The 57,402-nt window shown below is 38.4% G+C and carries 60 protein-coding genes and 5 tRNA genes (1 of these 65 only partly in view); 36 read left to right on the top strand and 29 right to left on the bottom strand.

Going from position 1 to position 57,402, the window contains the following annotated elements; genetic code table 11:
- The 3 genes from F928_RS17690 to F928_RS22795 form a co-directional block, all read right to left on the bottom strand.
- Positions 1-591, bottom strand: the 5' portion of a protein-coding gene (locus F928_RS17690) for a helix-turn-helix domain-containing protein (RefSeq protein ID WP_000447715.1). It extends 312 nt beyond the left edge of the window; the window shows 591 of its 903 coding nt (coding positions 1-591); it begins with the start codon at positions 589-591; the stop codon falls past the left edge of the window.
- A gap of 679 nt (positions 592-1,270) precedes the next feature.
- Entirely contained in the window at positions 1,271-2,113 is an 843-nt protein-coding gene (locus F928_RS22800) for an IS3 family transposase (RefSeq protein WP_230445321.1), read from the bottom strand.
- Positions 2,114-2,145: 32 nt separating this feature from the next.
- Positions 2,146-2,655, bottom strand: a complete 510-nt coding sequence (locus F928_RS22795; protein WP_002120495.1) for a helix-turn-helix domain-containing protein — start codon at positions 2,653-2,655, stop codon at positions 2,146-2,148.
- Positions 2,656-3,093: 438 nt separating this feature from the next.
- Here F928_RS22795 and F928_RS17675 point away from each other — a divergent pair, with 438 nt between their 5' ends.
- From F928_RS17675 to F928_RS17665, 3 genes are all read left to right on the top strand, one after another.
- Positions 3,094-3,645: a TetR/AcrR family transcriptional regulator gene (locus F928_RS17675; RefSeq protein ID WP_005078567.1), complete on the top strand. Its 552-nt coding sequence runs from the start codon at positions 3,094-3,096 to the stop codon at positions 3,643-3,645.
- A 189-nt stretch (positions 3,646-3,834) separates the two neighbouring features.
- Entirely contained in the window at positions 3,835-4,398 is a 564-nt protein-coding gene (locus F928_RS17670) for a tetratricopeptide repeat protein (protein WP_005078565.1), read from the top strand.
- Between the two features lie 83 nt (positions 4,399-4,481).
- Entirely contained in the window at positions 4,482-4,838 is a 357-nt protein-coding gene (locus tag F928_RS17665; RefSeq protein ID WP_005078564.1) for a hypothetical protein, read from the top strand.
- A 67-nt stretch (positions 4,839-4,905) separates the two neighbouring features.
- Here the strand turns inward: F928_RS17665 and F928_RS17660 are convergent, their stop codons facing one another.
- Positions 4,906-5,124 (bottom strand): DUF6500 family protein, encoded by a 219-nt coding sequence (locus F928_RS17660; RefSeq protein WP_005078562.1) that lies wholly within the window; start codon positions 5,122-5,124, stop codon positions 4,906-4,908.
- 27 nt (positions 5,125-5,151) lie between these two features.
- The gene (locus tag F928_RS17655; protein ID WP_005078561.1) at positions 5,152-5,487 is read right to left on the bottom strand and encodes a winged helix-turn-helix transcriptional regulator; all 336 of its coding nucleotides are present in this window, start codon (positions 5,485-5,487) and stop codon (positions 5,152-5,154) included.
- A 115-nt stretch (positions 5,488-5,602) separates the two neighbouring features.
- On the opposite strand from F928_RS17655, the gene ywrO reads away from it, so the two are divergent.
- From ywrO to F928_RS17625, 6 genes are all read left to right on the top strand, one after another.
- Positions 5,603-6,160 (top strand): NAD(P)H-dependent oxidoreductase, encoded by a 558-nt coding sequence (gene ywrO, locus F928_RS17650; protein WP_005078558.1) that lies wholly within the window; start codon positions 5,603-5,605, stop codon positions 6,158-6,160.
- 175 nt (positions 6,161-6,335) lie between these two features.
- Positions 6,336-6,656, top strand: coding sequence for a hypothetical protein (locus F928_RS17645; protein ID WP_005078555.1), 321 nt, complete (start codon positions 6,336-6,338; stop codon positions 6,654-6,656).
- Positions 6,657-6,947: 291 nt separating this feature from the next.
- Positions 6,948-7,289 carry a DHCW motif cupin fold protein gene (locus tag F928_RS17640; RefSeq protein ID WP_005078553.1) on the top strand — a complete coding sequence of 114 codons (342 nt, stop codon included), beginning with the start codon at positions 6,948-6,950 and terminating at the stop codon, positions 7,287-7,289.
- A gap of 228 nt (positions 7,290-7,517) precedes the next feature.
- Complete coding sequence (locus F928_RS17635; RefSeq protein WP_005078550.1) at positions 7,518-8,606, top strand: ABC-three component system protein; 1,089 nt, start codon at positions 7,518-7,520, stop codon at positions 8,604-8,606.
- Between the two features lie 2 nt (positions 8,607-8,608).
- Positions 8,609-9,091, top strand: coding sequence for an ABC-three component system middle component 2 (locus tag F928_RS17630; protein ID WP_005078549.1), 483 nt, complete (start codon positions 8,609-8,611; stop codon positions 9,089-9,091).
- Positions 9,088-10,923 (top strand): hypothetical protein, encoded by a 1,836-nt coding sequence (locus tag F928_RS17625; protein WP_005078546.1) that lies wholly within the window; start codon positions 9,088-9,090, stop codon positions 10,921-10,923. The genes F928_RS17630 and F928_RS17625 overlap by 4 nt, the downstream gene beginning before the upstream one ends.
- Positions 10,924-11,427: 504 nt before the next feature.
- Here the strand turns inward: F928_RS17625 and F928_RS17620 are convergent.
- Positions 11,428-11,517 (bottom strand) — tRNA-Ser (locus F928_RS17620).
- A gap of 118 nt (positions 11,518-11,635) precedes the next feature.
- Between F928_RS17620 and trkD the strand changes: the two genes are divergently transcribed.
- A complete protein-coding gene (gene trkD / locus F928_RS17615; protein WP_002117080.1) occupies positions 11,636-13,513 on the top strand; it encodes a potassium transporter Kup in 1,878 nt (625 codons plus the stop codon).
- Positions 13,514-13,569: 56 nt separating this feature from the next.
- Here the strand turns inward: trkD and F928_RS17610 are convergent, their stop codons facing one another.
- Positions 13,570-14,013: a hypothetical protein gene (locus F928_RS17610; protein WP_005078544.1), complete on the bottom strand. Its 444-nt coding sequence runs from the start codon at positions 14,011-14,013 to the stop codon at positions 13,570-13,572.
- A 255-nt stretch (positions 14,014-14,268) separates the two neighbouring features.
- Here F928_RS17610 and F928_RS17605 point away from each other — a divergent pair, with 255 nt between their 5' ends.
- The 3 genes from F928_RS17605 to F928_RS17595 all read left to right on the top strand — a co-directional run bounded on the left by F928_RS17605 (position 14,269) and on the right by F928_RS17595 (position 16,334).
- Positions 14,269-15,348, top strand: a complete 1,080-nt coding sequence (locus F928_RS17605; protein ID WP_016805921.1) for a DNA/RNA non-specific endonuclease — start codon at positions 14,269-14,271, stop codon at positions 15,346-15,348.
- 98 nt (positions 15,349-15,446) lie between these two features.
- The gene (locus F928_RS17600) at positions 15,447-16,046 is read left to right on the top strand and encodes a LysE family translocator (RefSeq protein ID WP_002116994.1); all 600 of its coding nucleotides are present in this window, start codon (positions 15,447-15,449) and stop codon (positions 16,044-16,046) included.
- 45 nt (positions 16,047-16,091) lie between these two features.
- Entirely contained in the window at positions 16,092-16,334 is a 243-nt protein-coding gene (locus F928_RS17595; RefSeq protein WP_005078539.1) for a hypothetical protein, read from the top strand.
- A gap of 10 nt (positions 16,335-16,344) precedes the next feature.
- Here F928_RS17595 and F928_RS22190 read toward each other — a convergent pair whose 3' ends face one another.
- The 3 genes from F928_RS22190 to F928_RS17585 all read right to left on the bottom strand — a co-directional run bounded on the left by F928_RS22190 (position 16,345) and on the right by F928_RS17585 (position 18,377).
- Positions 16,345-16,509, bottom strand: coding sequence for a hypothetical protein (locus tag F928_RS22190; RefSeq protein WP_005078537.1), 165 nt, complete (start codon positions 16,507-16,509; stop codon positions 16,345-16,347).
- A 41-nt stretch (positions 16,510-16,550) separates the two neighbouring features.
- On the bottom strand, positions 16,551-17,240 hold the full coding sequence (aqpZ, locus tag F928_RS17590; RefSeq protein ID WP_001045987.1) for an aquaporin Z: 690 nt from the start codon (positions 17,238-17,240) through the stop codon (positions 16,551-16,553).
- 132 nt (positions 17,241-17,372) lie between these two features.
- The gene (locus tag F928_RS17585) at positions 17,373-18,377 is read right to left on the bottom strand and encodes an AraC family transcriptional regulator (protein ID WP_005078536.1); all 1,005 of its coding nucleotides are present in this window, start codon (positions 18,375-18,377) and stop codon (positions 17,373-17,375) included.
- 108 nt (positions 18,378-18,485) lie between these two features.
- Between F928_RS17585 and F928_RS17580 the strand changes: the two genes are divergently transcribed.
- Positions 18,486-19,124 (top strand): hypothetical protein, encoded by a 639-nt coding sequence (locus tag F928_RS17580; protein ID WP_005078535.1) that lies wholly within the window; start codon positions 18,486-18,488, stop codon positions 19,122-19,124.
- A gap of 40 nt (positions 19,125-19,164) precedes the next feature.
- Here the strand turns inward: F928_RS17580 and hisF are convergent, their stop codons facing one another.
- Entirely contained in the window at positions 19,165-19,923 is a 759-nt protein-coding gene (gene hisF, locus F928_RS17575) for an imidazole glycerol phosphate synthase subunit HisF (RefSeq protein WP_000880078.1), read from the bottom strand.
- Between the two features lie 112 nt (positions 19,924-20,035).
- On the opposite strand from hisF, the gene thrB reads away from it, so the two are divergent.
- Genes thrB through F928_RS17555 form a run of 4 tightly spaced genes read left to right on the top strand, consistent with a single transcriptional unit; the run spans position 20,036 to position 22,366 of the window.
- Positions 20,036-20,986, top strand: coding sequence for a homoserine kinase (gene thrB / locus F928_RS17570; protein ID WP_005078532.1), 951 nt, complete (start codon positions 20,036-20,038; stop codon positions 20,984-20,986).
- A 12-nt stretch (positions 20,987-20,998) separates the two neighbouring features.
- On the top strand, positions 20,999-21,628 hold the full coding sequence (locus F928_RS17565) for a DUF1294 domain-containing protein (RefSeq protein WP_005078530.1): 630 nt from the start codon (positions 20,999-21,001) through the stop codon (positions 21,626-21,628).
- A 36-nt stretch (positions 21,629-21,664) separates the two neighbouring features.
- Entirely contained in the window at positions 21,665-22,057 is a 393-nt protein-coding gene (locus tag F928_RS17560; RefSeq protein ID WP_005078529.1) for a DUF4870 family protein, read from the top strand.
- A gap of 3 nt (positions 22,058-22,060) precedes the next feature.
- A complete protein-coding gene (locus tag F928_RS17555; RefSeq protein WP_005078526.1) occupies positions 22,061-22,366 on the top strand; it encodes an antibiotic biosynthesis monooxygenase family protein in 306 nt (101 codons plus the stop codon).
- 35 nt (positions 22,367-22,401) lie between these two features.
- On the opposite strand, the gene F928_RS17550 is transcribed toward F928_RS17555, so the two are convergent.
- Complete coding sequence (locus F928_RS17550) at positions 22,402-23,304, bottom strand: DMT family transporter (protein ID WP_005078524.1); 903 nt, start codon at positions 23,302-23,304, stop codon at positions 22,402-22,404.
- Between the two features lie 97 nt (positions 23,305-23,401).
- Between F928_RS17550 and F928_RS17545 the strand changes: the two genes are divergently transcribed.
- Positions 23,402-23,953, top strand: coding sequence for a helix-turn-helix domain-containing protein (locus tag F928_RS17545; RefSeq protein WP_025465499.1), 552 nt, complete (start codon positions 23,402-23,404; stop codon positions 23,951-23,953).
- A gap of 206 nt (positions 23,954-24,159) precedes the next feature.
- Positions 24,160-25,851, top strand: a complete 1,692-nt coding sequence (locus F928_RS17540) for an ATP-binding cassette domain-containing protein (RefSeq protein ID WP_005078520.1) — start codon at positions 24,160-24,162, stop codon at positions 25,849-25,851.
- A gap of 53 nt (positions 25,852-25,904) precedes the next feature.
- On the opposite strand, the gene hisA is transcribed toward F928_RS17540, so the two are convergent.
- The 5 genes from hisA to hisB form a co-directional block, all read right to left on the bottom strand.
- Complete coding sequence (gene hisA, locus F928_RS17535) at positions 25,905-26,636, bottom strand: 1-(5-phosphoribosyl)-5-[(5-phosphoribosylamino)methylideneamino]imidazole-4-carboxamide isomerase (RefSeq protein ID WP_000905538.1); 732 nt, start codon at positions 26,634-26,636, stop codon at positions 25,905-25,907.
- A 94-nt stretch (positions 26,637-26,730) separates the two neighbouring features.
- Entirely contained in the window at positions 26,731-27,372 is a 642-nt protein-coding gene (wrn, locus tag F928_RS17530) for a 3'-5' exonuclease (RefSeq protein WP_005078518.1), read from the bottom strand.
- Positions 27,373-27,458: 86 nt separating this feature from the next.
- On the bottom strand, positions 27,459-28,007 hold the full coding sequence (locus F928_RS17525; RefSeq protein ID WP_005067011.1) for a DUF805 domain-containing protein: 549 nt from the start codon (positions 28,005-28,007) through the stop codon (positions 27,459-27,461).
- A 150-nt stretch (positions 28,008-28,157) separates the two neighbouring features.
- Complete coding sequence (hisH, locus tag F928_RS17520) at positions 28,158-28,775, bottom strand: imidazole glycerol phosphate synthase subunit HisH (protein ID WP_002116911.1); 618 nt, start codon at positions 28,773-28,775, stop codon at positions 28,158-28,160.
- Positions 28,775-29,368 carry an imidazoleglycerol-phosphate dehydratase HisB gene (hisB, locus tag F928_RS17515; RefSeq protein WP_002116767.1) on the bottom strand — a complete coding sequence of 198 codons (594 nt, stop codon included), beginning with the start codon at positions 29,366-29,368 and terminating at the stop codon, positions 28,775-28,777. Before hisB ends, hisH begins: the two co-directional genes overlap by 1 nt.
- A 102-nt stretch (positions 29,369-29,470) precedes the next feature.
- Here hisB and F928_RS17510 point away from each other — a divergent pair, with 102 nt between their 5' ends.
- The 3 genes from F928_RS17510 to F928_RS17500 all read left to right on the top strand — a co-directional run bounded on the left by F928_RS17510 (position 29,471) and on the right by F928_RS17500 (position 30,238).
- Positions 29,471-29,854, top strand: a complete 384-nt coding sequence (locus F928_RS17510; protein WP_002116928.1) for a GNAT family N-acetyltransferase — start codon at positions 29,471-29,473, stop codon at positions 29,852-29,854.
- Between the two features lie 106 nt (positions 29,855-29,960).
- Positions 29,961-30,036, top strand: a tRNA-Phe gene (locus F928_RS17505).
- Between the two features lie 126 nt (positions 30,037-30,162).
- Positions 30,163-30,238, top strand: a tRNA-Phe gene (locus tag F928_RS17500).
- A 168-nt stretch (positions 30,239-30,406) separates the two neighbouring features.
- On the opposite strand, the gene ypeA is transcribed toward F928_RS17500, so the two are convergent.
- From ypeA to ompR, 5 genes are all read right to left on the bottom strand, one after another.
- Positions 30,407-30,838 carry a GNAT family acetyltransferase gene (gene ypeA / locus F928_RS17495; protein WP_002116887.1) on the bottom strand — a complete coding sequence of 144 codons (432 nt, stop codon included), beginning with the start codon at positions 30,836-30,838 and terminating at the stop codon, positions 30,407-30,409.
- 130 nt (positions 30,839-30,968) lie between these two features.
- Positions 30,969-32,483: an acetyl-CoA hydrolase/transferase family protein gene (locus F928_RS17490; RefSeq protein WP_002116671.1), complete on the bottom strand. Its 1,515-nt coding sequence runs from the start codon at positions 32,481-32,483 to the stop codon at positions 30,969-30,971.
- A 35-nt stretch (positions 32,484-32,518) separates the two neighbouring features.
- Positions 32,519-32,641 carry a hypothetical protein gene (locus F928_RS22185; RefSeq protein WP_080631028.1) on the bottom strand — a complete coding sequence of 41 codons (123 nt, stop codon included), beginning with the start codon at positions 32,639-32,641 and terminating at the stop codon, positions 32,519-32,521.
- 33 nt (positions 32,642-32,674) lie between these two features.
- A complete protein-coding gene (gene envZ, locus F928_RS17485; protein WP_002117035.1) occupies positions 32,675-34,132 on the bottom strand; it encodes an ATP-binding protein in 1,458 nt (485 codons plus the stop codon).
- Positions 34,133-34,149: 17 nt separating this feature from the next.
- Positions 34,150-34,914, bottom strand: coding sequence for an osmolarity response regulator transcription factor OmpR (gene ompR / locus F928_RS17480; RefSeq protein ID WP_000060753.1), 765 nt, complete (start codon positions 34,912-34,914; stop codon positions 34,150-34,152).
- 656 nt (positions 34,915-35,570) lie between these two features.
- On the opposite strand from ompR, the gene tex reads away from it, so the two are divergent.
- On the top strand, positions 35,571-37,919 hold the full coding sequence (tex, locus tag F928_RS17475) for a Tex family protein (protein ID WP_002116875.1): 2,349 nt from the start codon (positions 35,571-35,573) through the stop codon (positions 37,917-37,919).
- 298 nt (positions 37,920-38,217) lie between these two features.
- Complete coding sequence (gene ychM / locus F928_RS17470; protein WP_005078514.1) at positions 38,218-40,404, top strand: SulP family inorganic anion transporter; 2,187 nt, start codon at positions 38,218-38,220, stop codon at positions 40,402-40,404.
- Between the two features lie 67 nt (positions 40,405-40,471).
- On the opposite strand, the gene F928_RS17465 is transcribed toward ychM, so the two are convergent.
- Together F928_RS17465 and metY are read right to left on the bottom strand one after the other, a co-directional pair.
- Positions 40,472-41,362: an SDR family NAD(P)-dependent oxidoreductase gene (locus F928_RS17465; RefSeq protein ID WP_005078512.1), complete on the bottom strand. Its 891-nt coding sequence runs from the start codon at positions 41,360-41,362 to the stop codon at positions 40,472-40,474.
- 274 nt (positions 41,363-41,636) lie between these two features.
- Positions 41,637-42,914, bottom strand: coding sequence for an O-acetylhomoserine aminocarboxypropyltransferase/cysteine synthase family protein (gene metY / locus F928_RS17460; protein ID WP_005078509.1), 1,278 nt, complete (start codon positions 42,912-42,914; stop codon positions 41,637-41,639).
- A gap of 295 nt (positions 42,915-43,209) precedes the next feature.
- On the opposite strand from metY, the gene ettA reads away from it, so the two are divergent.
- On the top strand, positions 43,210-44,871 hold the full coding sequence (ettA, locus tag F928_RS17455) for an energy-dependent translational throttle protein EttA (RefSeq protein ID WP_005067029.1): 1,662 nt from the start codon (positions 43,210-43,212) through the stop codon (positions 44,869-44,871).
- Between the two features lie 43 nt (positions 44,872-44,914).
- On the opposite strand, the gene F928_RS17450 is transcribed toward ettA, so the two are convergent.
- Together F928_RS17450 and F928_RS17445 are read right to left on the bottom strand one after the other, a co-directional pair.
- Positions 44,915-45,298: a tetratricopeptide repeat protein gene (locus F928_RS17450; RefSeq protein ID WP_002116715.1), complete on the bottom strand. Its 384-nt coding sequence runs from the start codon at positions 45,296-45,298 to the stop codon at positions 44,915-44,917.
- 340 nt (positions 45,299-45,638) lie between these two features.
- Complete coding sequence (locus tag F928_RS17445) at positions 45,639-46,331, bottom strand: YidX family protein (RefSeq protein WP_005078507.1); 693 nt, start codon at positions 46,329-46,331, stop codon at positions 45,639-45,641.
- A gap of 146 nt (positions 46,332-46,477) precedes the next feature.
- Here F928_RS17445 and F928_RS17440 point away from each other — a divergent pair, with 146 nt between their 5' ends.
- From F928_RS17440 to F928_RS17405, 9 genes are all read left to right on the top strand, one after another.
- Complete coding sequence (locus tag F928_RS17440) at positions 46,478-46,876, top strand: cation efflux protein, CzcI-like (RefSeq protein WP_002060055.1); 399 nt, start codon at positions 46,478-46,480, stop codon at positions 46,874-46,876.
- Between the two features lie 56 nt (positions 46,877-46,932).
- Positions 46,933-47,127, top strand: coding sequence for a hypothetical protein (locus F928_RS22680; protein WP_005067033.1), 195 nt, complete (start codon positions 46,933-46,935; stop codon positions 47,125-47,127).
- Positions 47,118-47,735 (top strand): methyltransferase family protein, encoded by a 618-nt coding sequence (gene czcN / locus F928_RS17430; protein WP_000425720.1) that lies wholly within the window; start codon positions 47,118-47,120, stop codon positions 47,733-47,735. Before F928_RS22680 ends, czcN begins: the two co-directional genes overlap by 10 nt.
- A gap of 144 nt (positions 47,736-47,879) precedes the next feature.
- Complete coding sequence (locus F928_RS22180) at positions 47,880-48,047, top strand: hypothetical protein (protein WP_016805918.1); 168 nt, start codon at positions 47,880-47,882, stop codon at positions 48,045-48,047.
- Between the two features lie 199 nt (positions 48,048-48,246).
- Positions 48,247-48,639, top strand: a complete 393-nt coding sequence (locus tag F928_RS17425) for a cation efflux protein, CzcI-like (protein ID WP_002116733.1) — start codon at positions 48,247-48,249, stop codon at positions 48,637-48,639.
- A gap of 57 nt (positions 48,640-48,696) precedes the next feature.
- Positions 48,697-50,106, top strand: a complete 1,410-nt coding sequence (locus tag F928_RS17420; RefSeq protein ID WP_005078503.1) for a TolC family protein — start codon at positions 48,697-48,699, stop codon at positions 50,104-50,106.
- Positions 50,106-51,314, top strand: a complete 1,209-nt coding sequence (gene czcB, locus F928_RS17415) for an efflux RND transporter periplasmic adaptor subunit (protein ID WP_005078501.1) — start codon at positions 50,106-50,108, stop codon at positions 51,312-51,314. Before F928_RS17420 ends, czcB begins: the two co-directional genes overlap by 1 nt.
- Positions 51,304-54,462, top strand: coding sequence for an efflux RND transporter permease subunit (czcA, locus tag F928_RS17410; RefSeq protein ID WP_005078500.1), 3,159 nt, complete (start codon positions 51,304-51,306; stop codon positions 54,460-54,462). Before czcB ends, czcA begins: the two co-directional genes overlap by 11 nt.
- A 132-nt stretch (positions 54,463-54,594) precedes the next feature.
- Positions 54,595-55,551: a cation diffusion facilitator family transporter gene (locus F928_RS17405; RefSeq protein ID WP_005078498.1), complete on the top strand. Its 957-nt coding sequence runs from the start codon at positions 54,595-54,597 to the stop codon at positions 55,549-55,551.
- Between the two features lie 19 nt (positions 55,552-55,570).
- Here F928_RS17405 and F928_RS17400 read toward each other — a convergent pair whose 3' ends face one another.
- Positions 55,571-55,909, bottom strand: coding sequence for a membrane protein (locus F928_RS17400; protein WP_005078496.1), 339 nt, complete (start codon positions 55,907-55,909; stop codon positions 55,571-55,573).
- Positions 55,910-56,182: 273 nt separating this feature from the next.
- Between F928_RS17400 and F928_RS17395 the strand changes: the two genes are divergently transcribed.
- The gene (locus F928_RS17395; RefSeq protein WP_002116860.1) at positions 56,183-57,130 is read left to right on the top strand and encodes a hypothetical protein; all 948 of its coding nucleotides are present in this window, start codon (positions 56,183-56,185) and stop codon (positions 57,128-57,130) included.
- Positions 57,131-57,221: 91 nt separating this feature from the next.
- Here F928_RS17395 and F928_RS17390 read toward each other — a convergent pair.
- A tRNA-Glu gene (locus F928_RS17390) sits at positions 57,222-57,297 on the bottom strand.
- 29 nt (positions 57,298-57,326) lie between these two features.
- A tRNA-Glu gene (locus F928_RS17385) sits at positions 57,327-57,402 on the bottom strand.

Here is a 57,402-nt window from a genome sequence, read left to right as displayed (position 1 = left end):
TAATAATTCAAAGAATAAATGGCAAATCCGAACAGCAGCATTACTATGTTTTTCAAACTGTTGGGTTGGTTGCATTTTCATGGCTTCGTGCACAATCAGGTGCAAATAGTTTCTTAAAACGTTGTATTTATGAATGTAGTCTGAATTTATTTCATTCATCATCTTTTTGAAAATAAATGAAATTTCTTCAACTTGTTGGTCATTTAAAAAATATAGCGGGTCGCCGTCGACCTTAAACAGTGGTGAGTCTTTTAAAAAGCTTTGTCTGGATTCTTGGTTTACAAACTCTTCGGTAAATAGGCAAAACCAGCCTGCCTGTTCGGGCGAATTAATTTCCCATGCGTAGGGCACCATCGGGTTTGAAAACAGCAAAGCAGGGCGGTCGACTCGTATCCAGCGGTTAGCATAGTGAAGTTCACCTGTGCCTAAAACCAGTGAAATTTTATAATAATCGCGGCGGCTATAAGGTGTCAGAAACGAGCAGGCATCGCGCTGAAACACGTTAAAATGGCCAAACGAAGTTGATGGAACCGAGTAATCGCTATCTCTAGTTAAAGAAAAGCGCCGATAAAAATCATGTATGGTTTCCATGTCTTTGCCTGCATGCGTTATCAATTTATTTAAAGTTATAAAATTCAAACTTTGTTTACTGTAGCTTTTATTTATAACGCGATCAATCGGGTCATTTAAACGGGTTTGAAAATGAACGATAAATTAATAATGAAAAAATGAGCCAATAGAAATAAAAATATTTTATAAATTAATAATATATGAACGTTGACACTTAAAAACTTGAGAATTATTCTTTGTCTGCAAACTACTCTAGGGTAGAACGATAAGGGGACACTTTCGAGTGTGCTGGTGCTGTACCCAGTCTGCTAACCCCTTTCGTTTTGCCACCATTCTATGGTAGAGCGATAAGGGGACACTTTCGAGTGTACTGGTTCTGTGTGTCCAGTCTGCTAACCTCTTTTCGTTCTGCCACCAATTTTACTATTATGATGATATCGTTAAATTTAAGTTGAAGGTCTTTTTAGCTTAAATATCTAATTGAATAAACAACAATAATTATTTAACCAATTTCTATTCAACCTTACATTGACACTCCAAAACACGCGGATTATCCTTTGCCTGCTGGCCACATTGCCAGTCGATTTTGACAGATCGATATAACACACAAGACATCAAGAAGTTCTCTTTTTGGTGGCGAACTCGTTCGTCCCCCTTCGTAGCGGTAGGGTGATCTGACCCCATAAAGTTGGACAGTTAGTTAAGCAGTTTTTAAAAACTGGTTTCTATATTGTACAGGGGATAAACCTTGTAGCTTCACCTTGATTCTCTCATGATTATAATAATGAATGTACTCTCGTATAGTTTTCTCTAACTCATCAGTTGATTGAAATTTTTCACCATGAAAGCACTCCGATTTTAATATTCCAAAGAAGCTTTCTATTACAGCATTATCTAAGCAATTTCCTTTACGAGACATACTTTGAATTAAACCATGTTGCTTTAATTGCTGTTGATAATGAGCCATTTGATATTGCCATCCTTGATCTGAATGGAGAATTGGTTTCTCATGTCGCTTAAGTTTAGCTAAAGCATGAATGAGCATATCTTTCACTAACTCATAATTGAGTTTACGTTGGATCCGGAAGGTAATAATTTCCCCATTAAATAAATCTATAATTGGTGATAGATAAAGTTTTTCACCGTTAACATTAAATTCCGTCACATCAGTTGCCCATTTCTGGTTGGGACGGTTCGCTTTAAATTGCCGTTGCATAATGTTATCGGCCACCATCCCGACACAACCACTTTTATATGAGCGATATTTTAGTGCTCTGATACGTGATTTAAGTCCCATAGTTTTCATAAGACGATATACACATTTATGGTTGATTATTATTCCTGTACTTTTCAGAGCAAGAGTAATTCTACGATAGCCATAGCATCCCTTATGCTTGTGATATATGGACTTGATCTGCTGTTTTAACTCAGTATATTTATCCTTAGAGCGTACAGCTTTCATGTGATAGAAATAAGTACTACGAGCGATCTTGGCAATACTGAGTAAGAGCTTTAATGGATAAATTTGCCTTAATTCTGAAATAACTTGAACACTGTCTGCAGTAGAAATTGAATTTAGGTACGTTGCTTCAGTTTTAAGGCTTTTAGCTTTTTTAAAAAGGCAACCTCTGCTCGTAAAGCGGTCACTTCATCAATGAGCTCCTGCTGAGATTTATCTTTGTCATCTTTTACAGACTTGGTTATTTTAGTTTTATCTTGTTTAAGCATATTGGTATAAATCCTCGTGGTATTAAACCCAGCAATCCCTTCTTTATGATACTGAGCTAGCCACCTTCTTAAAATTGACGTCCCGCTCAGATTTAACCGTCTTCTAACTTCTCTTACCGGTATCTTATCAAGAAGCATTTGTACAGCCTTGATTTTAAATTCGGAAGAGTAGTAGGTTTTTTTAGTTTTAACATTCAGGCCATCTTCACCTTGTGCCTTATAGTTTTCAATCCATAAGCGGATGGTTTGGAGATCTACATTAAATTCTTGTGAAAGGATTTTATATCCTTTACTTCCCTCTAAATAAGCTTGAATGACTTTTAATTTTAACTCTTTTGAATGCTTCGGAATTGGCATAGAGCACACCTCATAAGTTTTAAAAGTCTAACTTATGGGGTGCAGTTCAGGGCGAGGGAGGGACGCCTTGTGCGTGCTGATTCTTGTGTGTCAGTCTGTCAACCTTCTCTCGTTCTGCCACCATCATTTGACAGTGATTGGGTAGAACTCCTTTACACACAAGGAGTCCGCTCATGCGTACTATTTCATCTCTCTCATTGGCAACCATTGCCAAAATCTTTACATCTATACCCAACTGGTCTTTAAAACGGTTTAATCGACTCTAGGTTTTAAGCCATAGGTCATTACGACTAAAAAATCATAGCAACAATAAAACCTGAGATAGGCGAGCACACCTTTTTGTGCGGCTTTTGCATGCCTGTTTTTAGCGCTCAATTTAAGAGTGAAATCATTCCTATCTCTTTTATTTACAACAAAAAATTATTTTAAACGGTATACATGAAAAATTTAGAAGCTTCCTTTCGAGCGACGCGGGCGCTATACACAGCAGCAGAGTTATTTAAACAACATGGCTTTAACAAGGTCGGGGTGGACCGAATTGTTAGTGAGGCCAAAATTACCAAAGCCACTTTTTACAACTACTTTCACTCCAAAGAAAGACTGATTGAAATGTGTTTAATGGTTCAAAAGGAGCAGTTAAAAGAACAAGTGCGGGCGGTAAGCGAAGCTCGCCAATATCCAGATTTGGTTCATCAACTCAGGCAAATTTATCTGTTACATGCCGACTTAAAAGGTGCTTATTATCTGTTGTTTAAAGCGATTTTTGAAATTAAAAAGCTTTATCCAAATGCCTATCAAACTGCACTCAGATATAGGCGATGGCTTAAAAATGAAATTTTCTGGGTGCTGAGGGAATCTAAAAAGAGAGCTACCTATGAAGAGTCGGATATTTTTGTATTTATGATTGATGGCGCGATTTTTGGACTTTTAGGTTCAGATCAGGCAAAGGACAGAGACAGATTGCTTGAGTATTTTTTAAAAAGGGTTTGATGGGGAAGGCCTGACGGGAGTTGGGCTTTAGTGTAATTAAAAAGAAATTTATAAGTTTTAAATAGCAAACAGATTAAAGATAAATATTTTCGCCATACGGGAGGTTATTATTTAATTCATTAAATTTAAATAGCTCTCATCTATTATTGTTTGATTATAAAGGTTAGAAAAAACTATTTAAGGTTAGACATGAATAACTTCAAAATTCTTTTCATTACTATAGGACTAATGTTTTCAATGAATTTATTTGCTAATCCAATTTTCTCAGATGACCTATTAAAGAGAGCTACAAATGGTGATACATCAGCTCAACTAGAGTTAGCAGATGTTTATATATATGGATGGGGTATCGAAGAGAATGAAACTCAAGCGGAATACTGGGCAACTAAATCAGCCGAAAGCGGTAATGTAAAAGCAATGCAATGGCGTGGTGAGGGATATGCGACTTACGCTGGTCTTGTTGGAGATATGGATCCAGCTGATGCAGATGAACACTACAAAAAAGCTTTTAAGTGGTTTTCGAAAGGAACTCAACTAAATGATGCAGATTGTATGGTTGGTTTGGCTAACTTGTATAGTAGCGGTGACGGAGTTGAGCAAGATACTCATAAAGCACTAGAGCTACGTAAAAAGGCTGCTGCTCTTGGAAATAAACAAGCTATGAGGGATATTGCCTTTATGTATGAATATGGATTGGGCGTAGAGAAAAATTTAGAGACTGCAAAATTTTGGAGTGAGAAAGGAAAGATTTAATAGTTTTATATCGAGTTCCATTTTATTTGAGAATGGAAAGACCTAAATCTCTAGTTTTAGGTCTTTAAAAAGGAAAGTTTCTAATGAAGCATAAATTAATAATTATTTTTTCAATTATTTTTGTACTTATAGGTTGTGGGAAGAAATATAAAATTTCTCCTGAAAGTTTACCTGTCGCTCATATTAATCAAGAATACCAACAAATTATTAAGATTTCTGGAGGAAAGGTTATAGATAAATACGCTGAATTAGAAACAAATATTCCAGAAAATCTAGGCGTTACCGTTAAACCTGTTGATGACTTGGATGGCTATAATGTCATACAAATCAAAGGCACCCCAAAGAACAAAGGAAAATATATCATTCATATAAGAGCTGACTTCTATGCAGGTGGTGGTGCAGAAATTGACAAGACATATAACTTCATTGTCCAAGATTAAAATTAATCTATGGTTTAGGTTAAAGGCTTAATTTACTTAAATTTAAGCCTTTTAAATAATTCTATTTTTAGCTTTCACTCAAAACCAACTCTTTAATCTTAACCGCTTTCTCAAAGTGATCTAGCTTATGCTCCATAATCCACCAATGCGCTGCTTCCATCAGTAACTCAGGGTTATCGTTCTTATTTTTAAAAAAAGCGTAAAAAGATAGACCGACATTGTCTCCCTTCTTTTCAATTTTATCGTCGCATCCCTTAATAAAAATTTCTCTTAATTCATTTCTCATATTGAGTATCACTTCAAGTCTATAAAACTAAGAATTCATATTCCGCTCGCCCCAATCACACATCATATCTAACAACGGAATTAAAGACTGTCCTCTTTCTGAAAGACGGTACTCAACTTTAGGTGGAATTTGAGGATATTCCTTACGAATAATAATCTTGTCTCTTTCTAACTCTTTAAGTGTATTGCTGAGTGTTCTAAATGAAATATTGCCAATGCAGCGTTGCATCTCGTTAAAACGCATGACATTTTTTTCATACAGCCAATACATAATAATCATTTTATATTTGCCATTAATTAAAGAAAGAGTGTAGCCAAAACCTGTTTCTTCTAATGGCGTATGTGATGGAACGCATTCAGTCATTTTAAAATCTACACTATCTTTTGGTATAGTATATAACACAAATTACCGTACTTATATTTAGGAAAGCACACTTCTATAATCGATTTATCTACTTTTCGATAAGAGTGTTTTCATAATGAAAAAGACATTAGTCATCGTTACCCATCCTCACATAGACCAGTCTGTTGTAAATAAAAGATGGGTAGAGGAACTAGAAAAACATCCAGATCAATTTACAGTTCACCAAATTTATCAAGCCTACCCAGACGGGGTGATTGATGTTGCTAAAGAGCAAGCACTGGTAGAAGAACACGAAAATTTAGTATTTCAATTTCCAGTGTATTGGTTTAACTGTCCACCGCTTTTGAAACAATGGATTGATGAAGTTGTGACTTATGGTTGGGCTTACGGCTCAACAGGTGACAAGCTTAAAAATAAAAAGTTTATGTTGGCTTTGTCTGCTGGTGTGAAAGAAAAAGTTTATTCAGAGTCTGGTGAATACAAGCTTTCTTTAGAGCAGATTTTTACTCCATTTAAGCTAACGGCTTTATATGTTGGGGCAGACTACCAACCGCTTCATGCATTTTATGGTTTAGACACAAACCCTTCAGAAGACGACGATGTTCCAACGCACCAAGACATAGAGAATAATGCGATTGAGTATGTTCAGAAGTTATTAGCTTTGTCTGAGTAAGTTAGAGGTGGAATATTAATTAAAAAGTATTTAATAAAAATAGAGCATAAGAACATATTAAAAAGTCATTTTAGTGTGTTTTTACTGGGAATATGATAATTTAATATATTGAAGTAAAATTAAAAAATTAAAGTTTTTTATCGAAAATATATTAATGTTTTAAGAGGAATTAGAAATGAATGAAGTATCTCGATTAGCTATTGAATATCAATTGAAATCTATTGAAGCAGAAGAGCTTCTTGCTCTGTTACAAGAGGCTCGCAATCAAAATTTCAAATATAGCAGTGAATTATCTCAGTATATAACAGACAATAATTTAGGTGAGATCTATCCTCATATTTCAGGAATTGTTCATATGAAACAAGAAGCAGATGAGTGGGATTTTAAAGGGGGATTTAATAGAAAAATCTATGCTATTGTTTGTAAAGAGCTAAATTTAAAAAATAAAAATAGTAGGGCAGAAGCAGTAGGTTTTACCTCATATAGCAACTTATAAAATAAATTATTTGAAAGAGCGGATCTGTGATCTGCTTTCAAAATAAATATATTAATTACAAGAAATAATTTAAATATCTTTTTCTAATAATAAGTTTAATTAATGGTTTTATATATGGAAAAGGAATTTTAGAGTATTGTTTGATAGTATTTTTTAATGAAATTAGCTGTTTTATATTTAAATAATTTGGCTGCTAATGGATGTAACTTTCATGATTATCTTAATAAACAGTTTGCAAAAACCAATTTTGTCTATAAGTTGAAAACACAATAATACGTCTTTGGAAAAACTATGAATATCGCGCCTTTTCCATTTCAAATTACAAAGTGGGAAGAAATTGAAGTCACTGAATATAGCGGTGAAACTGGAAAAGCTTATTGGAAAACCCAATATTTTGGTGAAGAAGGGAACAAAATAAGAGTAAGGCTTGTCGAGTACTCAGCAAACTACTTAGCAGACCATTGGTGTGAAAAAGGGCACATATTATTTTGCCTAGAAGGCGAGCTAGAAAGCAGATTGAAAGACGGGCGAAAATTTACTTTAACTTCAGGTATGAGTTATCAAGTAGGGGATAACTCGGAACCCCATCAGTCTTTTAGCTTGAATGGTGCGAAGTTACTTATCGTTGATTAGATTGATTTTATTTAAGTTAAATAAAAACGATTTAGGTCTTTTTTGAATTCTGACAGCGAGAGATTCGGTTAGATTTCATATCTAAATATATAAAATCTCCTTTATATAAATGTAACGTCAAGTTCCAAAATATGGAAATTTTCTAAATTTCTTGATTTGTCGATAATTTATGTAATTTGTAATACACTATTCTTTTATATACTTGACAATAATTTCTCCATATTAATTATGACAGAAGATGCCTTACAATTTGAGGATTATGAACCTCCTACTTATTCAAGTTCAATTTTAACGAACTTTAATGTCCAGTTTGGTAGAGTAGTACCACCATTACAACAGATAAAATTATTTTCCCCTGCTGACTGGGAAGAATTCACACGTGAATGGGTGTATTCAAAAAAAAGTATTTACAAGAAAGTTGTGAGAGAGTCTGGTGGTAATGATATGGGCATCGATGTAGCGGGGTTCACAGATGATCACGGCACAAAAGGTGTTTGGGATAACTTTCAATGTAAGCACTACAATAAAGCTTTAGCACCATCTCAGGTCTATGTGGAGTTCGGGAAGATGATATGGCACTCTTTCCAACAACAATTTGTTCCTCCTAGAAAATATTATTTCGTTGCACCTCAAGGGTGTGGAATGTCTTTATCAAGACTGCTTAGAAATCCTACTGATTTGAAAAATGAATTAGAGGCTAATTGGGGAAGATATTGTGAGGATGCAATAACGAGTATACAAAAAATAAAATTAGAAGGGGATTTTAAAAAGTATTTCGAAAACTTTAATTTTAGTATTTTCGCTTCTAAAGATCCTTTAGATCTTGTCACAGAACATCAGCAAACACCCTTCCATGCGGTCAGATTTGGCGGTGGCCTAAATCAGCGTCCAAAACCAATTTCTCCACCGAATATCATCAATGCTAAAGAGAATAATTATATTAAGAAGCTTTTGGGAGTATATGAAGAACAGATAGGCCAGACAGGTTTAACTACTCATGCAATTGTGCAACATTCCAAATGGGCGAGGCACTTAGACAAACAACGAGAATATTTTTATTGCGCAGAATCATTAAAAAATTTCTCTAGAGATAATGTTCCTAATGGAACATTTGAAAACTTGCAGAGAGAGATTTTAGATGGTGTTGAGCATCTTATGTATGCTACATATCCTGATAAATTGACTTCTATGAATACAATAATTAGTCAAGCAGGGAGCTTAGCTTTAACTGCAAATCCACTCATATCTGTTGTTCATGTTAGTGATAAAAATGGAATATGTCATCAATTAGCAAATGATGATGTTTTGGATTGGTAGCTATGACAAATTATAGTCTTACATTTAATAGTCCTCTGGAAGTCGGACTTCGGTCATTGGCATTGCTGGTTGCAGGCTACCCAAAGGTATTCGACCTAAATCATCTTGTCCTATTTGATTTTATTGCCATTCATACTGAACAGTTTGGTGGGGTAACAAATTTGCATCCAGAAAACAGATATCACAATACTGAGCTACTAGTTCGAAGACCAATTATTTCAGAAGGACTAAGGCTTTTTGCTAGTAAAGGTTTGATTGAGCCGAAGGTTACAGATACAGGATTTGTTTATACAGCAGGTGAATCTTCTCAGTTTTTTTTAGACGCACTATCATCAGACTATATTAAGTCTCTGAATGAAAGGTGTGATTGGGTAATTGAAAAGTATGGTGAATATACTTATTCCCAATTAAGAACTGAAATCAATAATATATTTGAAGAATGGATTGAAGAATTTCATTCAGATATAGATGGAAAAATAGTATGAATCCTACAATTACCTTGAAGTTTCTTGCTTATTTAGGGGTGCATAAGAAATCTGTCATATTAGAGTTTGATCAGGGCTTAAATATTATATATGGTGCTTCTGATACGGGAAAAACTTTTATATTACAAACAATTGACTTTATGTTGGGTGCAAAAGAAATAAGAGATATACCTGAGATAAAAGGTTATACAGATATCCTTTTAGGTATACAAATTTCTACCGATGAAAAATTTACAATAGCAAGAAAAGCTAATGGCGGAGATTTTACAGTATTCGAAGGATTACATAGAGAGATAGGTCCAGAGTTAACTGGAGAAAAATTGAAAAGTAAACATAAAGATGGAAAAACAAATACTATTTCTGCCTTTTTATTAGATAAAGTTAATTTGAATGATAAAAGATTGAAAAGAAATATAAGTGGAGATACAAATTCTTTAAGCTTTAGAAATTTAAGTCATTTAGTTATTATTGATGAGGAAAAGATACAAAAACAAATCTCACCAATTCTAACAGGACAGCATGTATCAAAAACACCAGAAATTTCTCTTTTTAATCTTCTCCTTACTGGTATTGACAATTCCTATTTGGAATATAAGCCTAAGAAAGAAAGTAGCTCAGCATCTGATCTTGCAAAAGTGCAAATCCTAGATGAGCTAATTTTAGAGCTAAAAGCAAATTTTGAGGATAATAATCCTGATGAAAAAGCTATTAATTTGCAGTTAGAGAGACTAGAAAAAACTTTGAATTCCCTTAAAGAAAACATACTTATCAAAGAGGGAAAATTTAATAAATTGGTTATATTCTTGAATGAACTTAAAAATAAGAATATAGAGTTACATGAAAGAGATTCAGAAATCAAAGCTCTTATAAGCCGTTTTAGTTTGTTAGAGACACATTATCTTTCAGATTTGAATCGACTAGAAGCTTTAACGGAAGCAGGTAGCTTTTTGCAAAGCTTTGAAAATATTGATTGTCCCCTATGTGGTGTTTCTAATTTAAAAGACTGTGAAGATACTCATCTCTATTCTAGCATTCTCGACGCTTCTAAAGCTGAATACCAAAAGATTGAGTTTTTGAAAAATGATTTAAAACTTTCTATTTCAAAGCTAGAGCAAGAACAAACAGATATAGCTAGTCAGATTCAAGAAAATGCGCAAACTATAGAAAAATTAGAAAAAGAAATGAACATAGAGAACCCAATTAAAATTGAAATGATGGATGACTATGCTGAAGCTTTGTCGATCAAGGTTTCTTTAGAAAATTCTTTAAAGATTTTAGATCGAATAAACTCATATGAAGAGAAAAAGAAACTAATGACGGTTAAGCCGATTGAGAAAAATGTTCCTGAGTTAGAGCTTGAACCTGAAGTGGATAAAACAGATATTTTTGCTAAAAAAGTCGGAAGTATTTTAGTCAATTGGGGAGTTACTAATAATAAGACAGTTACGTTCGATCAGGCTAAAAATGATCTTGTAATTGATGCTAAACTGAGGACAAGTAGAGGTAAGGGTATGAGATCGATTACTCATGCAGCATTTACTGTCGGTTTAATGGAATATTGTAAAGAACAAGAATTACCTCACCCTGGTTTTATAATTCTAGATACTCCATTATTGGCTTATCGTGAACCTGAATCAGATGACCAAGCTCTGCTTGAAAATGGTGTTGATGAAAAATTTTATAATTATTTGAATGGAATACAGGATAGACAAATAATTATTATTGAAAATAATGATCCGCCAAAGAGTATTAAGGCGCAAAAGTTCACTCGATATTTCTCGAAATCATCGACACAAGGAGATTATGGATTATTTCCTATCGAAGCTGGATAAGTTCATGTTAATTAAGAGTTAACTTAAAAACATAAGAACTTTGAATTTTTCAAAGAATTCGTATTTTTAAAAGTATATGTAGAAGCCTCTTTTACATATACTTACCTTATAAATTTACTTTAAGCTCATAAATCTGAGCCATTCAGTTGCAAATTTTTCAAGAGTATTCTCAAGCTTTGCTTTAATTTATCCCGATGATTATTACGTTCCTCTGCTGGATCAATTCCATCAGTATGCTTATTACTACTATTTTGGTCATAAGTATGATTCTTAAAGGTTTTACCTGTCAGTTTGTTAGATTTCTTAGCCAGTTTTCAATCTCATTTAATGGTATAAATTCCAGAATAAACGAAAATCCCTTCATTAATAGTCGTTTTTAATAGATACCGTCAAAAATATCGGGATACTAATGGATTGGGTTGTAGTATACAGGCGTAAAAAAAGGCTTAAATTCTTTAGATTTAAGCCTTTCGCGCTACGGGACTGTACCGTAGAAATAAATTCTGGCGGTGAGAGAGGGATTCGAACCCTCGATACGCGCAAACGTATACACACTTTCCAGGCGTGCTCCTTAAGCCACTCGGACACCTCACCAAGGCGTGCGATAGTAACTAAAAAAACGAGTCCTGCCAAGATTTAAGACGAGCATTACAGAAAAAAAATAATAGAGGTGATAAGATTGCGCTAAAAATCATATTGGTTTAATTACACAATGCAAAATACGGCCAAAAAAGCGACCTTGCCTGCCACGGCTTTGGCAGCTCTTGGAGTGGTCTTTGGAGACATCGGAACAAGTCCGCTCTATGCCTTGAAAGAGTCCTTCCATGCAGCGCATGGGTTGGGAATTCAGCCTGAAAACGTATTAGGAATTTTATCTATTATTTTTTGGTGCTTAATGCTGATCATCAGCATCAAGTATGTCGCCATTGTCATGCGTGCAGACAACAACGGCGAAGGCGGGATCATGGCCTTACTCGCATTGAACTTGCGTAAAGCCAAAATTGCCGACAACAAAAAAATCTACATGATTGCCATTGGTTTTATCGGTGCATCGCTGTTTTTTGGTGACGGTATTATTACCCCAGCCATTTCGGTATTGTCAGCCGTTGAAGGCTTGTCTATTGCCACCGATGTGTTTGACCCATTCATCATGCCAATTGCGATTACCATTATCATCTCTTTGTTTTTGGTGCAAAAACACGGTACGGCCTTTGTCGGTAAGTTTTTTGGCCCAATCACGATGGTATGGTTTTTATCTTTAGGACTATTAGGTCTTCACAGCGTCATTCAGACTCCTGTTGTGTTGGGCATGTTCAGTCCACATTGGGCCATTCAGTTTATCTATCACCATCCAATCATGACATTCTTTGTGATGGGTGCTGTAGTGTTAACGGTAACAGGTGGTGAAGCACTTTATGCTGATATGGGGCATTTTGGACCTGTGCCGATTCGTATGGCTTGGTTCTTTGTCGTGTTGCCATGTTTGGTTTTAAACTACGCAGGACAGGGTGCATTATTGCTCAGAGACCCAGCGGCAATTGAAAATCCGTTCTATTTATTAGTTCCGCAATGGGCACTTTACCCAATGATTATTATGGCAACCATGGCAACGGTAATTGCCTCTCAAGCTGTAATTTCTGGGGTGTTTTCTCTTGCGCGCCAAGCGATTCAATTGGGTTATTTACCACGTTTAAGTATTAAACATACGTCTGAGTCTGAAGAAGGCCAGATTTATATTCCTTTCTTAAACTGGTTACTTTTAATCGCAATTATTATCTTAATCTTGATCTTCAAAAGCAGTTCGAACTTGGCAAGTGCATATGGCTTAGCTGTGACTTTAACGATGCTCTGTGACACGATTTTGGTTGCGGTGTTTATCTACTCAGCTTGGAAGTGGAGCCTGCCAAAAGTGCTGCTCCTGATTATTCCGTTCTTTGTTTTAGAGTCGGTATTGGTCGGTGCCACTTCACTTAAAATCTTGTCAGGTGGTTGGGTGCCATTACTCATTGGTGCGATTGCCGTGACCATCTTAATGACATGGAAACGTGGTCGTGAGCTTACATTTGCTAAGCTTGAACATGACACTTTGGCTCTAGATTTGTTTGTGAAAAGTATTGGTAATAGCGTGCACTGGGTGCCGGGTGATGCAGTCTTTATGACAGGTACACCGAACGTTGTGCCACATGCCATGCTGCATAACATCAAGCACAACAAGGTACTGCATCAGCGTAATATCTTGGTCACTGTAGTGATTGAAGATGTACCGTTTGTTGCGCCAGAAGAGCGTATTACGACAGAAACTTTAGCTGAACATTTCTTCCGTATTAAAATCTTCTACGGTTTTAAAGATGAAATGAATGTACCAAAAGCATTGATGCAAGCCTATGAACAGCTTGGTCTTGAATATGACTTGATGCACATCAGCTTCTTTATTTCCCGTGATCGTATTGTTCATTCGGTGGGCGATGGTATGTCTCCATGGAGAGAAAAACTGTTTATCTCTATGCAGCGTAATACCAGTCCGGTGAGTGACTTCTACCAGATTCCAACCAACCGTGTGGTTGAGTTAGGTAGTCAAATCGAAATATAAAAATTGATGTAATAAAAAAACCAAGACATAAGTCTTGGTTTTTTTTATGGCTCTGATTATTGAGCTTGTTGCATAGGTGCATCTGCTGGTAAAGCACCGTCTTTTGCCATCGGGTCTGCCGACTGACTTGGATCTGCCGGAGGCGGTGGAGTGTTCGGATCTTGTGGCGCTGGAGGCGCTTGGTTCGGTGCAGGTGGCACAGCATCAGTTGGTGCTGCTGGAGGTGCCATTTCACCGCCTGCTGGAGGCGCTGGTGGAACGTCCGCAGGAATAGGAGCACCTGTAGGCGCTGCATTTGTTGGTGTAGCAGAAACTTGCTGTACTTGTCCGCTATTGACTAAATCGCTAATAGAGCCTGGTTGGCCATTTACGGTTGTGGTTACTTTTACTTTAGACAAACTTTCTAAAGTATCTCCTGGCTGGACTGCTGGCTCAGCCAAAGCGGCCATACTACATAATCCCGTGATTACGCCAATACCAATAATCTTTGAATGGATCATTAAGTGGACTCCGATTATATTTTTATCCAAATTTGTGGAGCTAACCATGTCATAAGCAATCAGTGTTTTTCAACGAAAGATACGCAATTGGCGCAATTCAATAGCCAAAGGCTCTCATAATTCCAACAGATTGTTACGTAATGGGTAAGGGAGTTACAAAAAAGATGACCATGTTTTAACCATTTGAAAGATAAGAGATATACTTAAAAAAGCAGGATTGTTAAGCTGCGTGTGGACAGTGGTATTGATAGAAACATGGCAAGTAAAAAACGTAGTAAAGGTACAAACTCATTCTCTATAAGTCAGCATTTTGGCAAGATTATTCTTGCTTGTATTGCTGCGGGAAGTTTTGCGATTGCTTTTGGTAGTGAAAAGATTTCGCAGTGGTTTTCACCTTTAACAACTAACTCGACTTGTCTTAATCAGTTCTATCGTGAAGTTCCACCTGCTTTAAATAAAGACAGCCTAAAAAAAGACAGTTATCCACTGTGCTTTAATGGCTTTAACGTTTTGTATTCAGGTATTTCTAAAACGCCGTTATGGTCGGCAGAGCATTTAAATGCAGAACGTTTGAGTACCAAAATTAAGCGTGAAGATAACTTCCATGAAGAAACCCGTGTTGCTCAAAAACATCGGGCACTGTTAAGTGACTATCGCGGTTCAGGCTATGACCGTGGGCATATGGCACCAAATGGTGATATGCCAAATAAAGAATCCCAATCTGATAGTTTCTCGCTCAGTAACATGGTGCCTCAAGCGCCTAAAAATAATCAAGAAGTCTGGCGTAAGCTCGAAGAAGCGACCCGTGCTATTGCCACTAAACAAAAACAAGATGTTTATGTAGTGACAGGTCCTGTTTTTGAAGGCAAGCGTCTTAAGACGATTGGGCAGGGTGTAATTGTACCAACCGCAGTTTATAAAGCGGTATATATGCCAAAAACTGGCGCAATCGGCGCTTATTACGCACCTAACAATAATTCTCTACAAGTGAAGGTTGTAAGTGTTTGCTACCTTGAGGAGCGTTTAGGCGTCAACCTGTTCCCGCAGTTAACCGAGCAACAAAAGCGTAATGTCTATCGTCTACCTTTAACAGCGAGCCAAGTTAAGCCAAATCAAAAGCTAGACTATTTACACTGGGATGGCGAAAGTCAGTGTGAGCAAGACTTAAACGCTGACCAAATTCAAGCGCTACAAGACCAATTTAAAAAGCAAAAAACTGGTTCTTCGGAGCCAATGGAAGCAAAAGTTCCAACAATTGACGAAGAAACGAGAAAGGCGATTGTGAAACAATTGGTAGAAGCCTTAGTGAACTATTTCTTGCAAATAATGAAATAAGCAGCTTTTTTTGATTGTTATTGCAACACTGTAATTGATTAAAATAGAATCCATAGACAGATCTGTCTACGGATCTTATTTTAATAAGGACAATAACAATGTTTGCCTCGATGTTTCTTTTTTCGTTTGCAATGTCTATTACCCCAGGGCCAGTAAATACTGTCATTTTATCGACCAGTTTAAATCACGGTTTAAAAAGATCGCTTCCCTATATTTCAGGCGCCACAATTGGTTTTACTCTGCTTTTAATTTTTATGGCATTTGGTCTTCAGAGTTTATTAACTCAGTTTCCTGTTGTATTAAAGATTCTTGCAGTTTGTGGAACGCTATTTGTTTGTTATATCGGGATTAAAATTATTCTTTCTGCTGCAAATATTTCTATTTCCAGTGTTCCTGTAGAGCAAATGATTATTCCTAATTTTAAAGATGGGTTCTTATTACAATGGCTGAATCCCAAAGCGTGGTTGGCTTGTGTGTCAGGCATTACCATGTTTACTAGCATTGAAAACCCGCAGTCGTTGCCGATCTTTATCGTTATTTATTTTTTCACTTGCTACGCATGTTTGTTCTTTTGGGGGTTCTGTGGTGATAAATTTTCAGTGGTGCTCAATCAGGGCAACCGTTTGAAATATTTTAATATCTTGATGGGCGCTTTTTTAATTTTATCGGCTCTTTTAATTTTGATCGATTTTTTTTAAATTGATCGTATTACACTGTGAAGATATAACAACGAGATAAGACCTATGTTTAAACCATTTGAAAAGGGTACAGAGTCTTCATCAATTGAAGATTTAACATTAGAAAATGATGTCGATTGCGTCAGCATTTACGGCAACTTGCAAATTACCAAAGACAAAGTCGGGTTAGAACAGGCAAAGGCATTGCAGAGCTTTTTAAATGATGTTGTGGCGGCTTTGGAAAAAGAAGAATTACCTGAGCAAATTGAACGTCCAGCTGAACAAGAAATTAATAATCCGTTTTTATAATTTATGCATGCTATGCGTGATATTTAGTATGGTCATGTTGTAATACAGTCTTTAATACCACGTTAGATTTTAGTGAATGTGTATAGACATTTTTTACTTTTGAAAGCCCAAAAGTAAACAAAAGGCTTTGTTGATCAAAGGGTACATCCATGTACCCCTGCTCAACAGGTGACATCCATGTCACCTTCCGCGATAGTAGATTGAGTCTAAGAAGAGTTAATCTTTATCGCCAGCTACCACCTTATAAATAATTGCTCCAATCACCGCCCCTAAAATTGGTGCCACCCAGAACAACCACAACTGACTTAATGCAGCCGTTTCAGCAAAGAATGCAACACCTGTACTACGTGCTGGGTTTACCGAAGTGTTCGTCACTGGAATACTGATTAAGTGAATGAGTGTTAAGCCCAAACCAATCGCAATAGGAGCGAAGCCAGCAGGTGCGCGGCGATCAGTTGCACCTAAAATAATGATTAAGAAGAAAGCTGTAAGAACCACTTCAATAATGAAAGCAGAACCTAAGCCAAACTTGTTTGGTGATAAGTCACCAAAACCGTTGGTAGCAAAACCACCAACACCGCTAAAGCCTGCTTGACCTTGAGCAATAATATAAAGAACAAATGCAGCAGCAGTCGCACCGACCACTTGAGCAACGATATAGGGAATTAAATCTTTAACATCGAAGCGGCCACCGACCCAAAGGCCAACACTTACCGCGGGATTAAAATGTCCACCTGAGATATGCCCTAGAGCATAAGCACCTGTGAGTACGGTTAAACCAAAGGCAAGGGCTACACCTGCAAAGCCAATACCAAGTTCAGGGAAAGCTGCGGCTAAAACTGCACTACCACAACCACCAAAGACTAGCCAAAACGTACCTAGGAATTCAGCAAAATATTTATTCATTGTGATTACTCATCTATTGATATATTTTTTAATTAGTGTGAAATATGTCACAAAAAATTAAGCATGTGACTATATGAAATTTTTGTTTTCAGTGTTGTTTTAATCAAGAAAAGATTTGTAAGTTTTGGTTGGTTATTCTTTGTCTAAAAATTGATCCCTCCATTGCTGGGGTGTTTGATTGGTCCAATGTTTAAATGCTCTTTGAAACGCACTTTGTTCTGAATAACAAAGTAAAAGTGCGATCTCTTGTAAGCTTAAATGCGGATCTTTTAAATATTCGGTTGCAAGCATAAAGCGCACTTGCTGAACGCGTTCCTGAAAGGTGGTGTCTTGTTGTTGTAAGTGTCGTTGGAGTTGTCGAACTGATAGGCCTAATTGAGCAGCAATATATTCAATTTGATATTGATTCTTTTGTAGCCCAGTCAAAATTGAATGCTGTAAACGCTGATCAAGTTGGGTCGAATTTGGTAATTGTTCTAAAAGTGCTTGTGCTTGCTGAACCAATAGTTGCTGCAACGTGTGGTCAGCGCTGCTAAGTGGCTTATTAATTTCCGTAATTGGAATGAGTAACTCTGTACGTGGCTGGCTAAAACGAACGGGACATTGAAAATATTGTTCGTAGACTCTGATATTTTTAGGAGCAGCATTTAAGAAACGTACTTCATGTAAATGCACGTCTTCATGAGACATAAAAAGACGTAAGAACTGAATCACCAACGCAATCGCGATTTCATCGGTAAGCTGGGTAGGGTGTAGCTCAGTCGCTTCCCAGCGAATAGAACCATATCTCCCTTGTAGCTCAACCACTAATGGGCTCCCGTCATAAATCAGACGGTGAAAATCATGATAGCGAATTAAGGCTTCACCTAAGTTGTCGCAAGAGAGCGCGAGGTAAGCAATAATCCCTAAGTGTTTGGGTTGCACATATTTGGCAATTTCTAGCCCTAAACCTGGCTTCGGGTCTAGTTTATAAATCACTTCTAATAGGTCACGCCAAACGACGTAGTCAAAGCGTTCCAGATTTTGAACTTGTTCTAATTGTTCAGGAATAGCTAACTGATTGGCTTCACAGTAAGCCTTTAAAAGATGCCCCAGTCCTCCATACACTGAGCCTGTATAATTTTTTAATTGTGGCATCCCTAACCACCTCTTTCTTGTCGTGATTTGTCAATGAAACCATAAATTCTGGTCAATACCTAGCATAAAGAATTTTATATTCTGAATAAAAAGAAAAGGAGTTAGCTGATGTTAAAAGGGTTTATTGCAGGAATTGCGGTTGCAAATGCATTTGAATGGGTAGCACACAAATATATTTTGCATGGTGTACACCGTGCTGGAAAACCACGTTATAGCCCAGTACCAAAAAGCATGGAATCTCATTGGGCACACCATCGTGAAGTCCGCAAACAACAATTTCATGATGATTGCTATGTTGAGGGCGTTGGTAACTGGCGAACAAAAAATGAGTTAATTTCGCTTGCTGTAGTGGCAACCGTTTCAAGTGCAATGTTCTATCCATTTTCAAAAGGCATGGCTCTCGCAGCTTGGTACAGTGCAGGAAATTATTATTATATTCATCGCCGTGCACATTTAGAGCCTGACTGGGCAAAGCGTAAAATTCCATGGCATTACGACCACCACATGAACTCTAATCAAGACGCCAATTGGTGTGTGACCAAACCTGGGTTTGATTATGTGATGGGAACACGAGTGGTGTCTTCAGCAGATTTAAAAGAACAAAATCCTTTGGGTATTCGGTTGCCTACTTTATTTGCTAAACCGTTAACTCAAGCTGTAGAAAAAATCTTTCCAGCAAAATGGGTCGAGAAAAAAGAAAAATTAGAACTTCCTAGTGAAGTGAAAGAAATAGATGGTGCGGCATAAAAATTAAAGGGGCATATTGCCCCTTTAATTATGATTAAGCTTACAAGCGCATTTCGATGCCTTGTTCAGCCAAATATTGTTTAGCTTCTGGAATCGTATATTGACCAAAGTGGAAAATACTTGCTGCCAATACTGCATCGGCACCACCTTGTAAAATACCATCTGCAAGGTGTTGTAAGTTACCTACACCACCTGAGGCAATCGTTGGAATGGTAACGCGGTCATTAATAGCACGCATTAATGCAATATCGTAACCTGCTTTAGTACCATCCGCGTCCATACTGGTAATCAGCAACTCGCCCGCACCGTAGTCAGCCATTTTTACAGCCCATTCAATGGCATCAATACCAGTTGGTTTACGGCCACCGTGAGTAAAGATTTCCCATTTGTTGTCGCCAGTTTTTTTGGCATCAATCGCAACCACAATACATTGCGCGCCAAAGTGCTGTGAAGCTTCTTGAACAAATTCTGGATTAAATACGGCAGCCGAGTTAATACTAACTTTGTCTGCACCTGCATTTAATAACGCACGAATATCTTCAACCTTACGTACACCACCACCGACAGTTAATGGCACAAATACAGTCTCGGCCATACGTTCAACAGTACGGTAAGTGGTATCGCGTCCATGATGTGTAGCGGTAATGTCTAAGAAAGTAATTTCGTCTGCACCTTGTTCGTTATAGCGACGTGCCACTTCAACAGGGTCGCCAGCATCACGAATATCGAGGAATTGAACGCCTTTAACTACGCGTCCGTTATCAACGTCTAGGCAAGGAATAATACGTTTAGCAAGCATAGCTTTTTCCAAAAATAATCGCCGTTGGTGAAAGTTCCTACACAGGCGCTACACCTTCATGGAGGGAAGAGGTATTCTATCAAACTTCACAGATGTTTTTTGCAGGTTTTCCATGTCGGTTTATACCCCGTTGAGTTTAGATGAAGTTCGCACCTTTGCTGCACCTTATGGATTAGAGGTGTTGGAGCTGAACCCAATTCAGGGAGGTATTCAAAACACCAATTATTTTCTGGTTGATGTAAACCGCAAACAATATGTACTCACCGTGTTTGAAGAGTTAGATGCACAAGGTGCAGGCGAACTTATTCCTGTACTTGAGCAATTAGGTACTCATGATGTACCTGTTGCAGTGCCGTTAAAGCACAGCGGTCAAGCGGTTCATGTTATTGCAGACAAGCCTGCACAAATTGCACCACGTTTAATGGGTCACCATCCCATGCAAACCACAGTAGCACAAGTTGCAGCGATTGCAGATGCACAGGCGAAACTGCATGTGGCTTTACAAGATTTTCCACTTGAACGTGAATATCGACGTGATCATCAATACTGGACAGGTGTTGCAGAACAGCTGAAACCAAGCATGACTCAAGATGACCAAACTTTACTTGAGCAGGTCTATCAAGCTTTTAATACTAAAACAGCGCAGTATTCAAATCGACCAACAGGTTTTATTCACTCTGATTTGTTCCGCGACAATACTTTGTTTGAAGGCGAGCAATTACAAGGTATTCTAGATTTTTACGAGTTAAATCAAGATGAGTTGCTGTTTGATATTGCGATTACCATTAATGATTTTTGTACCGAATATCCAGCAGCGCATTTAAACTCAGACAAAGTCGACGCTTATTTAGCGGCATACCAAAAAGTTCGTGCGCTGACTTCAGATGAACTTGCATGTTTAGATGTATTCTTGGCAATGGCAGCGTGCCGTTTTTGGTCAATGCGTTTGCAAGTTGCTCAAAAAAATAAAGAAGAAGGACGTACCGGCGATGACATTTTGCAAAAAGACCCGCAAGAAATGCGAGCAATGATGCAAGACCGTTTAAGTCATGTAAAAGCATAAAAGGGAATAAACATGCGAGATCAGGGGCGTTTAGTCGAATGGTTCGACGAAAAAGGTTATGGCTTTATTCAGCCGGATGATGCTGAAAAAGAGCGAGTCTTTTTGCATATCAAAGATTTTGCACGCCCCGGACCTCGGCCAATTATTGGCTGTGCACTGGAATATCGGGTGATTCTCGATGAACGAGGCCGTTTTCGTGCTCAGCAGGTCACCTATTTAAAAGCATCTCAAACTCGAAAAGCGTCCAAGCCTGCAAAAGCAGAATCTTCTTTTCAAGCTAACCCTTGGTCTGCAATGCAAATGGGGATCGTGTTTTATTTCGTTTTAATGGGAATTATGAGTTTTATTCATATTTTGCCAGCTTATACCTTGTTATTTGTTTTAATGATGAATGCCTTAAGTTATTGGCTCTATTCACAAGACAAAGAAGCCGCACAATTGGGTAATCGCCGTGTACCTGAACAAACATTGCACATTGTTAGCTTTTTAGGAGGTTGGCCAGCTGCATGGTGGGCACAACAAAAACTGAGACATAAAACACAAAAACAACCCTTTCGTAAGATTTATTTTTGTACCATATTCTTTCATTTACTTTTGATTTTGTGGCTAATTTCTCCCTTAAACGTATTGCGGGGCTCATAAAAGTAAATCGTTTTAATAAACTTGAGAGGTATAAAAATGAATAGTTCTATCGACCAAGATCCAAATCGTACTTTAACACTTATTTTATATGTACTTTATATTGTTGCCATTTTTACAGGCGGCTTACTTGCGGTTATTGCTTTAATTATTAACTACGTAAAACGTTCTGATGTACAAGGCTCGATTTTCGCGAGCCACTTTACATGGCAAATCAGAACATTCTGGTGGTATCTGGCTTGGAATATTATTGCCTTTCTGCCGTTTATTTTCCTGTTCTTTACGGGCGAAAATACTAATCTATTTGCAGGCGTTGCCGTTTCATCGACCGTATTCTGTGTGGGCGTAATTGGTGCTGCGTGGATCTGGATTGTATATCGTGCAATTCGTGGATTGATTGCGTTAAATGATAACCGCCCGATGTATCAATGAATTATGATTATTGAACATGTACATTTGAGTATAAAGTCTGGGCAAAGTGAAGCATTTCTTGAAGCATTCGAGCAGGCTAAACATATTGTTTATCCAATGGAAGGCTTTAATGCGGTCCAACTGATTAAGCATGCAACCGATCCCCATCATTATATTTTAATGATTTTCTGGGATGAAATTGAAAACCATACAGAAGGGTTTAGAAAGTCTGAGGCTTATCAAGAATGGAAAACTTTGCTCCATCCATTTTATGACCCAATGCCGACGGTTGAGTACTACCAACCGTGTAGGTTATTGAAGAAAAAATGATAGATAGTAAAAAAGAGAGCATTAAGCTCTCTTTTTTATTCTCGAATTCTTTTAGCTTTTTTAATGGGCAACTTAATTTTTAACTCACTGACTAAAACGCCTAAGACCACTAAAGCACCTCCCAAAAGGGCAATCAATGGCAAACGCTCACCTGCAATTCGACCAATAATGCCTGCCCAAACAGGTTCTCCTGCATAGATAATTGCGGCACGTGAAGGATCAACCACACGTTGAGCCCAGTTCATAACAAATTGAATGAGCGCACTCGCTAAACCTAATGCAACAGCAATCAGTACTAGGGGCCATGAAAATGCTGGAATTGTATGTTCACCCACCACAGGCATGATGGCGAAAGAAATTAGAGAAGCGACGCCAAGTTGAATGATTGTGACGCGGCGTAAATTTACCTTTCCAGCAAAGTAGCTAATAAAAATAATTTCTAAAGCAATCGCAAAGGCACCCAAGATTGTTAACAGCTGCCCAAAACTTAATGAAATTTGCTCAAAACCATTTCCCGTTAAGAAAACAAGGCCAGCAAACGCAAGAGCAGCTCCCACCCAAGTCATAATATGTGGAGTTTTTCTAAAGATGAGCCACATTAAAATAGGAACAAGCGGAACATATAGCGCCGTTAAAAAAGCGGATTCACTACTCGGAATGGTTTGTAGGCCAATGGTCTGGGTGCCGTAGCCTGCCGCAATCACAAGACCAATCGCGCTACCAGCGCCTAAATCTTTTAAAGTAACACCTTTCATACTTTTTAATGAGATAAGAAGCAAAGTAAGAGCTGCTACAGCAAAACGACAGCCTACAAAAAACATAGGTGATGCAAAATTCAGCGCATACTGCACAGTAAGGAATGTTCCTCCCCAAATGATCGTAATCAGAATCAGGGCTAACTGTGGGGCTTTGCTTGAACTCAGAGAAATTGGTGACATACTCAAGTTAAATTAAATTGTGCAATATACTGCACATATTGCGCTATTCTTGTATTTTGTGCAATATATTGCTCAAATTTTCTTGCTAATCCATTTTATGAGCCAGTCGAGTACCGTTTTACAGCACGTAGGCACAAATATTCGTTTATTAAGAGATGAACGAGATTTGAGTCAACAAGATTTGGCAGATCAGGCAGGTGTGAGTAGACGAACCATTGCTGCTTTGGAAACTGGGCAGGTCAATATTAGTTTGGCCAAACTCGATGCGATTGCAGCAGTGTTGGGTGTGGATTTTAAAACGATTGTGAGTGCACCTGAGCATAAAGAACATGCCGTAGTAAATGCACTCGCTTGGCAGGGTGAAGATGAGGAAAGTAAAGCAACCTTGCTCGCTTCAGTTCCATCTCGTTCCCAAGTTGAGCTTTGGATATGGTCTTTGGCTGTGGGAGAGTCTTACGTTGCGGAAGCAGATGCAGACGGATGGCAAGAAATTATTTACGTATTAGAAGGTGAGTTGACCATACAATTTACAGACAGCAAAAAAATGATTTCTGCTGGTTCATCTTTTATTTTTGAAAGTTCTGTTACTTATACCTATATCAATAGTGGTAACCAAGTGCTTAAATTTACTCGTAATGTGGTGTATTGATTTGGAATTTAAGCTTTTTAATAAAATATATGTTTTTAAAATTTATGCAGTTTATTGAAGGCATATATGATGTATATGACCTCTCTTAAAAACCTGTGAATTCAATTTAAACAAAAAATACGAATAAGAATAAATAAGGCAAGTTATGATATTTCGTGTGTAATGAAATTATTTTTAACTCGTTTTAATAGAAAAAAGATACAGAAATGAAGTTCTTATTAAGTTCACAAGATATTCAAAACTATAAATTTTTATGGCAGGTTTCTAAAGAAAATTATAAGAAGCAGAAAGGTAGTATGTTTCTCATGTTTTTATTAGTAATGTTTACAGCATTCTTTACGACATTATTGCCATACCTATTAAAAATTATTATTGATTACTCTGCACAGGCATATAACTTTCCACTAGATATTCGACTTCCATTTAATTTCTTATATCTAATCGTACTCGCTTATGCTGCAGCATGGTTAGCGAATGAGTTATGTAATTGGACGAAAAATATTTTTAGTGCTTATTTGATGGTTGATTTCAAAGGAGCATTAATTTTTGCGGGGTTAAAAAATTATTTAAATCTTAAAAAAGATGAGCAAGATCAAATTGAAGCTGGAACAGTCATTAGTGATCTTGCAAGAGGAAGTTCTGCTTTTGGTGAGATAAATCTAACGTTGCTGCTTCATTTGGGGCCAATCATTTTTCAATTGGTTATGATCTTTGCAGTTTTATTTACAACTATTAGCTTACTTTTTAGTATCAGTTTTTTATTGGTAGCTATCGTTATTTTTTTAGTTTCCTTTCATATAAATAAAAGAAGTAGTTCTTTATTTGATTCGATGTATCAACAAGATAATCAGGTAAATAGCGATTTGATACATCAGATCTCAAATTCATATGAAATTAAAGTAAAAAATGCAGTACCGTTTCAATTGTCAAAATTTAATACCACATTAGACTCATTCATCAAAACAGCTAAAGATAGGAATAAAAAAATAGGGCTATTGATGATTTCTCAATTGTTCCTGATCTTTTTGTTTTTACTCTTTTTTATGTTATTTACAGTCTTTCTTTCAACTGAAAAGCAGCTTACACCGGGTGCTTTCGTATTGATAAGTACTTATATTATTCAACTCACCAATCCATTTTTAGCGGTTTCTCAAAGCTTGATGCGTTTAAATGGTAACTTTGTAGCCTTAGCAAAATATCGAAAATACTTTGATCTCAATAAAGAAAATTATACGCATTCTATCGTTCAAGACTCCAATGTTCTCTTTCAATTTATAAATGCTAAATTTTTACTTGGGAAAAGAGCCGTAGATCATTTTAATTTAACAATATTAGCCAATAAAACGTATGTCGTGATTGGGCCAACTGGCTTGGGAAAGACTTCTCTAATGAATTATTTAATGGGCGTGTACCAGATTCAATCAGGGCAGCTTTGCTATAAGAATATTGATATTAGCCAAAATTTCTCTAAGCATATTTTTGATGAGGTTGTTTACGTTGCACAGCAACCAGTTATTTTCCCTTATTCCCTTAGAGATAATTTAGTTTATAACTCCTCGCACATATATGAGGATTCTTACTTACTTCAGATGCTCGAGCAATTTAACTTGTTGCATATTTTAAAAAAGCATCAGTTAACACTCAATGATGATTTAACTGAAATTTATAAGAATTTTTCAGGAGGAGAAAAGCAAAGAATTTGCATTCTTCGAGGTCTTTTAGCTCGCCCGCAGCTCATCATCCTAGACGAACCGACTGCCGCCTTGGATGTAGATACTGCAAAAAATATACTTGAATATATTCAGCAGGTTGTTCCATCCGTGATCATGATTACGCATTCACCCTATGCGATGGAAATTGCGGATGAGGTAATCGATTTAGAAAAGTTATTAAACTAAAGATAATCAAAAATAAAAAAGAGCCTAATCAGGCTCTTTTTACATCTTAAAAATTAAAGACGGTTTTCATCTAACAAAAGCTGAGCTTCACGAAGGTTTAAAGTACCTTCATAAATTGCGCGGCCTGTAATCGCACCTAAAATGCCCGGTTGACCTTTTAAGTTACGAACGTCATCAAGGTTGGTAACACCACCAGAAGCGATTACTGGTAAGCCTGAGTATTGAGCCAAGTTTACAGTTTGCTCAACGTTTACACCTTGCATCATACCGTCACGAGCAATGTCTGTATAAACAATGCTAGACACGCCTGCATCAGCAAAGCGTTTCGCTAAATCAGTTGCTTTCACATCAGTAACGTTTGCCCAACCGTCAGTTGCAACCATACCATTCATGGCATCAATACCAACAATGATGTGACCTGCAAAACGTTTACAAGCTTCTTCTACAAATTCAGGTTCTTGAACAGCTTTAGTGCCGATAATGACAAAAGTCACGCCAGCTTCTAAATAGTGTTCAATCGTTTCTAATGAGCGAATACCACCACCAATTTGAATTGGTAATTCTGGCTGAGCTTTAGCAATCGCCTCAACAACAGGCTTATGAATTGGAGTACCTGCGAAAGCGCCATTCAAATCAACCAAATGCAAACGGCGCGCACCTTCATTTACCCAATGCTGGGCAGTTGCAACCGGATCGTCAGAGAAAACGGTATCGTCTTCCATACGCCCTTGTTTTAAACGCACACATTTACCATCTTTCAGGTCAATTGCTGGAATGATTAGCATGCTTCCGCTCCTTGCTTCATCATGTTTATGAAATTGTGCACATCTTAGCAAAGTATTGATCAATCGCTAAGCCTTAGAAAAGACTTTTATTACTTTACGCTTGAAGTGCGGTTTGAATAGTTTGTGAAATGTGAGCGGGTAATAGTTTTTGGTTTCTGAGCTCTTCAAATACGAGTAATGCCGCATAAGCATCAGCAGCGGCATAATTTATTTGCTGAGATGTAAGTGGCTTTCTTGCCCAGTTTGAAGTTCCGACTTTTTTCGACTTTGCTAGATATTGTCCAAATAACAGCGCCACCGCTTTTTGTAAGCCCATTTGCTGTTTAAAACCAAAGTGACTAAAACCTTTAGCAAGGTCGACACAACTTTCTAGTTCTATACCTTTTTTATGAAAAATATGCTTATCATTTTTAAGGCCAAAACCGACTTTAATTTGCTTCTGGTTAGATAAAATGGGCTGCAAGAATTTTAAAGTTGATGAATTGACATGAAATAAATAGGCTTTTTGTGCTGTAGCAAGTTGAATCAAGTGTGGCCCAGTTGAGATTTCACCCACTTTAAATGTAGGTTTAGACTCAGAATCAAATCCCAAAATTGCAGCGTTTTTTAATTCTTCTTCAATACTTTTGCATTGCTCAATATTTTCTATCACCACAATATTATGGTGGTTAATATTTTCAAAAGGAGGAAGCTGCTGAATAGAGGCTTTATCAAGGAGGGCAACGGCTTCGGACATATTTAACAGCGTACAAATGAATTGGGCTATTCACTTTATATATGAATAAAGCCTAGAGAACTAGGCTTTATGAATGTCTTTAAAAATTATTGAGACTGAGAAGGTGTACCTATGACCACACTTTCACTTTTCTCGACATAGCCTTCATAGGTCGGAGACATGATTGTGGCAACGACAGCAAAAACCAAAGCAAGGGGAATTAGGATAATATAAATCCAGCCTAAAACGCGTTCCCAACCAGGGGTAGGGCGCTGTGGGCCGTAATCATTATTGCCTTCTGTACCTTTTGCCGCAAAGAGATAGATCATAAAAATGAGGTTTACGGCGGGGATCAGCATCAGTAATGATAGCCATCCTGTATTATTGCGGTCGTGCAAGCGGCGGATGGTAAATACAAAACTTACATAGAGGCAAACAATATAAAGAATGGCGATAACAATCATGCCTGCCGTAGAAAGACCCGTTAGTTCCTGACTAGATGTAAACCCAAAAGTAAAAGCGATGATGACAACGGCGATACCGATGACGAGTGAAAATAAGAATGTCCAAGCAGCATAAGAGAGTCGCCCAAAACGACCACTAGCTTTAAAGGGGGAATCTTGTTGAAGTGGTTGATTTTCGAAAGGTGAATTCATTTTGTTTTCCTGATCATTTGGTTTTATTTAAAAGTATAAATATTCAATATTTTGTTGAATAAAACATCATTCTATAAATGATTAGTTGTTATTGTAAATAAAAAAAAGATCAGGCCATCTAGACCTAATCTTTTTCAGTTTTAAATCAGATTAAATATTCCATTCCACAAAGTTTTTAAGTAACTGCAAACCAGCAGTATGACTTTTCTCTGGGTGGAATTGGGTCGCGAATAAATTATCTTTATGAATTGCTGTGCAGAAATTCACGCCATACTCACAAGTCGCAGCCACAACGCTTTCATCTTTTGGTTCGACATAGTAGCTATGTACAAAGTAGAAGCGAGCATCTTGTTCGATGTTATTCCACATTGGATGGCTTGGGTCCATTTGGTGAACTTGGTTCCAGCCCATGTGTGGTACTTTTAAACCTTCCATTTGAGGGAAATGTTTTACTACGCCGTCAAAAATACCTAATGCGTCTACACCGCCATTTTCTTCAGAACTTTGTAGTAATGCTTGCATGCCTACGCAAATCGCAAGAACAGGTTTATTAAATGCAGCTTTACGTACAACTTCATCAATACCTGCTTCACGCATACCTTGCATGCAGTCACGCATTGCACCAACGCCTGGAAAAACAATTTTGTCGGCTTGTGCAATTAACTTTGGATCATTGGTCACATCGACTGTAGCGCCCACATGCTCAAGTGCTTTAGCCGCTGAGTGTAGATTGCCCATGCCATAATCAAGTAACGCGATACGTGTCATTAGAGGCTACCTTTTGTCGATGCAATCGTGTTTTCTGCACGTGGATCAACTTCACATGCCATACGTAAAGCACGAGCAAGTGCTTTGAACACACTTTCGATTTGATGGTGGCTATTTTTACCTTTTAAGTTATCGATGTGTAAGGTCATAAGCGCATGGTTTACGAAACCTTGAAAAAACTCAGAAAATAAATCGACATCAAATGTACCGATGCGTGCACGGGTAAATGGAATATCCATGAATAAACCCGGACGACCAGATAAATCGACAACAACGCGAGATAAAGCTTCATCTAATGGTGCATAAAAATGACCATAGCGTTTTAAACCTTTTTTATCGCCTAAAGCTTGTGCAAAAGCTTGTCCAAGCGTGATACCACAGTCTTCTACGGTGTGGTGATCATCAATCTCGAGGTCTCCGTCACAGTGAATATCGATATCAAATAAGCCATGTCGCTTGATTTGATCAATCATATGGTCTAAAAATGGAACTCCAGTGTTTAGTGTGCCTTGACCAGTACCGTCGAGATTTAAACGAACTCGAATTTTGGTTTCATTGGTATTTCTAACCACTTCACTGATACGTTGCGTCATGGACACGTTCCTCAAAAAACGTCAAAAATGATTGGATGTTAACGACAATTTCGCTGTGACGAATTCGTGACAGCATCATAGTTTGCTCAGGAGGGTTAATCAATGCCTATTACCGTACATGCTTATAGTTCTCTAGATAATTCAGAGATCCGCGATCAGCTTGAGCGACTGTATGATACAAGTCCGGAGTTTGGTGACGGGCACGATGCGATTGAACAACTTGAACAAGATTTACAACAGTATACCACGCTATACACTGCCGAATTTAACACCAAAATTATAGGTGCAATTTGGTCTTCAGGACAAGGCGAAAGCAAGGTTCTTGAATATATTGTTGTGCACCCTGCGAACCGTGGTCGTGGGGTAGCTGAGCGCTTAGTCGAAGAAGCTTGCCGTATAGAAGAGTCAAAAGGTGTTAAAACTTTTGAACCAGGTTGTGGCGCGATTCATCGCTGTTTGGCTCACATTGGTAAACTACATCACTAAAAGCTTCTATTATTTTGTGGTTGTGATTTAAAAATAATCACTTGTTACAAAAAACACGGAAGTTGCTTGACGTCTTCTTATAAACATTGTTTAATACGCCCACTTCGGCGTGATAGCTCAGTAGGTAGAGCAACGGATTGAAAATCCGTGTGTCCCCAGTTCGATCCTGGGTCTCGCCACCATTATTTGTGTTTTCAATCCCTGATCCCATCAGGGATTTTTTTTAAGTATAAAAAATACTCATTTAAATCAGAAACTCAGGATAATTGTTGACTATTGTTCTGAGATACGGCTTAATACAGGCCATCGGCGTGATAGCTCAGTAGGTAGAGCAACGGATTGAAAATCCGTGTGTCCCCAGTTCGATCCTGGGTCTCGCCACCATATTCGAAAAAGCCCCATATATAATGTATGGGGCTTTTTTCATGTCTGTTTATTTAATAAAAATATTACGACCTTACCTGTGTATAAATCTCATTTTATCCACAAGCAAAGAGGGTTATCCCTAATATTGCCTTAACTTTCTAAAAATAGTCCAACCGAAACGTGGTTCTAATCATGAGAACTATCACGAATAAGTCTTTTTCCTAAGCACACTGCTTCTACCTCGTCATAGCCAAGCTGTTCGTAAAAATTCAATACATTCAAATTGTCTTTACGGACGAGTAATTGCAGTTTTGGGCAACCACGAGCGATGAGACGCTTCTCAAGCTGCTGAACGAGCGCTGTAGCGATTCCTAAGCGTTGTTGGTGGGGGTGAACAGCCAGATAGTTAATCCAGCCTCTATGGCCGTCGTAGCCGCCCATAAGCGTACCAATCAGTTGCTCATCTTTAATAGCAACTAAAAACAAATCATCCTGTTGTGAGACTTTTCTGAAAATATCGGTTTCAGGATTATTCCAAGGACGGGTCAGACCACAGCTTTCCCATAAAATAACGACATCATCCAGATCTGCATTTGTAAATTGACGAATAATAAACATATGGATTTCTACTTTTTGTTTTGATGTGCTGAAAAGATAAAATAAAAATTCGGGCTTGAGCAGTGTTTTATTAATAATTTAAACAAATAAAAAAGCACTCCCGAAGGAGTGCTTGAATTAAACCAGTGATTTAAGCTGATTTTGCAACTGGTGCTGCTTGAAGCATTTGACCTGTTTCTTCGAAGTTTGCATGCCAAGACAACGCTTCACGAAGTAAGTGAGGAGTATGTCCACCTTTAGCGCATGCACGGTCAAAATAGTCATTTAATGCATCACGATAAAGTGGGTGTACACAATTATCGATAATAGCGCGAGCGCGTTCACGAGGCGCTAAACCGCGTAAGTCTGCTAAACCTTGCTCTGTCACTAAAATATCAACGTCGTGTTCACTGTGATCAACGTGGCTTACCATTGGCACGATAGAAGAGATATCGCCGCCTTTAGCAATTGATTTGGTTACAAAGATCGCCAAGTGAGCGTTACGAGCGAAGTCACCTGAACCACCAATACCGTTCATCATTTTAGTACCACACACGTGAGTTGAGTTCACGTTACCGTAAATATCAAACTCAAGCGCAGTGTTAATGCCGATAATCCCTAAACGACGAACCAATTCAGGATGGTTAGAAATTTCTTGTGGACGAAGCACTAATTTGTCTTTGTAAGCTTCGATATTGCCAAAAACTTTTTCACCACATTTTGCAGAAAGGGTAATTGAGCTACCTGAAGCAAATTTCATTTTGCCTGCATCAATGAGTTCAAAAGTACAGTCTTGTAGTACTTCTGAGTACATGATGAGGTCTTCAAAATCAGAATCTTTTAAACCTGTTAATACAGCATTGGCAATAGAACCAATCCCTGCTTGTAATGGACCAAGGTTTTTCGGTAAACGACCTTCTGCAACTTCTTTGTTAAAGAAAGCAATTAAGTGGTTTGCAATGCCTTGAGTCTCATCATCTGGAGGAGTTACTGTTGATGGTGAGTCATGTGTATCGTTAAATACAATACCTACAATTTTTGCAGGATCGATCTGGATTGCTGTTGTACCAATACGCTCATCCACTTTTGTCAATGGAATTGGAGTACGTGTTGGGCGATAAGTCGGAATATAGATGTCGTGCAAACCTTCAAAGCTTTCGCTTAAAGATGTGTTGATTTCAACAATAACTTTTTCGGCAAAAATAGCAAAGCTTGCAGAGTTACCCACAGAAGTTGTTGGAATAATGCCGCCATCTTCAGTAATCGCAATTGCTTCAATCACCGCAACGTCTGGACGTTTCAGTTGCTGGTTACGCATTTGCTCAACAGTTTCTGATAAATGTTGATCAATAAACATAACTTCGCCGTTGTTAATCGCACGACGTAAAGTGTTGTCTACCTGAAATGGCATACGACGAGATAAAACACCTGCTTCCGTGAGTTGTTTGTCTAAGTCATTACCTAAGCTAGCACCCGTAATTAACGTGATTTTTAACGGATTTTTCTTTGCATGCTCTACAAGTGCTTGTGGAACAGCTTTAGCTTCACCGGCACGGGTAAAACCACTCATACCAACGGTCATTCCATTTTCGATGAATTGCGCAGCTTGTTCAGCACTGATGACCTTGTCATGAAGAGAAGCTAGGCGAATACGACTTAAAGACATTGGACATCCTCAATATTGTCAAAACATACGGGATTTTAGCTATGAAAAATTGAAAAGTGCATAGGTGTTAGGCTAAGGTCTAATTTTGTAAATAAATGGTGGTATAAATTATATTTATGGTCTTTATTTAATTGATTTTTATTGTTTTTATTTGTCATTAAAACAAGGCTTTTAATTGCTGATTGTTCAAATTAAAAGCGCTCACTTAATGTTTGTTTTATTTTTTCCAAAGGATTCGTCGTGGTATTTTCTTCGGTACTCGGTTTTGGGATTGGTAAAGAAATAATAACTTCTAAACCGCCTTGTTCACGATTATGAATTTGAATCTCACCATGATGAATATCGACAATACGTTTAACAATAGCCAGCCCAAGACCACTACCTTGAATGGTTCTTGCTGAGTCTCCGCGAACAAAAGGTTGCATTAACTCTTCAATTTGATCTGCCGGAATGCCTTCACCATGATCAGCAACGGTAATTAAAATAGATTCATTTTCAACTTTTGCACTGAGCTCTATCGGTTCAGCACCATAGCGTTTTGCATTATTAATCAAGTTGGCAATAAGTCTTTTTAAAGAAAGACTACGTGCCGGAATAATAGGTACATCCTGCATCTCGAATTGAATATCGAGAGGTTTAAATTGCACAACAAGTTCTTGCAAAAGCATGTTGATATTGGTGTCTTTCAACTCCTCATCTGAACCATCGCGCATGTATGAAATGAACTGATTAAGAATTGCATCCATATCATCTACGTCATAAACCAAACCTTCACGCAAAAACTCATCAGGCAGCATCTCTGCTGTTAAACGTATGCGTGTAAGAGGGGTGCGTAAATCATGTGAAATACCTGCCAACATAATACGTCGTTCACGCTCAGTCTGATCGAGTGTATAGACCATACGATTAAAGGCTTGGTTTACTTGACGAATTTCTAATGGACCGTGATTGGTATCAAGGTACGGCGCTGTTCCAGATTTACTGTATTCATTGGCAGCATTTTGCAAACGACGCAGAGGGCGGTTCATCTGTCGAACCAAAATTAAAATAATGATAGCCGACAGTAATGGAACACCCACGACCCAACCCACTAAAAGTTCAGGACTGTAGTTGGCATAGGTTTTTAAAGGCTCACGAACCCAGTTCCCATGCATTTCAGGTGTTTGAATCCAAATGCGTGGGCTCGGTTTAAACTGAAAGTAAACGGTAACGTCTTTAGTCCCAATCTCATTTGCCAGCTTTTTTTCGACATGATTGGTAAAAAACTCGGCAATGACCTTTTCTCGGACACTTGGATATTCTTTGGGGTTGGTAACGTATTCAATACCGACTCGATTACGCAACCACGCATCAATATCTACTTCATTTTCACGATGAAAAATTCGTATATCAGGATTATTGACGAGCTCAAGCTCGACCGCAAGATAACGGGCGTGCTGTTGAATTTCAGGTAAATAAAGAGTGCGCCAAAAGAACCATAACGACATAAATAAGCTAAAGAACACCACCAGCAGTACCAGAATAGTGGTACGCATGGCAGCAGAACGTGGCTTTATTTTGTCGAGAAAACGTTCCCATCGAGTCCGTTTACGCTCTGAGTAGGTCACGTAATCGGTAAAGTTCTGTGGGGCGATTGGTTCTAAACTCACTCTATCTTATCTCAAGCTTATTCAGCACCATCTGGAACGAATACATAGCCGACACCCCATACAGTTTGGATGTAACGTGCACGTGCAGGGTTATCTTCAATTAAACGACGTAAACGAGAAACTTGAACGTCAATTGAACGTTCCATTGCACCCCATTCACGGCCACGCGCTAAGTTCATCAATTTATCGCGTGTTAATGGTTCACGTGGGTGTTGTACTAATGCTTTTAATACAGCAAATTCGCCAGTTGTTAAGGTAACGATTTGTCCTTCGCGTGTCAGTGTGCGGGTAGACAAGTCTAAAGACCATGGACCAAAGCTTACTACTTCAACTTGTTGGCTTGGTGCACCCGGAACTTCACGAACTTGGCGACGTAATACTGCACGAATACGGGCTAAAAGCTCATTTGGGTTAAATGGTTTTGGCAAGTAGTCATCTGCACCAGCTTCAAGACCGGCAATACGGTCTGAATCGCTACCACGTGCTGTTAACATGATGATTGGCGTATCAATATTTGATTGGCGTAAACGACGGCAAATACTTAAACCATCTTCAACCGGTAACATAAAGTCGAGTACGATAAGTGAAAATAACTCACGTTGTAATAAACGGTCCATTTGCGAAGCATCGTGGGCAGTTTTTACAACAAAGCCTTTATCTTCCAAAAAACGTTGCAAGAGGGTACGTAAACGCACATCGTCATCGACCACTAAAATACGTTCGACACGATCCGTTTCGTTGTGTACGGTTTCAGGATGTTCAGCAGGTACAACTAAACTCATGATGTACTCCCTTTTAAAGTCATAATTTATATATTATTGGGTCGGATAGGCTTATTGCCAACAAGCCCTCAGTATAATGCCGATGTTCTTGTTTAGACTATGTATCAATTTGCTCAAAATTACAATTTTCAAGGTGGTTTGAAACCAAAAAACAACATCTTAAGCCCATAATTTAGCAAAGACCGACCTAAAACAACAAATAGTTAAATTTTCAATAAATTTATAATAACTCAATAGTAATAACTAATTGTTTCAAATCAGTTATTTGAAATAAATATAATAGACTTTTGATTGCTGAATAAGATAAAAAAACTGAGTAGATAAGAAATTAGAAGAATAAAGTAGTGCTCAACCTCAAATTTTTATCTTCTGGGCTATGTATCAATATGATCATTTTCTCATAAATTATATTAATTTTTTGTCATGTTCATGACATAAGTCGTACGTTTATATTTTATAAAGATTAAAAGGTAGGGTTCAGTTTTAACTTTTTCATACTTAAACCACTGTTTTTACGTGCTCTAGTAGTCGTAAAAAGTATAAATATTCAGAGTCAATACAAAAAAAAGTTTTGAATACGCAAACAAGTGTGGATTTTATGGGCTTGGTCTTTATAATCAGTGCTTTTAAACTTTATCCTTGTGGGATCAAACACGATGACTGACTTAGTTCAGCAGTTGGCAAGTGAGCTTGCCGTACGTCCAAACCAAGTAGAAGCTGCCATCCGCTTAATTGACGAAGGTGCCAGTGTTCCATTCATTGCCCGTTACCGTAAAGAAGTAACACAAGGTTTAGATGATACGCAGTTACGCCAATTAGATACTCGTTTAGCGTATTTACGTGATTTATATGAGCGCCGTGAAAAGGTCATTCAGTCATTGCAAGAACAGAATAAATTGAATGATGACTTGTTGGCGCGGGTGAATGCAGCCGAAACAAAAAATGCTTTAGAAGAAATTTATGCACCGTATCGTCCTAAGCGTACAAGTAAATCTTTTAAAGCAAAAGAAGCAGGTTTAGGACCGATTGCTGAAAAAATTATTGCAGAACAAGTTGACCCGACTGAAGCATTGGCTGGTTTTAGTCATGAAGACTATCCAGATGTTGAAAGTCAGTTAGATGCGATCCAGCATATTCTGATTGATGACTGGGCACAAAATATTGCGCTTACTACAGAATTAAAAGCAACTTTTGCAAAAACTGCGGTTTTAAAAAGTACTGTTGCTTCTGAAGAAAAGAAAGAAGTCGGTAAAAAATTCCGTGATTACTTTGAATTTTCTGAAGGTTTAAACAAATTACCTTCACACCGTTTATTGGCGATGTTACGTGGTCGTCAAGAAAACGTATTAGGTTTAAAAGTTGATGGTGAAGATGATGCACCATTAGCGCGTATTGAAACTGAATACAACCTTGAGCAAATTCAACCTCAAGCACGTCAAGATTTCTTAAAACAAACTGCAAAATTGTTCTGGTTGGGTAAAGTTCGTCCTCAAATCGAGCATTCATTGCTCACAGAAAAACGACTTACTGCCGAAGCAGAAGCAATGCAGGTATTTGCTGAAAATCTTCGTCATTTATTATTATCAGCGCCAGCAGGTGGTCGTACTACTCTAGGTGTTGACCCTGGTATTCGTACTGGTGTGAAACTAGCGGTAGTAAGCGATGCAGGTGATGTACTTGCTCATAGCACGATCTATCCATTCGCGCCTAAAGAAGATAAAGAAGGTTCTATTGCTGAGCTCGCACGTCTATGCCGTGAATATAATGTAGAGCTTATTGCTATTGGTAATGGTACAGCTAGCCGTGAAACAGAAGCTGTAGTGGCTGAAATGATGGCTGCTAATACAGACCTCAAATTAACACGTGTGACTGTAAGTGAAGCGGGTGCATCTGTTTACTCTGCAAGTGAGCTTGCTGCTGCAGAACTTCCAGAGCTTGATGTTTCAATTCGTGGTGCAGTGTCGATTGCTCGCCGTTTACAAGATCCACTTGCTGAACTTGTTAAGATTGATCCGAAATCAATTGGTGTAGGTCAATATCAACACGACGTAAATCAAACTGGTTTAGCAAAAACTCTTGACGCAGTAGTTGAAGACTGTGTGAACGCTGTTGGTGTTGATGTAAATACCGCTTCACCAGCAATCTTGGCTTACATTGCAGGTTTGAATAAAGCCATTGCTCAGCAAATTGTTGAATACCGCAAAGAGCATGGTCGTTTTGATAACCGTCAAGCTTTGAAAAGCGTACCACGTTTAGGTGAGCGTACGTTTGAACAAGCGGCTGGTTTCTTACGCATCCAAAATGGTTCTGAACCTTTAGATGCTTCTGCTGTTCACCCTGAGAGTTATGGTCTTGTTGAGAAAATTGTTGCAGCAAAAGCGACAACTGTGAAAGACATCATTGGTAATACTGAAATCATTCGCCAAGTAAAAGCTGATGAATTTGTTGATGACAAATTTGGTTTGCCAACAGTACAAGACGTATTAGCTGAACTTGAAAAACCAGGTCGTGACCCGCGCCCAGAGTTCCGTACTGCTAAATTCCGCGAAGATATTACTGAAGTTGGTCAATTGACAGAAGGTATGCAACTTGAGGGTGTGATCACTAATGTCACAAACTTTGGTGCTTTCGTTGATATTGGTGTACATCAAGATGGTTTAGTTCATATTTCTGAATTAGCGAATGAGTTCGTTTCTGATCCGCATAAAGTTGTAAAACCGGGCCAGATCGTACAAGTGCGTGTTATGCAGGTTGATGTTGAACGTAACCGCGTGAACTTAAGTATGCGTGCTGAAGGTTCTGCACCTGTAAAAGCACAGCGTCCACCACGCCGTGAACAAAATACAGAACAGCGTTTTGAACGTAAGCCTCAAGGTAAACGTCCTCAACCACGTAAAGATCAAGCTGAACGCCCTCAGCGTAGCAAGCAAGAGAAACCACAAGAACAAAAGATTGGTGGTTTAGGTGCATTGTTATTACAAGCAGGAATTAAAGGTTCTAAATAAGAGTCTTTAATTGATAAAAAGGCCTCCAATTGGAGGCTTTTTTTATGGGTTAAAATATTACTTTTTTAATAATTATATAAAAGCGAAATACGAAAAAAACAGTTGTAAAGATGAGGTGAATCTTAAGATCAACAAATCGTTGTTAAATACACAATTAAATACACAACGTTATAGCATAACTAAACTTTAATGATATTCAGTTGTTCGACATTATCAACCCAGCCTTGAAGCATTTACTCACTTTCAGGCTGTAATAGTACAACTTTGCTTATTTCTTTATATTATAAATGGTTGTTTTATGTCGGTTTTAAACCTGAAAAATAGATTTCATTTAAAAGACCTCTTGTCCGGAGTTGTCGTATTCCTCGTGGCATTACCGCTGTGTTTGGGTATTGCTTTAGCCTCAGGTGCTCCCATCATCTCTGGTATTATTGCAGGTATTGTGGGCGGCATTATTGTGGGTTTACTGAGTGGTTCTCACATTAGCGTTGCAGGCCCAGCGGCAGGGCTGACTGCTGTCATCCTTGTACAGTTAGAACAATTAGGCGGCAATTATGCCGCCTTTTTATTATGTATTATTTTTGCCGGTGTTCTACAAATTCTATTTGGATTATTTAAGTTAGGTTTTTTTGCGAACTTTATTCCAAATAATGTCATTTTAGGGTTATTAGCCGCTATTGGTGTCATCCTGATTGCCACGCAATTGCCTTATCTGTTTGGACTTTCTGATTTTTCATGGAAACAGGTTTGGACTTCAACCCCAGACGCCTTCCTTCAACGTTTTGATGGAGGCGCAGCGCTTATTGGTTTGCTCAGTCTATTCTTAATTTTAGCGTGGGATAGCAGTCCGCTTAAAAAACTAGCTTTACCTTCGGCTTTGATTGCAGTTGTGCTAGCAGCAGTTTTAAATTTTGTTTTAGTGAGTATCGGCTCTGCATGGGCAGTGCAAATTGATAACCTCATTCAATTGCCGAATATATTAAAAGCTCCCGAAGAAGTATTAATTTTCCCTGATTTTAGCTATTTAGCTGAGCCTATGATTTACACAGGCGCAATTACTCTGGCTGTTGTGGCCTCTTTAGAAACCTTATTGAATCTGGAAGCAGCAGATAAAATCGATCCTCAAAAACGTTCTTCTCCGCCGAACCGTGAACTTTGGGCACAAGGTACAGGGAATATCGTTTCGGGCTTAATAGGTGGCATGCCCGTCACTTCAGTAATTGTGCGAAGTTCGGTGAATGCAAATACAGGCGCGCGTAGTAAGTGCTCTACCATTATTCATGGGGTATTGTTGCTGTTGGCGGTTTTGTTCTTTGTGCCATTAATGAACATGATTCCTCTGTCTGCATTGGCTGCGATTCTCATCGTAACTGGCTTTAAGCTTACCCATCCAAAACTATTCAAACAGCTTTATCAAAAAGGATGGAAACAGTTTTTACCTTTTATTATTACCTTAGTTGCAATTTTACTGACAGATCTTTTAATGGGAATTTTAATTGGTCTGTTCACCAGTAGTGCTTTTATTCTTTATGGCAATTTTAATAAAGGTATTCGTGTTTATAGAGAGAAGCGTTTGCATGGCGTAGTGACTCGTATTGAGCTTCCTTCTCAAGTTACCTTTCTTAATCGTTCTGCGCTTATTTCGGCATTGGAACATGTACATAAACATCAGCAACTTATTATTGATGCAACTCAATGTGATTCGATCGATCCTGATATCTATCAAGTTATTCAAGATTATCAAAGTGAAACGGCCATTAAACGTCAGGTAAATCTTAAATTGGTCGGATTCAAACAGCACTATCAAGATGTTGATGATGCGGTACTTGATATTGATATTAGTACACATGACTTGCAACAAAAGCTGAGTCCTCAACAGGTCGTCAACTTACTTAAAGAAGGGAACGAACGTTTTGTAAAAAATGAACGTCTTCAACGAGATATTTACCGACAAATTCGTGTGACTGCAGATGAAGGGCAACATCCGATTGCAGCAGTCCTTGGGTGTATGGACTCACGTGCCCCTACCGAAATGATTTTTGATGTCGGTATTGGTGATCTGTTTAGCTTACGAATTGCAGGTAATATTGCTGGGCAAAAAGTATTGGGTTCACTTGAGTTTGCTTGTCAGGCTAAAGGTTCTAAAGTCATCGTTGTTTTAGGACATACCGATTGCGGTGCAGTAACAAGTGCATGTCAATTGCGTTTAGAGCAAAAGCAAGTGTCTGATGTGAAGGAAATGCCACATATTCAATATGTACTTGGACCATTAATGCATTCGGTTGATAGCGTATATGACATTATGCAGCCACGTGAATTAGGTAATGCTTTTATTAGTCAAGTCACAGCAATGAATGTTCATTACAACATCCAGTACATTATTAATAATAGCAGCGTGCTTAAAGATATGGTTGATCGAGGTGAGATCGTAGTTGTGGGTGCAATTTATGATGTAAAAACAGGGCACGTTCAGTTTCTTGATTGATCAGTCCTTTAGTTAAAAAAGCGCCTTAGTTAAGGCGCTTTTTATTCGTTATGCGTTTAACTCAAAATTACCAGTGTTCACCTGGGAAAATACGTGCATAAGCTTTTTGTGCCCAGTTTAATTTCTCGGTTTTTTGTCCCTTCGCTGCATCTGAACTTGGGAATAAACGGAAACCAATCGACATAAACATATTATTGATGCCTGGCGCTACAGAATAAGTCATTGAAGCTAAGCGGCCTAAGTTGGTTGCCATACGTTTTGGACGTTTCACGATTGCATAAGCAATTAAGTCAGCAGCCTGCTCAGGTGAAAGGGTTGGAACATATTTATAAATTTTAGTTGGTGCAATCATTGGGGTACGAACCAATGGCATATAAATTGAAGTAATTGCGATTTTGTGTGCATGAACTTCGGCAGATAGACAGCGGCTAAATGCATCAAGCGCTGCTTTAGACGCGACATATGCAGAGAAGCGAGTAGCATTTGCTAAAACACCAATCGAGCTAATGTTAATGATTTGTCCATCTTTACGCTGAATCATATGCGGCAAGATATTGAGAACTAGGCGAACTGCGCCAAAATAATTTAATTGCATGGTACGTTCAAAGTCATGAAAACGATCATAAGACTCATGCACAGCACGGCGAATAGAGCGACCTGCGTTATTAATTAAAATATCAATGTGATCAACAGTCGCTAAAATTTCTTTAGAAACTTGGTCAATCATTTCCATATCGTTGAGATCACATGGGAAAATTGATGCCTTACCGCCACGTTTTTCGATATCTGCATTTACTTCTTCCAAAGTTTCTTGAGTACGGGCAACCAGTAAAACATGGGCTCCAGCATCAGCAAGTTTGTTTGAAATCGTTAATCCGATTCCACTCGAGGCGCCTGTCACTAAAATGACTTTATCTTGTACCTTTTCCTGGAACAGAGCTTCTAATTTTTTATTCACAGCATTTTACCTAAGTAGGGGCAGGGACTATTTATTCCGGTATGTAATTTTTATTTTTTACAACCGTAGGTTCATCCAGATGAACTCATAAATATTGTCTTTATCTTAATAGATGTTTAAAAATTGTCTAGTCTGTAAATATATGAAATTTAACAATTTATTTAGAGTAAAAACTCTAAAATAGTATCTTAATCCATTAATTATTTTAGTTATATAGTGAACAGAAAAATGAAAAAAGCCTCTATTTCCAGAGGCTTGATGAATAGTTTAAAAGTTATACAGCTGAAAGTGCTTGTTCTAAATCGGCAATTAAGTCATCAATATGCTCAATTCCAATTGAAAGACGTACCATATCTTCACTTACACCAGCAGATTTAAGCTCTTGTTCATTGAGCTGACGGTGAGTTGTAGTTGCAGGGTGGCAAGCCAAACTTTTCGCATCACCAATATTCACAAGACGAGTAAATAGCTGAAGTGAATCAATGAATCGAGTACCTCCTTCACGCCCATCTTGTACACCGAAAGATAAAATTGCAGAAGGTTTACCTTTTACATATTTTTGAGCAAGCTGGTGCTGCGGATGATCTTTTAAACCTGCGTAATTCACCCATTTTACTTTTGGATGGGTCTGTAAATACTCTGCAATTTTTTGCGCATTTTCAGTATGACGCTCCATGCGAAGATTTAGAGTTTCGAGGCCTTGTAAAATCAAGAAAACACTCAGTGGACTAATAGCCGCACCTGTATTACGCAATGGTACAACGCGAGCTCGTGCTATGTAGGCAGCCTCACCTAATGCTTCAACATAATTAACTCCGTGATAACTTGGGTCTGGCGTGTTCAAAACTTTAAAACGCTCTGGATATTTACCCCAAGGGAATTTGCCGCTATCGATAATCGCGCCACCAATGCTATTGCCATGTCCACCAATATATTTGGTAAGAGAATGAATAACGATATCGGCGCCATATTGAAACGGTTTTAATAAAGCAGGGGTGGCAACCGTATTATCGACGATGACAGGTACGCCATATTCATGCGCGATTTTTGAAATTGCTTCTAAATCGATAATATTTCCGAGTGGATTCCCAATTGATTCAACAAAAACAAGTTTAGTCTTATCATCAATTAAGTTACGTAAGCTTTCAGGCTGTTGATAATCAAAAAAGCGAACTTCAATGCCTTGTTTTGGTAAGGTGTGGGCAAATAAATTATAAGTTCCGCCATATAAAGTTGAGACGGAGGCAATGTTGTCTCCCGCTTCTGTAATCGTTTGGACAGCATAGGTAATCGCTGCCATTCCAGAAGCCAAGGCTAAAGCACCAATTCCGCCTTCGAGTGCAGCAAGACGTTGCTCAAGCACAGCAGTGGTCGGGTTCATAATACGGGTATAAATATTGCCCTGAACTTTTAAATCGAAAAGGTCAGCACCGTGCTGTGTATTATCAAATGCATACGAAGTGGTTTGATAAATAGGGACTGCAACCGCTTTTGTTGTCGCTTCGGGTGAATAGCCAGCATGAATTGCTAAGGTTTCATCTTTATAAGTCATGATTACTTCATCTTCGTGAGTTAAATATTGAGCGAGTCTAGCTTAAAAGTTAAATAGAAAATTGCAGAAATTCTGGTTTGTTTTCTAATTTTAGGAATAAAGATAGAAAAATATACGCTGAAACGCTGTATAAATCTTATCCATAAACATTTTGCAACTTATTGAAAAAGAAAATTGTTTGATAAATCCGTACGATGGAAATCATAACTTCAAGTCATCGAGGTTTTCAGCGTATAATACGCGCGATTATTTATCGCTTATGCGATGTATTGGTTTTTCAATTGAGGAGTCCTGCGTGGCCCAATATATTTATACGATGAACCGAGTGTCTAAGATGGTTCCGCCAAAGCGCGAAATCTTAAAAGACATCTCTTTATCATTTTTCCCGGGTGCCAAAATTGGTGTGCTCGGTTTGAACGGTGCAGGTAAATCTACTTTGCTTCGTATTATGGCTGGCGTAGATAAAGATTTCTCTGGTGAAGCTCGTGCACAACCTGGAATTAAAATCGGCTATTTAGAGCAAGAACCACCTCTTGATCCGACTAAAGACGTTCGTGGTAACGTTGAAGATGGCGTGCGTGAAGCTTTAGATGCATTAGAGCGCCTTGATCAGGTTTTTGCAGAATATGCAGATCCGGATGCAGACTTTGATGCACTTGCAAAAGAGCAGGAAAAATTAGAATCAATTATCCATGCTTGGGATGCACATAACTTAAATAACCAGCTTGAAATCGCGGCAGATGCCTTGAACCTTCCAGCTTGGGATGCAGACGTAACTAAGCTTTCAGGTGGTGAACGCCGTCGTGTAGCACTTTGCCGTTTATTGCTTTCAAAGCCAGACATGTTGCTTCTTGACGAACCGACGAACCATTTAGATGCAGAATCGGTATCTTGGTTAGAGCGCTTCTTGAAAGATTTCCCTGGCACAATCGTTGCGATTACGCATGACCGTTATTTCTTGGATAACGTTGCCGAGTGGATCTTGGAGCTTGACCGTGGGCATGGTATTCCTTACCAAGGTAACTATTCTTCTTGGTTAGAGCAAAAAAATGCTCGTTTAGAACAAGAGCAGAAACAAGAAGAATCTTTTGCTAAAGCATTGAAAAAAGAACTTGAATGGGTTCGTTCAAATGCGAAAGGTCAGCAAAAGAAAAACAAAGCACGTATGGAGCGTTTTGAAGAGCTTAACTCTAAAGAATTCCAGCAACGTAATGAAACGTCTGAAATCTACATTCCACCTGGCCCTCGTTTGGGTAATAAAGTTGTGGAAGTGGAAGGTATCAGCAAATCATTTGACGGCCGCGTATTGTACGAAAACTTATCGTTTACTGTACCTCCAACAGCAATTGTAGGTATCGTTGGTCCAAATGGTGCGGGTAAAACGACTTTATTCCGTATGATGACTGGCGAACAGCAACCTGATACAGGTACTGTGACTTTAGGTGAGTCAGTTAAAGTGGCTTACGTGGGTCAGATTCGTGACACTCTAGACAATAACAAAACTGTTTGGGAAGAAGTGTCTGGTGGTTTAGATATTTTGAAAGTGGGCGATTATGAAATTGCTTCACGTGCTTATATTGGCCGTTTTAACTTTAAAGGCCAAGACCAGCAAAAACGCGTAGGCGAATTGTCTGGTGGTGAGCGTAACCGTTTACAACTTGCGAAAATTTTACAGCAAGGTGCAAACGTTATCTTACTGGATGAGCCATCAAACGACTTGGATATTGAAACTTTACGTGCGCTTGAGGATGCAATTCTTGTATTCCCAGGTACGGTAATGGTGGTATCGCATGACCGTTGGTTCCTTGACCGTATCGCGACACACATCTTGTCATTCGAAAATGAACAGCCAGAATTCTACACAGGTAACTATGCAGAATATGAAGCATACCGTCAGTCACGTTTAGGTGAAGACGCTGTTCAAAAACGTACTAAATACAAAAAAATTAGCGGATAATCTCTGATAATTTAAAAACCAGCCTAAGGGCTGGTTTTTTATTTTAAGAAAATGCGAGCTTGCTAAATGCTTCTTGTAAGCAGCGTTCAGCATCGGGATGCCCCTGACTTGCTGCTTTTTGTAGCCATTTTTCAGCTTCACGATAATTTTTATCTAATCCAAATTGACCATTTAGATAACCGATACCAAGCTTAAAAGAAGCGTCAGAGCTACCACGTAAAGCTGCTCGTAGGTAGCACCACATAGCATTTCGATCGTTAGGAGTTACATCTAACCAGTTTTGCATACGTTCATGGTCTTGCTCGGCTAGTTCCTCAAAGCGTAAACCCTGTTCAATTTCATCAACTGCTTGTGAATGCATATCAGAAGGTAAGTTTTCAAAAGCAAACAAGTGATTAAGCCTATACTTGATTGATTTCATATTCATGATAGTCTCCCTTGTTCCTCAATTTAATTGAATTGACTCACACTTTTAAGCTAGTCCCTTATATTGAAATATTATGTTTTTTTTTGTAAATGTGATATAGCGCATTTGGATGAAAAATAATGAAGTTTTGGCTTACATAAAAGTTACACGTGTTTTTACGCTAAGTGAAACTACTATGAGAATAGTGGCATTCTTAAGGGAAATTAGAGCTTTTAAAATTAAAAAATAGCTATTATTTAACGCAAAAGACTTTTGAGAAAATTTATAAATATCAAACAAAAGAAATTTCTTTAAACAAAACCAGCTTAAGAGTTAGTTAATTAGTTTTGCCTAGGAACTTCTATTTTGTAAAGTCACTTCGTAAGTCTGCCCAGATCAGAGAAGGGGCCACCGTGACCACATCAAATGCCATCGCTAACGGATAAAGTGCCATACGAGTTACACGTTTAAACGGATGTTTCTTTGTTATTTCATCTTTTTGCTGTAAGGCGATAGGATAAGGAATGGGAAGAGTTTGTTGAATTTTTTGTATGTCTGGAGCTTTATATATTTGTCCTTTAAAGCTAAGAAAAGCGTAAGGATATAAAACATCTTTTTGATTTTCTATCACAACAAAATGATTTTTAAATCCTAGGTTTTTTAAATTTTCTTTTTGTTGTTCAGAAAGAGCGAATAGAGGAGTTTTATATAGAAATTGAAGTTCTCCATGAAAATGATTGGGATCATCCATGGTCAGTACCAGTGGGGACGGATTGGTCAGACTTCGCTGATCTGCTGGGATTGCATGAAGAAGTTTTGATAGCTCAGCGCTTCCCTCGGTCATTAAATAATTATAGTCTTTGCCTACAAAGATGATCCCTTGTTCTTGCTGGTTTTGAACAGCTTGTCCTAAAGCAATGATTTGATCTTTTGCTAAAATGATCTTCTCGGTTTTTGTGGTTTCGTTAGGTAAAGCTTCTGAAAGTAATGTCGTGGCACAAGCACTCAAATTTAAACAGACGACAACGAGTAGGGTAGAAAATAGTTTATACATTGCAGGAACTCAAACAGGAAATTAATTTTTCTAAAGAAAAACTTTTTTAAAACAGCGATAAATTAACCAAAAATCATTTTGTAATTTTATTACATTGGTATCGCTTGCTATAGTGACTTTGTGCAATTTACTGTCATGGTGTACCGTTGCCACGTTCTACAGTTTTTATGTCCGTCTTGTTTAGTTTGCTTATATTCCAAAGCTTATGGAATGTGGCAGCGGCATTTTGCGTGCATAAAAATCAGGAAAAGGCATTACAACATTTCGGTCATCATGCAGATTTAAATGTATATCAATCTTCAGACCATATGCAGACTGAACATGTTGGTATTGTAGAAAATTCTGAGAATGCTCCATTAAGCTGGCAAGATCATCACGATCATTTACCTTCATGTTTTCATGTAGTGATGACTGAAAATGCACAACAAGCTCAAGAACCTTTTGTGCGTGTACATGAGCTTTCACAAATCTATTACTGGTCTAATTCTTATCAGTCTCCGTATCTTGGCTCTTTAAATCCCCCTCCTGTCTTAACCCTGCTATAGGTGGGGTAGCCGAAAAATAACCCACCAGAAATTTATTTATTTCAAAGGGTTATTTTATGCTTAATTATATGTGCAAACAAAGCGCAGCAATCTTCTATGTAGATTACTCGCTTAAACATTCACGTCTTTATGTTAATGACAAGGCGGGATATAAGGTTCTGTCAAATCTTTCCGGAAAACAAAAATATCATTTTAATGAATCGGTTATCTCATCTCTGATGATTCACAGTGATGGAGGTTTATGGAAATGAATATTTTATTTACCCCCCGTGTTAGAACTGTGAGCTCCCGAGTGATTGGGCTGATTTTAGCTATTATTCTTGCTTTAAGTTTTAGTAAATGGCATTTCCAAGCGGCATTTATAGAACATATTTTATGGTTCTTTGGATGGTTTTTTGTGGGCATCGGAGTAATGGGAAGAATATGGTGCAGTCTTTACATTTCCGGATTTAAGAATGCCAAGTTGGTGACAGACGGTCCCTATTCTTTATGTAGAAATCCACTCTATCTATTTAGTTATCTGGGTGGAGTCGGGATCATGTTGATTACAGAGACGTTTATCTTTCCAATAGTATTCACGCTTTATTTTCTCTGTTACTACCATTTTGTTATACGCCAAGAAGAAGCATTCCTGAGTGAAAAATATGGAACTGCATATTCAGATTATATAAAGACAATTCCACGCTTTTTACCAAGTTTCAAAAATTTTAAAGAGCCTGAGTTCTATCAGGTTTCACCGAAGCATTTCCGTATTTTTTTGACGCAGGTGGTGTGGTTTATCTGGGTTGCGGCCTTAGTCCAACTTTTTGATGAGTTGCGACTGCACGGTGTTCTCCCTTCATTGTTTAGTTGGTTCTAAAAATGAAATGAAAGTATATCCGCATGCTTCTTAGAAATTCAGAAGATTTGTCCTGAATTGATTAACTAAGGTATGCGAAAAATTAATTTTATTTTTGGATTAAATCCTTAAATAAATTCGGAATATTTAGATCTGGTGATTATTATGTCTATTAAACTAAATACAAAATCGGTTTTGATGGTTTTACTTCTTTCAACAAGTTTGGCTCATGCTGATGGAGGGTTAATATTCCTCGAAAAGAATATTAAGTCTCAGCAAGAAACAAAAGCTAAACAAAGTAAGAACCCTCATTTAACTTGTAAGCATAAATAATTTTTATTTTGTAGGAAACTAATTAATTAATAATTAGTTTCCTATGAGTAAAGATAGAGATTTTTAATGATTTATTCTTATCTTTACTCAGGCGAGATTAGAATCGCTTCTATACTGCTACTTATTAGATGTAATTTTATTACATGCCCACTGCCTGCTATAGTGGCTTTGTTCAACTTCTTAGTTTAATGGTGTGCTGTTGCCACGTTCTGCACTTTTCATGTCCGTCTTATTCTGTTTGCTTATATTCCAAAGTTTATGGAATGTGGCAGCGGCATTTTGCGCCCATGAAAATCAGGAAAAGGCATTACATCATTTTGGTCATCATGCAGCGTTGAGTTATGAAGCTTCACAGCATAGCCATACGGAAAAGACAGATATCGTAGGGACTCATAAAGCTCCCTTAAACTTGTCTGATCATCATGACCATTTGCCTTCATGTTTTCATGTTGTGATTGTAGAAGCACAAGAAAAACTTGTTTCACCGTTAATACAGTCATCTGAGCCAAAACAACAATATTATTGGTCCAATTCTTATAAGTCCCCTCATATCTCTAAACAAGACCCGCCTCCTGTTTTAACCCTGCTATAGGTGGGGTAGCCGAAAAATAACCCACCAGAAATATTATTTATTTCATAGGGTTATTTTATGTCTATTTTTTTATACGAAAAAAGTTTCGTTAGTCTGAGTACGTCTTGGGTACTTAAATCATTAGTTGTTGCAGTTGCGCTTTCAACTAGCGCTGTAACAACTGCTGCTAGTTCAAATCAGAACCTTGCTGAGAATACACAACCACAGCGTGTACAGAATGTTTTAACGTTTGAACAGGTGCTCGATCAGGTTAAGCAGTTTCAGACTCAAACAGGAATTTGGCAAACTCAACAAGATATCGCCGAGAGCAATATCAAACAGAGCCAGCTATGGGAAAATCCGACGGTTTCTGTACAGCAAACGGGTTTTAAATCTGGAAAAGATCAGGAATTAGAACTTGGGATCTCGCAAAAACTAGATATTTTTGGTGTACGTTCCGCAGCAAAAAAACTAGCAAGTGTTCAGCAAAATCAAGTTGAGTTAAATCAGGTTTTATATGAGGCTCAACTGAAGCTGGCGGTAAAATATTTATGGTCACAAGTATCTATTTTAGAGCTTGAACATGAAGTTGCTAAAGCCCAGTTAAGAACGAGTAAAAATCTTCTTGATGCTACCCGCTTACGCTTTCAGGCAGGCAGTATTGCTCAGGTTGATTTAGATCGAACTCTCATGACGCATGTTGAAAATCAGCGTTTATATCAGGAAGTTGAATTATCACTGAGTAGTGCTAAAAGAAAATTGGCTAACTTATGGGGTGAGACAGAAGATAACTTCACGTTACGTCCAGATATAAAAAGTGCGTGGCCTTTAAAAAATGAAGGTGATATCGATCAATATCTAAAACAGAATTTGTTAGAACAGTCCCTGCGGCTTCAAGCAATACAACAAAATTCTGAAATTAATTATTTAAAGGCAAAAAATCGGCCTACGCCTACTGTAAATATGGGCGTGGTTCGTAGTAAAACCTCAGAAACGAGCAGTACCGAAAATCAGATCCGAGTAGGTATAGCAGTTCCTTTAAATATTTTTAATCGCCAGCAATATGCACTCAAAGTTGCTCAAAGCAAACTCGATTTAATTGACCAGCAGCAAAGCTTTTATAAAAAGCAAAGCCAGAATTCTATTCGTACTCTACAGTACGAGTTAGGGGGGTTAAAGCAGCAATATAATTTAATGAATGAGCAACAAATCCCTTTATCAGAGACGGTACAAGAGAAAATGTTGCTTGGCTTTAAAGTCGGTAAATTTGCAATTACCGATGTTCAGCAATCTACCCTTCAATTACAAGAACAACGCTTGAAAAAAGTTCAAATCCTTAAATCTGCTTGGCAAAAAGCAATTGAGGCAGAAAGTTTAGCTCTCGGGATTGATCCAAATATGGTGATGTCTGGAGATGCATTAAATCAAATTAATCAAAATTTATGGCAAGACACCTATAACTTGCCGACAGTTGGAGGAGCAGAGTAATGTCAGTTAAAAAAATGAAAAACCAATGGCTTATTGCTATTTTGCTGCTGATTGTCTGCCTTGCTTTAAGTGCTTGGTTATTTTTCTCTGGAAAGAAACAGCCTAATACTGATGAAGGTGAAGAAGAGCATGCAGAAGGTGAAGCTGGTCATGAAGAATCTGAAAAAGAGGAAGGCAGTTTAAACCTGACTTCTAAGCAACTGGTTGAATATGGAGTGAAGTTAGAGCAAGTAGGACGTGGAGAAGTTGAACAGAGCCTCTCTTATCCTGCCAAACTTGTTGTAAATACAGACCAGCAAGCACATGTCTCTTCAACGTTTTCTGCGCGTGTAGATAGCGTAAATGTTGCGTTGGGACAACAAGTTGAAAAGGGTCAGGCGCTTGCGACTTTATTTGTACCTGATTTAGTCGATCAACAAGCTAACTTAAGCATGGCACAAGAAGCACTGACATTAGCCCAGCAAGATTATCAACGTGAAAAACAATTGTGGGAACAAGGGGTTTCTGCACGTCAAGATTACCAGCGCGCTTACAATGCATATCGTCAAGCGCAAATTCAGGTACAAGCTGCAAATAGCCGTTTATCTGCTTTGGGGGCGAATCGCTCAAGTAAAGGCCGATATGTTTTAACTGCACCTTTAAGTGGTGTAATCAGTAATAAAGATATTGTCATTGGTGAGCAAATTGGCCCTGAAAAACAATTATTTGTTATTGATCGCCTAGATCAGTTATGGGTCGAGTTTGTGCTACCAAGTGCAAATACCAATATTCAGCCTAATCAGGAAATTGAATTTAAATCGTTGCAAACGAACAATATTTTTAAAGCGCAGGTGCAAAGCCTAACTTCAGAAGCAGATACTCAAACTGGTCGTTTACAGGTTCGAGCTAAGGTAACGACACCTTCAAAAGAATTACGCCCTAACTTAATGGTCAATGTGTTACTGAAACAAAATAATGCAGCGACTGTATTACGGGTTAACAAGACAGCGATACAACAGATTGATGGAAAGAATGTCGTCTTTATTGCAAAACAGGAGAAGGACAAAATTCATTTTGCCCCTGTTGCCGTTGAGTTAGGCAATTATTCTTCAGATGCACAATGGGTAGAGGTTAAATCCGGAATTACCGAAAAGCAGCAATATGTGACTCAAGGTAGTTTCTTGCTCAAGTCCGAACTTGAAAAAGGGGAGGCTGAGCATGGACATTAATAAACCTGATTTGCCAAAGGCTGAAGGTTTGTTTGATCGAATTATTCAGTTTTCAATTAACAACGCCATTTGGGTCATGATGTTTGTTATTGCTTGGATTGGTGTCGGACTTTATAGCTACCAAAAACTTTCAATTGATGCCGTGCCTGATATCACCAATGTACAGGTGCAGATCAATAGTCAGGCCAATGGCTTTACTGCGCCAGAAGTTGAGCAAAGGATCACTTATCCGATTGAAAATGCCATGTCTGGTATTCCAAATCTGGAACAGACTCGTTCAATTTCCAGATATGGTCTTTCTCAGGTTACGATTATCTTTAAAGATGGTACTGACATTTACTGGGCAAGACAGTTAATTAACCAGCGTTTACAAGAAGCTAAGAGTGCTTTACCAGATAGCATTGATCCGCAAATGTCTCCAATTTCGACTGGACTCGGTGAGATTTATCAATGGGTGGTAAAAGCAGAGCCAAATGCTAAAAAAGCAGATGGTTCAGCTTATAGCGCGATGGACCTGCGTGAAATTCAAGACTGGATTATTCGGCCCCAGTTACAACGTGTACAAGGGGTAGCCGAGGTTAATAGCATTGGTGGATATAACAAAACCTACGTGGTCTCTCCAGATCTGACACGGTTACAACAGTTGCAAATTCCACTCACTGATTTACAAGATGCGCTTCAAAATAATAATGAAAACCGTGGTGCCGGATTTATTGAAGAGAATGGCCAGCAACTCACAGTTCGTGTTCCGGGTATGCTGACATCGATACAAGATATCCAGAATGTTACGGTCGCCACTAAAAACGGTTTACCTATACGGGTTGCCGATATAGCGTCAGTATCGATTGGTCATGATTTGCGTACAGGTGGTGCTACCTATAATGGACAGGAAACTGTTTTAGGTATCGCCATGATGATGATGGGTGAAAACAGTAAAACTATTGCTAAGGCGATTGACGATAAAGTTCAGGAAATTCAAAGATCACTCCCTCAGGGCGTGGTGATTGAAACAGTCTATGATCGTAGTAGCCTCGTAGATAAAGCGATTAAAACAGTAGCTAAAAATTTGATTGAAGGGGCGATTTTAGTCATCGTTATTCTTTTCATTTTTTTAGGAAACTTTCGCGCCGCTTTAATCACTGCTTGTATTATCCCATTGGCAATGCTTTTTACCTTAACAGGTATGGCCGAACAAAAAATCAGTGCTAACCTCATGAGCTTGGGGGCTTTGGACTTCGGGATCATTGTAGATGGAGCAGTTGTTATTGTTGAAAACTGTATTCGGCGTTTAGCTGAAGCGCAGCATTTAAAAGGTCGCTTATTAACACGTTCAGAACGTTTCACTGAGGTCTTCCTCGCCGCTAAACAAGCACGCCGACCATTAATATTTGGTCAGATCATCATTATGGTCGTGTACTTGCCAATTTTTGCTTTAGCAGGCGTAGAAGCAAAAATGTTCCACCCTATGGCAATGACCGTTGTCCTAGCGTTATTGGGAGCGATTATTTTATCCGTGACCTTTGTGCCAGCAGCTGTAGCTCTGTTTGTTACGGGTGAAGTGAAGGAAAAAGAAAGTCGCTGGATGATGACACTGAAAAAAGGTTATGCAGACTTACTCGATAAAGCATATGCCTTTCGATATGTTGTTGTCACAGCAGCGGTCAGCATTTTGATTTTGACAAGTGCAATTGCAACAAGAGTGGGGAGTGAGTTCGCGCCTCAACTCAGTGAGGGTGATTTTGCACTACAACTCATGCGTGCACCGAGCACAGGCATAGAAGAATCACTTAAGATTCAGGAGAATGTAGAAAAGCAGTTACTCAAAGCTTTCCCTGAAATTAAAGCCATTTTTGCAAGAACAGGAACAGCCGAGGTTGCTACCGATGTCATGCCTCCTAATATTTCCGATGGTATTGTTCTATTAAAGCCACACGATCAATGGCCTAATCCTAAGGAAACGATCGATGAATTGCGTACCAGAATGCTGCAATTCGTGAATCAGATTCCTGGTAATAACAGTGAATTCTCGCAACCGATTGAACTACGTTTTAATGAACTCATTTCAGGCGTCCGTAGTGATATCGGGGTGAAAGTTTTTGGGGATGATATGCAAATCCTCAATCAGGAAGCGGAAAAAATAGCCCAACAGCTACGTAGCATTCCAGGTGCCAGTGAAGTCAAAGTTGAACAGACTGACGGTTTGCCATTACTTAATGTAGATGTTGATCATGCACTAGCTGCTCAATATGGATTATCAGTCAAGTCCATTCAGGATATTGTCGCTGCGAGTATTGGAGGACAGAGTGTAGGGCAAATTTTACAGGGCGATAGACGTTTCGATTTCGTGATTCGCTTACAGGAAAACATGCGTACGCCTCAGCAGCTAGCACAATTACCGATTCGCTTACCAAACGGCGGTCTGATCCAGTTACAAGACGTTGCTAAGGTTGAAAATATTCTGGGCCTTGCTCAAGTGAGCCGTGAAAATGGCAAACGCCGAGTGATTGTGACGGCAAATGTGCGTGATCGAGACCTTGGGTCTTTTGTACAAGAGATGCAAAGTAAACTGGCGCAGCAAAAGCTACCTAGCGGTTATTGGTTGGGTTATGGAGGACAATTTGAGAATCTTGCTTCTGCCACTGCAAGAATGCAAATCGTCGTGCCGATGGCGCTCATCATGATCTTTGTGTTGCTGATGGCGGTATTTAGTAACTTTAAAGATAGCTTACTTGTATTTAGCGGGGTTCCTTTCGCTTTGTCTGGCGGATTAGTGGCTTTGTGGCTGAGAGATATTCCACTTTCTATGTCTGCTGGAGTCGGGTTTATCGCTTTATCAGGTGTTGCGGTATTGAATGGTTTGGTCATGCTCACATTCATTAAAGAGCTAAGAGCAACCCTAGATGTTCATACAGCAACTTGGAAAGGTGCTGTACTGCGACTACGCCCTGTATTAATGACGGCATTTGTTGCTTCACTTGGTTTTATTCCAATGGCTTTGGCAACTGGAACTGGTGCAGAGGTACAACGACCTTTGGCAACGGTAGTAATCGGTGGCATTATTTCATCTACGATACTAACGCTGGTTTTATTACCAGTCATTTATCGATGGATGAATGAAAGCAAGACGAATAAAGTTGAGCATTCATAATGTCATCGATTTGAGATATCTTTTTTGATGAAAAAGTTTGAGTCAGAAAAGTATTTGAAATAGGTAAAGGTAAACATGAATTCATGGTTACTTTTACCTCACCATAAAGATAAATAATAAGGAGTCCGCAAAATGGGTGGACAACATGGTCATGACCATAGTCATGCTGTAGTGACTGAAGGTAATGCCAAGAAATTAACGATTGCCTTGGCGCTTACTACGACATTTTTAATTGTTGAGGTTATTGCAGGTTTAATCACACAAAGTCTGGCTTTGCTCTCTGACGCTGCGCATATGTTTACAGATGCAGCTGCTTTGGCAATTGCTCTGGTCGCAATTCAGATTTCAAAACGTCCCGCTGATAATAAGCGTACTTTTGGTTATCAACGCTTTGAAATTCTGGCTGCTTTATTTAATGCACTCATGCTGTTCGTGGTGGCAATTTATATTTTATATGAAGCCTATATCCGATTCTCTAAGCCACCTGAAATTCAAAGTGTGGGAATGTTGGTTGTAGCGACTATTGGTTTGGTAATTAACCTCATCTCAATGAAAATCCTGATGTCGAGTGCCAATAACAGCCTAAATGTGAAAGGTGCTTATCTAGAAGTATTGAGTGATGCACTAGGTTCGGTAGGCGTTATTATTGGTGCAATTATTATTTACTTTACTAATTGGTACTGGATTGACACGCTTATTGCGGTACTGATTGGATTTTGGGTGCTGCCAAGAACATGGGTTTTACTTAAGCAAAGTATTAACATTTTGCTCGAAGGTGTACCCGAAGAGGTCGATATTGAGAAGCTACGTGCAGATTTACTTTCTTTAAATGGTGTTGAGAGTATTCACCAACTCAAAGTATGGGCGATTACTTCTAAAAATATCCATTTAACCGTGCACTTATTTGCGCCTGAAGCTGATCGTACCAAGTTGTATCAAGATGCTGTTGAAATGCTTTCTCATGAACATGGTATTGGTGAAGTGACATTGCAAATTGAGGACGATGCCGAGATTAATTGTCAGCACATTGCTCGGCATGCTTCGCATAAACATGATGAAGCAGACAATGCACATTCACATCAGCATTAAGCTGATGTGAACAGTTTTTTTAAATTTCCCATTCGTTATTGCAGTCACGGCATTTCCAGTGTTTTTGTGACTGCATAAATGCTTGCATAGAAAGTTTAAAATCAGGCAAATCACGCCAGAACATAAAACCTGCCCCTACAGTAACCACAAATGCAACTACTGTTGCGATTTGAAGAGAACTACCTGCACCATTGCCAAAAATCCACATAAAGATGCTAATGACTACTAACAGTAAAAGCACAAAAATTGCAGGAATCAAGACAACCAGACTTTTAGGAACGACAGGTTTTGCGCTGTTAACGCCTTGGCTCACAGGCATAATTTTAACACTTTGACATTTAGGGCAACGATATTGCATGGGAACTCCACATTTAGTTTGAATCTATTCTAACGGAAATGTGCAGAAAGAAAAAAATTTGTAAGATAACGATGAAATGCGTTGAGTTAGCAGAAAAATTACTTATGAATAAACAAAGAAATATAAAAAACAGATGATTTATCCGTACACATAAAAATTAAAATAATATTGTAGAGCATGCTAATCTACAGAAAAATGAAGTGTGATTAGCACAATAAATGAGCTTAAATACTCGAATAGGATGTGGGATAAATATAAAAAGGAGAGAGGGACTTGGGTCAACAAGATGACAATAAGTCGCAGCCTACAACGACAGCATCGGTTTTAGCTACCCCAGATACCGCTAAACCGTCATTATCTCGTCGATTACTGCATAAGACATTGCAACATGCCCAAGATGCAGTTGGGTTTGCTAGCGACACGACACGTAATATTGCAGAGGTTGCTGATGCTGCTTTGGACGCACTCGATCAAGTAACTACTCATACACGACGTGGAGTTGTCGGAATGACAAATCTGGCAGCAGGCACGGTAAGAGATATGGTGTCTGAAACCAGTGAAACAGCACGCCAAGTCGCGTTGATTATGGCGCGAACTTTTTTGGGCAAAAGTACCTTAACGTTGTACTTACCCGAAATGTTATTAAATAATCAAATTCGTAAGCGCATTGATCGCTCAGAAATTGATGATATTAAAATCAAGTGCGGCAATGACAGTTTCCAAGTCGAGATCGATGGGCATTATCATCGCTTCATGTATCGTTTGAGTTTAGATTTTAAAGTATTGGAATGTCGTATTGGGCAGGAAAAATTCTTACGCCTACGTCAAATGGATGAAAGTCTTGATGTTCAGATTCGACATGGCGGCACCTTGTCAAATTGGGCTGTGCGCCGTATTGGTCGAGTTGGTTTCGAAGTCGTAAATATGTTGCCTATTCCATCACTCATTAATCACTTGATTGGCGATATTCCCGGAATCCAACGCGATGGGCATCGCATGTGGTTTATTGACCTAGAGCAAGCAGGATTTATTGACTTTATTAACAACCGTTCATGGATGGTTGAAAAGCTTTTAAGTTTGACTGATTTTAGTATTTTACCGGGCTTGAATATTTTGAGAGAAAGTCGTGAGCTTGTGCAGCAGCTCGTAGATCAGTTTGAAATTAGAGGACTACGAGTGCAGTCAGGTCGCCTTGAAGTACAAGTGGGAATTGCGGGTTGAGAGAGCATATGAAAAGCTAATCATTGATTAGCTTTTCATTTTTTTAGGCAAGAAAAAAGCCACTGACGTTATGCAGTGGCTTTTTAGAATTTGGCGTCCCTACGGGGATTCGAACCCCGGTTACCGCCGTGAAAGGGCGATGTCCTAGGCCTCTAGACGATAGGGACTTATATGAGGCATACATCTGAAAAAATATTGGCGTCCCTACGGGGATTCGAACCCCGGTTACCGCCGTGAAAGGGCGATGTCCTAGGCCTCTAGACGATAGGGAC

It is taken from the genome of Acinetobacter pittii ATCC 19004 = CIP 70.29 (assembly GCF_000369045.1).
Lineage (GTDB): Bacteria > Pseudomonadota > Gammaproteobacteria > Pseudomonadales > Moraxellaceae > Acinetobacter > Acinetobacter pittii.
This window is presented reverse-complemented; position numbering and strand designations above follow the sequence as displayed.

Excerpts from the sequence above, each read along its gene's own strand:
- F928_RS17565 (WP_005078530.1), top strand. The coding sequence starts at position 20,999 with ATGCGAGATCAGGGGCGTTTAGTCGAATGGTTCGACGAAAAAGGTTAT.
- wrn (WP_005078518.1), bottom strand. The coding sequence starts at position 27,372 with ATGTCCGAAGCCGTTGCCCTCCTTGATAAAGCCTCTATTCAGCAGCTT.
- F928_RS17675 (WP_005078567.1), top strand. The coding sequence starts at position 3,094 with ATGAAAAATTTAGAAGCTTCCTTTCGAGCGACGCGGGCGCTATACACA.
- F928_RS22185 (WP_080631028.1), bottom strand. The coding sequence starts at position 32,641 with ATGACAAATAAAAACAATAAAAATCAATTAAATAAAGACCATAAATAT.
- F928_RS17540 (WP_005078520.1), top strand. The coding sequence starts at position 24,160 with ATGAAGTTCTTATTAAGTTCACAAGATATTCAAAACTATAAATTTTTA.
- ypeA (WP_002116887.1), bottom strand. The coding sequence starts at position 30,838 with ATGTTTATTATTCGTCAATTTACAAATGCAGATCTGGATGATGTCGTT.
- F928_RS17610 (WP_005078544.1), bottom strand. The coding sequence starts at position 14,013 with ATGATCCATTCAAAGATTATTGGTATTGGCGTAATCACGGGATTATGT.
- czcB (WP_005078501.1), top strand. The coding sequence starts at position 50,106 with ATGTCAGTTAAAAAAATGAAAAACCAATGGCTTATTGCTATTTTGCTG.
- F928_RS17400 (WP_005078496.1), bottom strand. The coding sequence starts at position 55,909 with ATGCAATATCGTTGCCCTAAATGTCAAAGTGTTAAAATTATGCCTGTG.
- hisA (WP_000905538.1), bottom strand. The coding sequence starts at position 26,636 with ATGCTAATCATTCCAGCAATTGACCTGAAAGATGGTAAATGTGTGCGT.
- F928_RS17510 (WP_002116928.1), top strand. The coding sequence starts at position 29,471 with ATGCCTATTACCGTACATGCTTATAGTTCTCTAGATAATTCAGAGATC.
- F928_RS17445 (WP_005078507.1), bottom strand. The coding sequence starts at position 46,331 with ATGTATAAACTATTTTCTACCCTACTCGTTGTCGTCTGTTTAAATTTG.
- F928_RS17420 (WP_005078503.1), top strand. The coding sequence starts at position 48,697 with ATGTCTATTTTTTTATACGAAAAAAGTTTCGTTAGTCTGAGTACGTCT.
- tex (WP_002116875.1), top strand. The coding sequence starts at position 35,571 with ATGACTGACTTAGTTCAGCAGTTGGCAAGTGAGCTTGCCGTACGTCCA.
- F928_RS17660 (WP_005078562.1), bottom strand. The coding sequence starts at position 5,124 with ATGAGAAATGAATTAAGAGAAATTTTTATTAAGGGATGCGACGATAAA.
- hisF (WP_000880078.1), bottom strand. The coding sequence starts at position 19,923 with ATGCTTGCTAAACGTATTATTCCTTGCCTAGACGTTGATAACGGACGC.
- F928_RS17555 (WP_005078526.1), top strand. The coding sequence starts at position 22,061 with ATGATTATTGAACATGTACATTTGAGTATAAAGTCTGGGCAAAGTGAA.
- hisB (WP_002116767.1), bottom strand. The coding sequence starts at position 29,368 with ATGACGCAACGTATCAGTGAAGTGGTTAGAAATACCAATGAAACCAAA.
- F928_RS17600 (WP_002116994.1), top strand. The coding sequence starts at position 15,447 with ATGTTTGCCTCGATGTTTCTTTTTTCGTTTGCAATGTCTATTACCCCA.
- F928_RS17665 (WP_005078564.1), top strand. The coding sequence starts at position 4,482 with ATGAAGCATAAATTAATAATTATTTTTTCAATTATTTTTGTACTTATA.
- metY (WP_005078509.1), bottom strand. The coding sequence starts at position 42,914 with ATGACTTATAAAGATGAAACCTTAGCAATTCATGCTGGCTATTCACCC.
- F928_RS17545 (WP_025465499.1), top strand. The coding sequence starts at position 23,402 with ATGAGCCAGTCGAGTACCGTTTTACAGCACGTAGGCACAAATATTCGT.
- ywrO (WP_005078558.1), top strand. The coding sequence starts at position 5,603 with ATGAAAAAGACATTAGTCATCGTTACCCATCCTCACATAGACCAGTCT.
- F928_RS17635 (WP_005078550.1), top strand. The coding sequence starts at position 7,518 with ATGACAGAAGATGCCTTACAATTTGAGGATTATGAACCTCCTACTTAT.
- F928_RS22795 (WP_002120495.1), bottom strand. The coding sequence starts at position 2,655 with ATGCCAATTCCGAAGCATTCAAAAGAGTTAAAATTAAAAGTCATTCAA.
- F928_RS17560 (WP_005078529.1), top strand. The coding sequence starts at position 21,665 with ATGAATAGTTCTATCGACCAAGATCCAAATCGTACTTTAACACTTATT.
- F928_RS17450 (WP_002116715.1), bottom strand. The coding sequence starts at position 45,298 with ATGAATATGAAATCAATCAAGTATAGGCTTAATCACTTGTTTGCTTTT.
- F928_RS17585 (WP_005078536.1), bottom strand. The coding sequence starts at position 18,377 with ATGCCACAATTAAAAAATTATACAGGCTCAGTGTATGGAGGACTGGGG.
- F928_RS17630 (WP_005078549.1), top strand. The coding sequence starts at position 8,609 with ATGACAAATTATAGTCTTACATTTAATAGTCCTCTGGAAGTCGGACTT.
- czcN (WP_000425720.1), top strand. The coding sequence starts at position 47,118 with ATGGAAATGAATATTTTATTTACCCCCCGTGTTAGAACTGTGAGCTCC.
- aqpZ (WP_001045987.1), bottom strand. The coding sequence starts at position 17,240 with ATGAATAAATATTTTGCTGAATTCCTAGGTACGTTTTGGCTAGTCTTT.
- F928_RS17405 (WP_005078498.1), top strand. The coding sequence starts at position 54,595 with ATGGGTGGACAACATGGTCATGACCATAGTCATGCTGTAGTGACTGAA.
- czcA (WP_005078500.1), top strand. The coding sequence starts at position 51,304 with ATGGACATTAATAAACCTGATTTGCCAAAGGCTGAAGGTTTGTTTGAT.
- F928_RS17595 (WP_005078539.1), top strand. The coding sequence starts at position 16,092 with ATGTTTAAACCATTTGAAAAGGGTACAGAGTCTTCATCAATTGAAGAT.
- F928_RS17490 (WP_002116671.1), bottom strand. The coding sequence starts at position 32,483 with ATGTCTTTAAGTCGTATTCGCCTAGCTTCTCTTCATGACAAGGTCATC.
- trkD (WP_002117080.1), top strand. The coding sequence starts at position 11,636 with ATGCAAAATACGGCCAAAAAAGCGACCTTGCCTGCCACGGCTTTGGCA.
- F928_RS17645 (WP_005078555.1), top strand. The coding sequence starts at position 6,336 with ATGAATGAAGTATCTCGATTAGCTATTGAATATCAATTGAAATCTATT.
- F928_RS22680 (WP_005067033.1), top strand. The coding sequence starts at position 46,933 with ATGCTTAATTATATGTGCAAACAAAGCGCAGCAATCTTCTATGTAGAT.
- F928_RS22190 (WP_005078537.1), bottom strand. The coding sequence starts at position 16,509 with ATGTCACCTGTTGAGCAGGGGTACATGGATGTACCCTTTGATCAACAA.
- F928_RS17655 (WP_005078561.1), bottom strand. The coding sequence starts at position 5,487 with ATGACTGAATGCGTTCCATCACATACGCCATTAGAAGAAACAGGTTTT.
- hisH (WP_002116911.1), bottom strand. The coding sequence starts at position 28,775 with ATGACACGTATCGCGTTACTTGATTATGGCATGGGCAATCTACACTCA.
- ychM (WP_005078514.1), top strand. The coding sequence starts at position 38,218 with ATGTCGGTTTTAAACCTGAAAAATAGATTTCATTTAAAAGACCTCTTG.
- thrB (WP_005078532.1), top strand. The coding sequence starts at position 20,036 with ATGTCGGTTTATACCCCGTTGAGTTTAGATGAAGTTCGCACCTTTGCT.
- F928_RS17580 (WP_005078535.1), top strand. The coding sequence starts at position 18,486 with ATGTTAAAAGGGTTTATTGCAGGAATTGCGGTTGCAAATGCATTTGAA.
- ompR (WP_000060753.1), bottom strand. The coding sequence starts at position 34,914 with ATGAGTTTAGTTGTACCTGCTGAACATCCTGAAACCGTACACAACGAA.
- F928_RS17605 (WP_016805921.1), top strand. The coding sequence starts at position 14,269 with ATGGCAAGTAAAAAACGTAGTAAAGGTACAAACTCATTCTCTATAAGT.
- F928_RS17550 (WP_005078524.1), bottom strand. The coding sequence starts at position 23,304 with ATGTCACCAATTTCTCTGAGTTCAAGCAAAGCCCCACAGTTAGCCCTG.
- F928_RS17625 (WP_005078546.1), top strand. The coding sequence starts at position 9,088 with ATGAATCCTACAATTACCTTGAAGTTTCTTGCTTATTTAGGGGTGCAT.
- F928_RS17525 (WP_005067011.1), bottom strand. The coding sequence starts at position 28,007 with ATGAATTCACCTTTCGAAAATCAACCACTTCAACAAGATTCCCCCTTT.
- F928_RS22180 (WP_016805918.1), top strand. The coding sequence starts at position 47,880 with ATGTCTATTAAACTAAATACAAAATCGGTTTTGATGGTTTTACTTCTT.
- F928_RS17640 (WP_005078553.1), top strand. The coding sequence starts at position 6,948 with ATGAATATCGCGCCTTTTCCATTTCAAATTACAAAGTGGGAAGAAATT.
- F928_RS17670 (WP_005078565.1), top strand. The coding sequence starts at position 3,835 with ATGAATAACTTCAAAATTCTTTTCATTACTATAGGACTAATGTTTTCA.